Here is a 57,671-nt window from a genome sequence, read left to right on the forward strand (position 1 = left end):
ACGTCAATGATTGACCGTTATAACCCTACCCATATAATCAATTTGGCCGGTTTGGCGGTGCCAGCAGTCGCGTCAGCCAATCCGATGGCCGCATGGCAGGTGCACGTTCACGGCGTCCTTAACCTAGCCGGGGCTATTCTGGATAAAGCACCAGATTGCTGGTTGCTCAATGCAGGTTCGGGGCTCGTCTATGGCGAAAGCGCTAAGTCGGGCTTACCTCTCGACGAGAATGCACTGCTTGTTCCAGTCGATGAATATGCTGTGACGAAGGCAGCAGCCGATCTCGCTCTTGGCGCGTTGACGCGCCGCGGCCTGAAATGCATTCGCTTCCGTCCCTTCAATCACACTGGAGCCGGGCAGTCCGGTGCTTTTGTCATTCCAGCCTTCGCCATGCAAATTGCGCAGATTGAGGCCGGGCTTGCAGCGCCGGTGATCCATGTCGGCAATCTCGATGCGGAGCGTGACTTTCTCGACGTCCGTGATGTGGTTGATGCCTATGTTCTAGCGCTTCAATCTGCTGAGGCACTGCACGAGCCGGCCCCAATCCTCAACATTGCTTCAGGAGTGCCACAACGCATCGGCGATATCTTGGAGCACTTCCTTAGGCATAGTCGCGTCAGTATCTCGGTCGAGCAGGATCCAGCTCGCCTTCGGCCCAGCGATCTCCCGCGCATCATCGGCGATTCGAGTCGATTGCGCCAGAGGCTCGGCTGGGCTCCGAAATACACGCTTGATGAGACGCTTGCGACTGTCTTGGAAGACTGCCGCGCTCGAATCGGTGAACTTGGCTGACAGAATGCCTCAATCACTTAATATTCTTGTGCGTTGACCTAGGCTCCGGCGGCTAGAACTCAATGTACGGGCGAAAGTGCTCCAGTCTCCCAATAACTGTCGACTCTCAATGATTGTCGGGCAGGTCTCAACCGAGAGGCTGGTCCTAGCATATCTTTGGTGATTTCTGACCAGAAATTCTTGTTGCATCGATCGTACTAGTGCCGATAAACAGTGTTTCGTTTTCTTTGAACTGGTTTAGCCCAGCAGTCGACGGCAGATGGAATACCGCCTTGACCATGACCTCTTATGCGCAGAATCTTGAGGATGTTATTCTATGGCGCGCATTGAAGCATGTAAGTCGCGGCACCTACATCGACATTGGGGCGCAAGATCCTATAGCTGGCTCCATAAGCCTTGCATTCTACAAGATGGGATGGCGTGGCGTCCATGTGGAGCCGGTGGCTACTTATGCAGAGCAGCTTCGCAAAGCTCGGCCGGATGAACGGGTCATTGAAGCGACCATTGCTCTGGGGGAGGGACGAGTCCGGTCCTTCGAAATCCCTGAAGCGGGCTTGTATACTACTGACCCCGCAATGGCCGTGCAGTACGAGGCCAACGGCTTCAGTGTCCGATCTGTTGAGGTCCCCTGCTTGCCACTTTCGCAGGTACTGGATGCCTTCAGTGGTCAGCATGTTCATTGGCTCAAGGTTGACGGCAAGGGTGCTGAGGAACAGGTGGTCAGGAGCTGGCTACCGTCATCTGTCCGTCCCTGGATTGTTGTTGTCGAAAGTACGAGGCCCAACACACCCGCGTCCGCACGAATGGCTTGGGAACCGCAACTTTTGGCTCTGGGTTACGAGTTTGTTTATTTTGATGGTCTGAGCCGCTTCTACGTCAGCACTTCGCATCCCGAGCTGAAAGCGAGCTTCGGCATAGGCCCCAATGTATTCGACGGTTTTGAACTCGGCGAGACATCGCCCTTTGCAGCCAGCCTGCGCCTGAGGCTTGACCATGCGAAGGATGAGATCACCCGGCTCAACCAGCAGGTCGCTGGGATGGAGGAGCGTGCACGTTTCGCTCTCAGTCAGGAGAAGACGCTCAATCGCCGGGTGGCTGTGTTGGAGCAGCAGCTTGCCGAGATTTGCAACTCGTACGCGTGGGCGGTCGCTGCGCCTCTGCGTTCTGTAGAACGTGCAGCTGTATCGAGCCTGCATCACGCAAGGGCATGGACATCGCTCAAGCCGGGCTCCCGCCTGCGCCGGTTGGCCCGAACGGTCGTCGTTGGTCTCATCCAACAGGTCCTAAAGCGGCCTTCCCTGTCGGCTCTCGCCAAGAGGAGCGCGGCACGCTTCCCGCACATCAACAACCGCCTGCGTCTAATGGCTTATCATCAGCGGGCCATGAGCTTCATGTCGCAAAAGCGAGTGCCGGAAGATGGTCTGCTCGATCTGTCAACCGAGCCGCTATCTGTCCGTTTGGTCTATCAGCGGCTGATGAGAGCCCGCAGCAATCTGGACCAATCGCATCCTTCCACCAGAACGTCCAACCGCGATAAGCCGCGTCTCGCCTATGTGTCGCCGTTGCCGCCCGAGCAATCGGGCATTGCTGACTACAGTGCGGAGCTGCTGCCCGAACTCGTCCGGCACTACGCCATCGACGTTATCATTGCGCAGAAGGAGCTCTCCGATCCTTGGATCAAGGCCAATTGCACGGTCCGTGATCTCGTTTGGTTCGAGCGGCATGCTCACAGCTATGACCGGATCGTCTATCAGTTCGGAAACTCCTTGTTCCATGACCACATGTTCCGCCTGCTTGATCGGTATCCTGGGGTCGTGGTTCTGCATGACTACTATCTCGGCGGCCTTATCGCCCACTTGGAGCTGTATGGCGGGGTCAGCGGGTTCTGGGCAAGCGCGCTGTACCACTCACATGGATACCAAGTCCTTCGAGACAGATTCGACCCGGCAAAGGAACTTGAGGTCGTCAACAACTGCCCGGTGAACCTGTCATTGCTGCAGAGAGCGCAGGGTGTCATCGTCCACAGCAGCTATTCCCGACAACTGGCAGAGGGCCATTATGGGAAGAGCATTACGAGAGACTGGATGATTGTTCCATTCCCGCGGCGCCTGCCCGAAGCCATTGACCGGGAAGCCGCCCGGAAAGCCTTGGGCTTCGGCTCAACTGACTTCGTGATCTGCTCATTCGGGATCCTCGGCGAGACTAAGCTGAACCTGCATCTCCTCGAAGCGTGGCTCAAGACCCCCATGGCTGGTGAGGGCAATTGCCATCTCATCTTCGTTGGCCAGGACAGCCAGAACGATCTATACTGCGAACAGTTGCGCCGGGCCATTAACGCGTCACCGGCCAAGAGCCGTGTTCGGATCACCGGATTTGTGCCGCTTGAGACCTACCGGCAGTATCTGCAGGCGGCGGACATTGCGGTGCAGCTGCGTGCGCACTCGCGAGGCGAGACATCGGCGGCCGTGTTCGACTGCCTAGCTTATGGGGTTCCGACCATCGTGAATGCCAACGGTTCGATGGTAGAATTGCCCGGAGGCAGCGTGCACATGCTGCCGGACGAGCTCTCCGTCGAAGATCTGGCGCACGCGATCACGACTCTGCGCAACGAGCCCGGTAGCCGGCAGACTCTCAGCGATGAGGCCCGCCGCGTGGCGGGGCAGCATTCGCCGCATCAGGTTGCCCTTCGCTACCGCGACGCGATCGAAACGATTTCCAGACGGGCCCCAGCTACAACGGATGTGCGTGCTCTTGCGGAACATGCCTCTCTCGTTGCGGCGCCTCCGGACGATGAGCGATGGCTTGAGATTGCACGGAAGCTGGCACGGGAGAACCCACTCCAGACGGGCGGTATCCGTCAGCTGTTAGTCGATGTCTCGATTCTCGCGCGCGCGGATTTCAAGACCGGGATCCAGCGCGTCGTCCGCTCCCAGCTCCTTGCCCTCCTGAACAATCCACCGGTAGGATTTCGAGTGGAGCCAGTTTGGTTTGGGGAGACTAACGGGCATTGGCATTACCGCTATGCAAGACGCTACACTCTAAGGCTTCTTGGTCTGCCAGAAGATGTTTTGGAAGATGATCCGGTGGATGTTGCGGACGGCGATGTCTTCTACATGCCCGACTTTTGGACCGATGGAGTCATTCGCGCTGCGGAAGTGGGGCTCTACGCCGATTGGCGCGCACGGGGCGTCCGGGTCACATTTATGGTGTATGATGTCCTGCCGCTCACATGGCCTCAATTCTTTCCGGACCGGTTCAGCGACATTCATGCACAATGGTTGTTGAAGGTCGCAGACAATGCCGACCGTCTCATTTGCATCTCCCACGCCGTTGCCGACGAAACCAGCCGGTGGCTGCAGGCCAAGAGGCCCGAAGTACTGGAAAAACTGGAAATTGTCGCATTGCATCTCGGCGCCGACATTGCCGCATCTGCGCCGACGATGGGTATGCCAGCGGACGCGCACTCCGTCTTGGAGCAGTTGAACCTGCGCCCGAGTTTCCTGATGGTCGGTACCGTTGAGCCGAGAAAAGGGCATCTGCAGACGCTCGCTGCGTTTGACTACCTATGGCAGGCCGGCCTTGACATTAATCTCGTAATCGTAGGAGCCGAGGGCTGGAAGTCAGAGCCACCCGAGCAACGACGGACTATCCCGACAATCGTGCAGCGGTTGCGCCATCATCCCGAATTGGGAAAGCGGCTCTTTTGGCTTGAGGGTATCAGCGACGAGTATCTGGAGAAGGTCTATGCGGACTGTGTGTGCTTGATCGCCGCGTCGGAGGACGAAGGATTTGGTCTGCCACTCATTGAGGCAGCTCGGCACGGCATTCCTATACTGGCGCGCGATATTCCGGTGTTTCGAGAGGTTGCAGGCGCCTATGCCAGCTACTTCGGCAGTCAGGATTCCGAGGCTCTGGCCAAGGTCGTGACGAACTGGCTCGAGTTGTATGCCAAAGGTGAACATCCGAAATCAGACGCCATGCCGTGGCTGACCTGGGCTGAGAATGTCAAGCGCCTCAAGGCAATCCTGCTCGACGGCAGTGAGAGCCGGATTGGCACGCACGGAAAGTTCGTTCCTGCTCAGGCTGCCGGAGACGGGATCAGAAGATCCGCATGACTGCTGGAATCATGTTCAGATCGGCTCTGACATTTGTCCATCTGCATCTGTGGCGTCGGCTGCCCCACAAGGCTCGGCGGGCCGTTCTCTTTCGCCTAGCATTCTGGTGGGCGCCGCGGCCCACTTCCACGGCAAAGGCCAAGGCGCCAATCATCATCATTGGCATGCTCCGCCACGCGTCCGGTCTGGGAGCGGCGGCGCGTGCTTGCCACGACGCGCTGAAAGCGGCTGGGCTGCCGGTTTACGGCGTGGATCTGACAGCAAAGTTGATGCACGAGGTAAACCACACCGACTTCGACTATGCCGATGGTCGCCATCTGCTGGGAGAAGGCACCGTCTTCCTGCACGTCAGCGGGCCCCTCGTGCCCTTAGCAATGGGGCAACTCGGCCGGGCTTTCGTACGCCACAAGCACTTCATTGCACATTGGTTCTGGGAGTTGCCGCGGCTACCGGAGGACTGGTCTCCCGCCATTCCGTTCCTCCACGAGATTTGCGTGAACACCACTTTCGTCCGTGATGCCGTTCGCCCAATCGCGCGTGGGCGACCGCTGCACGTCGTTCCCTATCCTTTGATCTGGACCGGAGATCCTCGATTACGTTTCTCTCAGGAGCGGCCGTTCACGGTATCAGTGATCTTCAACGTCGCATCGAGCTTCGCGCGCAAGAACCCCTGCGCGGCGATTGCGGCATTTCGCCAAGCGTTCGGCGACGACCCCTCTGCACGCCTCATTGTCAAGTACATGAATGCATTCGCCTGGCCCGAAGGAGTTCGCCTGTTGGAGGAGGCGGCGGGCGGTGCCGGGAACATCGAGTTGATTGGGGATGTCCTAGATGAAAGCGGAATGAGTGCGCTGTATAAACGAACGGACGTAGTCATATCCCTGCACCGAGCCGAAGGTCTCGGTCTTCCGATTGCTGAGGGGATGATGCGGGGCCTGCCTGTCGTTGCAACCGCCTGGTCCGGAAGCGTGGATTTTCTGACGCCGGAGACGGGCGTGCCGGTCAGCTTTGAGCTGGTTCCAGTTAAAGATCCTCAAGGAAAATATACTGATAGCGAACTGCTATGGGCAGAGGCTGATGTAGGAGAGGCGGCTGCGGCGCTCCGAATGCTCCGCTCGGACCCTGTCTTGCGGCAGAGGCTAGGAGCCGCTGCGGCTGCGCATGCAGCCAGGTACTTTCTTCCCTCGCGGTACGCTCGGCAGGTGGTCGAAAGCATTCTGTGGCAGCCCAAATCAATCGAAGTCAGTTCGTCTAAGCCTGAGATTATCAGTTGACCGATCATTCGTGATCTCCTGCAGGGGAGGCGCCCGCTTGGAGAGCAGACGTCCAGGCGCCTGGCCCCCAATGCTGAGCATCTGGCATATCGGCGCGAATTTTTCTGCGTAACAGTCGGGTCAGTAGCCGAATGGGATCTTTCTGCTTCCGCTTCGGCCTCGGTGGCACCTTGCTTCGACTCCCGCTGGGCGCTATGAGTTCCGCGCCGTTCGGGTCCCGGGGAGGGCGGTCAGCGCTTGCCTCTGGTAGGACCTTGGCGTGTCCTTCATACATGATGCGGCATATGTTCTTGTCTAAACATGTATCGCACGCCACGAAATGGAGCCTTCGGAGCGTCTGTGTGGTTACTGCCATTTCGCGATCACACAGACGGCTTGGTTCCCGGTGGGGGTAGCGAGAATGTTTCGCATCGGTTAAGGCTCGGCGTTGCTGTTATCAAATTGTTGGAAACTCATTGGCGCACATGGCATCAATTAAGCAAACTGTGTCTGCCCCGATCGTAGCGCAAGCAAAGGATGAAACCGCTAATGGTCCGGGGCTGAGCCGACGTGCTTGGATCGACATCATTCAAGGATTCCAGAGCTGGCGCGTCTGGTGGCTCCTTGGCATTGGCGACATCCGGCAACGCTACCGTCGTTCTCGCCTTGGGCAGTTCTGGATTACACTAAGCGTTGCCATATTCATTGCTGCAATCGGGACAGTGTATTCTGCTCTGTTCAAGCAGCCGATCGAAAAATATATTCCATATCTGGCAACGACTTACATAACCTGGACTTTGATCTCGGGCATTATCATCGACAGCACGAGTGCCTTCATTCAAGCTGAAGGGTTTTTGCGGCAACAGGCACTGCCGAAATCAACCTTCATTCTTCGCATTTTGGTGCGCAACTTTGTGTCATTTGGGCACAACATCGTTGTTCTGCCTGTAATCTTCCTAATCTTCGGTGTTTCTCCGGCATGGACGTGGTTTGCCGCTCTCGGGGGATTGGTGCTGATCGCCGTAGTGGGGTTCCTAGGCGGCTTGGTCTGCGCCATTCTTTGTACGCGCTTCCGCGATCTCCCTCAGATTATCCAAAATTTCGTGCAGGTGGCCTTCTTCGTCTCGCCGGTGGCGTGGCAGGTCGATCTGCTCGATGAAAGCGTACGGCACTGGGTTATCATCAATCCGTTCGCCGCCTTTCTGCAGATGGTCTCGGAGCCGTTGCTGGGCCGGTTGCCGGGGGCAATAACCTATACATCTGCCGCGGCAACCATTGGCGTCTCGGCACTCATCGCTTGGGTGCTGTTCCGCCGCTTCCGGCAGAGAATCGTTTATTGGCTCTGAGGACCGAGTATGACTTCCATAACGTTGCGCAATGTCGGCGTCGACTTTCCAATTTATAATGCGCGTGGCCGGTCTCTGAAGGCAAACGTCCTGCGCCGGGTCGGCGGACATATTGATAGTCACGACGGCGAAATCGTCACTGTCGAGGCTCTGCGGGACATCAATCTCGAACTCCGGTCCGGGGACCGCCTCGGCTTGGTCGGCCATAACGGGGCGGGTAAATCTACCCTGTTGCGGGTTCTGGCCGGGGCCTACGAACCGAGTCGAGGAGTCGCTCAAATCAACGGCACGGTCTCGTCCCTGTTGGATATGACCATGGGCATGGATCCGGAACTCACCGGTCGGGAGAACATCACCCTGCGCGGAATCTTTCTCGGCATGACCTTTCAGGAGATCGCGGAGCTGACACCTGCGGTCGAGGAATTCACCGAGCTCGGCGGCTTCCTGGAACTCCCCATGCGGACTTACTCGACCGGTATGACGTTGCGGCTGGCTTTTGCAGTGTCAACGGCCGTACAGCCAGACATCCTGCTTCTGGATGAGATGATCAGTGTCGGCGACGCGAACTTTGCTGATAAGGCTGAAAGTCGGATGGAACAGGTTATGGAGAATTCCAGCATCCTCGTCTTGGCCTCCCATGATCCGGCGATGCTGAAGCGCTACTGTAACAAAGCTGTTCTCATGAATGGGGGGCAGATAGTCGCCGCCGGGTCATTGGGCGATATCCTCGAGCAGCATAGCGGAACTGAATCTGTCGCTTAAGGGGCCGGATCATTGCTTTCGCAGAAGTCTTCGCAGCGGACCTGTATCGTGAGACAGGCTCGCGCCAGTCGTACCCAAGCTTCAACGAGACTGTTTCAAAACGAAGCGAGTGAGTAGAAAGGTAATTGGCAAGCTGGTTATAATCACGAGTGCCATCGCAACGCGACTATCGATAGCCATGTGGGTAAGCAAGGAAAGAACTACCAGACCGATGAAGTACTGTGCCACGTACACCACAGGATATTGAAGTCCTGAACGAATGGTACGTTGGGTGTGAAACACGAAATATGTGTTGATCATATAAGATAGACATATGCCGAACACATAGACCAGCGTGTATGCAGCGCGGGGTGACAGAATAGGCTCTAGTAGCAAGTATGCCGCAAAAGTAACGGCGGTGTTCACTGCACCGCCGATCACGAACCGGACAAATTGTTTCTGTAATACCTTCACCGCGAATCAGCTGCCGTGTTAACGGCCAGTCGGAACTGATCGTAGGACCGAATGTAGTCATCCGGATCGTAACGGTGGGAGGCGAATACGAGCAGAACGGCGTCTGGCGAGTAACGGTACTGAGTTCCCCAAATCATGGGCGGCATGTAGAGGCCCAGATTGGGCTTATCGAGCGTGACTTCGGTACGTCTTTCGCCGTCGTCGAGGAGAACATTGCACGATCCTCGAACACACACGAGAAACTGTTCGCACTGTTTATGCGCGTGTTCGCCGCGAACCTCACGACCGGGCACATTGTAGACGAGGAAGTACCGTTCAGGCGTGAACGGGATTTGGGCGCCAAACTCGCCCACAGACAGTTCACCGCGCATATCTTTCGCGATCCTCAGCGTGTGGAGGCTTGAGCGCCCCACCTTCAGCGGAGTGGAGGCGAGCGCCTCATCGAAGGACTCAGGGGAGGGGGAAACGTTTGGTCCGTCTGTGTCGGTGACATAGCCCTTAATGCGAGCCGGGTTACCGACGACAATCGCATTAGGAGGCACCGAGCGAGTAACGACAGCACCCGCGCCAACCATAGCACCTACGCCGATCTCAATCCCTGGCAGGATGGTCGCGTTAGCTCCGATTGAGGCGCCTTGCCGGACGATCGTGCGGGCGAATGCGTCGGGGTACACTTTGCTGCGAGGGAATCGGTCGTTCGTAAATGTCGCATTCGGACCGATGAATACATCATCTTCGACTGAAATGCCGTCCCAGAGTTGGACGCCACACTTGATGGTCACTCTGTCCCCGATTACGACATCGTTTTCGATGAAGACCCCGTCGCAGATGTTACACTCGACGCCGAGACGGGCACCCGGGAGGACATGAGCGAAGGCCCAGATACGCGTCCCCGGACCTACCGACATGGCTTCGCAAATTGCATTGGGATGAATGAAGGCTTCGGTCACGACTGGACACTCCGAACTTCTGACAATGATGGAACATTAGTCCCTGCAAACACCCGAGCCGTCCGTACGAGGGCGAGAGGGCGCCGCTTCGTATTCTCGTATGCTCGCCACGCATAGGCCCCGATCAGACCGAGCCCTAGCGTGTTGAGAGCGCCAAAGAACGTGATGACGACGATCGTCGTAGTATAGCCAGCGATCTCGATCTCACCGATCAGGCGCAGGATGATCACACTGACCGCCAACACCGCTGCTGCGACGATCCCGATAACGCCTAAGATCGTGAGGATCCTGATGGGCAGGTCAGTGAACGCGAAAATGCTATCGAGCAGGTAGGTGATCTTCTTGCTCAGTGTCCAGGCACTCTTACCATAGGCCCGGGCCCGCCGGCGATATTGTACTTCGGTGCGCCTAAAACCAAGCCAGTAGACAAGGCCGACGAGAGAGCTGTTCGCCTCCTCAAGGGTGAGAAGCTCGTCGCGGATCCGGCGATTACAGCCAAACACGTCAACTCCTCCAGCTGGAATATCGCGCACGATCAAGCGGCGATAGGCCGACCAGAAGATGTTTGCTGATAAACGCGACAATGGAGGATCATCGCGGCCCTCCCGAACGCCCACCACGATGTCCGCGGCGTCGCTATAAAGCCTATCAAGGAACTCGATGAGGAGTTCGGGGGGCTCCTGCAGATCGGCCGCAATGACGCCGAAAAAGTCGCCATGCGCGGCCCTCAACCCCGTCCGAATGGCGGCGAAAGATCCAAAATTGCGCGCATGGAGAATGAGCTGTGAACGGAATGGCGCGTGCGCCAATCCCTTCTCCAAGAGTTCGAAACTGTCGTCCGGGCTTGCGTCAACAACGAAGACAAACTCGGTCTCAAGTTGAAAACGCTCGCGTATGATCCGGCTGATCCGCGAGAACTCGCTGATGAGATCCGGCACGAACTCCGCATTGCGGTAGACAGGGATGATGACCGAGTACATTCGCTCACCATCGATTGATCGAGTCGATTATGTGAGAAATCTCTTCGTCTTGAAGCTCTGGGTAGCAAGGAAGCGTCAGGATCCGGTGTGCAAGCTTTTCGGTAACCGGGAGAGCGAAATCGGCGAAGCTGCCGACAAGGGGAAGTTGTCGATAATCTGGGATCGGGTAGTGAACATCGGTCCCAATCCCCATGGCGGAGAGGTGAGCTCGCAAGGACTGCCGATCGTCACATGCTATAACGTACAGGTGTGCGACGTACTCCTCTCCGTATACGGGAGGGCAACTGACCCGCGGATGGTGGATCTCGGTCGAGTATCGTGTTGCAATCTCGCGACGTCGTGTGTTCCAGTCATTGAGGGATGGAAGCTTGGAACGAAGGATCGCAGCCTGGATTTCGTCGAGGCGGCTGTTGCGCGCATGCGGGCTCTCGACTTCATACTTTGATTTCCATCCATACTGGCGCAGCTGTCGGACTTTCCTGGCCGTGTCATCGCTTTGGGTCACCACGGCTCCTGCATCGCCAAGAGCTCCGAGGTTCTTCGTAGGATAGAAGCTGAAGCTTGCCGCTGCACCGAAGCTGCCGGCACGGCGGCCCGTGCGGGAAGCGCCGTGAGCTTGCGCACAGTCTTCGAATACTGGCACCCCTGCCGGCTCCGTGATGCGCAAAATAGCGTCCATGTCGTGCAAGAGGCCAAAAAGGTGAGTGATCACGACGGCGTCGATCCCGCCCTGTGCGATGATCTCGCCCAGATGATCGATCGACATCAGACGACTGGTTTCGTCAACGTCGGCGAAGACCGGGACGGCGCCAATTGCACTAAGTGCCGTAAGTGTATAGTAGCCGGCATTCGCGACCGTCACGACCCGGCTGCCGCGCTCAACTGATAAAGCGCGTAGACCAAGTTCGATCGCATCAGTCCCGTTTGCCACGCCTACACAGTGGTTTGCACCGCAGAATGAGGCAAACTCCTCCTCAAGGGCATCGTTTTCGCGACCGAGTATATACCAGCCGCTTCCGAGGACCCGATCCACTGCTTCGCGGACGGCGGCGTTTGTCGACTCGGCGTGGCGGCGCAGATTATTGATTCCGATATGTATTGTCACAGTTTGATGTCCAGAAGCTTGTAGATTATTGCTAGCGACCTTTCGTCCGAGGCTCAACCAGCATGTCGGAGCGCACCCGATTCCTTGTTTATCAGATAATGACATCCAAGGATGAGGGCTCCGACTGATCGAGGGAGCTGAGAATAGCCAAGGGTCGAACAGTGTCTTCCAGCGCGAGGATCTCAGCGGACCCGCCCCACCGTTGAGATATCCGCATTAGTTGGTCAATCGCGGCCAAGGCTGGTCGGGCTTTACTGGTGGAACAGGCCATATCGAGCAGTCTCGCTGCATAGTTCTGCGGACAAAATGTTTGACTGGCCCAGCTTCTGGCAGCCTGGGCCAGTAACTGTCTTCTTTGTTGGTCGCTCAAGAGGAGCTCAAGCGCGGACTGGATGCTGTTGACCTCATCGTGCGGATCAATCTTCACGACACAGGTGTCCGGGATCTCGCTATAGAAGCCTGCATTCGTGACAATGATAGGTTTGCCAAACAGCATCGCCTCGATCGCGGATGCTGACGCGGCTTCAAGTGTCGGCCAACGTAGACAACTCACCACGTCCGCATCCCTGATGGCTTTTGCGAGGATTTCATCGCGGACTTCGCCAGAGATCACGACATTTACTTGGCAACGTTCTGCCAGGGCCAGCAAGTCGGCTTTGGTCTCAGGTTGTATATGCCCAATCAGCCGGTAGGACATCTTCTCACGGAGAGTTCCGCTGTTACCGATCGCCTGAATGACACTCCTGGCTCGCTTATTGCTGTTGACATGTCCAATTGTCAGAAGCTCGAACCGAGGCGCAACCGCAGTTGATCTTGTTTCGATGCTCTCTGAACCAAGGGGCGCAATAATGTTGTATGCGAGTGGAACAACTTCGACCGGCCCCGGACAGGAGTTAACGACACGTTCGATTCCCCAGTTGCTGTGCGTAATCACCCCATAAGCCATTGAGCCAATCCACTCAGTCATCGGAGATGCCTCGCGTGTCCCTTCGATGAAGGCATCGCTCGTTGAATAGCCGAAGAAGCGTGAGGCTACGTCATTCCCGTACCAAGCTCGTAGCGTTGCCTCAGCCTGCATGCGATGAGACTGCGCCCAACCGTAGAACAGGTGACCGAGGAAGAAGTCGTGTAGACAGACTAGACCTGGGTAGTGCGGGAGCCATTCAACGACGCCTCGGTGAAAATCGTAGTTATCACCGACTTGATAGACTAGTGCGTCCGCATGCCGTGCGAGGTCAACGATCGACGGCCCATCAGTCCAAGGAACGAGTTCCGCATTAAAGTTGTGCGTTGCGCTGGTGAGGTATTGCTGAGCTTCTGTACGAACAACAGCAACCTCGTGTCCTGAGGAGACCAGTTCCCGTGTAACGAGGCTCGTCATCCGGCCAATTGCGGAAGCTTTGAGCGCTGGAGTGAATACGAGAAGCTTCATCTTAGGAGCGCCTCTACGGTGCTCGGCCAATTGATGTGGAAACCAAGCCATTTTTCTTTGGCGGCAATTCCATACTGTTTAGTACGCGCACGGTCGTGCCCAACGGCGTTCATAACCGCAGCCAAAGACGCAGCGGTCGGCTCCGCCACCCATCCCGTTGCTTTATGGTCAACTAATCCCAGCACGCCACCGCTATCGGTGGTCGTAATAAGCGCTTTGCCGGCTGTCGCGGCTTCCATGGCAACGTATCCGAGCGAGTCTTCGTCAAATGGTAGATAGGCGACAGCGGCCGAGCCATTGACGTAGTCCGCGTAGACTTGGCGAGGCAAGAACCGCAAATCGAGCTTCACTCGATCTTTGAGCCCGTGCTGTTCTACAACTTGGTGCAGAGTTTTGGCGTCATCAGGCGTATCGGGTGGACCTGCAATGATAAGTTTCACGCTTCTGTCGCACTGGCTGAGGGCTTCGAGCAACAGATGTTGGCGCTTCATTCCATTTACTCTCCCCCCAGCGAAAATGTAGCTTCCAGTGTTTCCGCCATTGAAGATTTCGGGGTCATTGATTGGAGGAAGAAGGACCTCGGCGTTAAAGCCGTTATAGGTATACAGTCGCTGCCGAGTAATCTCTGAATTGGTATATATCCTTCGGCATTCTGCGAACGTCTCGTTGTCGGCATTCTGGATCAGGCGCTGAATATCGGTACCAATCTGCCCTTCAGGCAAATTCGTATGGCCGGCATCAAAGAGATCGTAAGCCTGGCGGTACTGGTGCAAAAGCCACAGGGTCTTATGTGGGTGCCGGATCAAGTAGGCCGGGAACTTCAGCGCGATCACACGATCGACATTCCACAATTCAAAAGAGCGAGCCATCAGCATCTGAGATGGAATTCGCGTTGCAGGTTCCCACTGAAACGGAATTCTCAGCACTTCGGCTTCATGGCCAGCGACGATCAGATTCTTCTGAAGATGAGCGGCAAGTTCCTCGGCACCGCCCCAAATAAATGGTGCCATGTTATTGACTATAAGAACTTTCATGCCAAGAGCCTATCAAGGACGTGCGTCCATGAAATGTTGAGTTCTTTCAGACGCGCATGGGCGTTTCTTCCCATCACTGCCGTGACGGTTCGGTCCGTGTAGAGGCGGTCGAGTGCTTCTGCAATAGCCTCTGGTGTCGGTTCAGCCACGTAACCGTTGTATCCGTCGTGAACGAGTTCGAGCACGCCGCCGGAATCGGAGGTTGTGACAATTGGCTTTCCTGCGTGGCTTGCTTCGATGCTCGGGTAGCCATACGAGTCTTCATCGAGCGGAAGATAGGCGGCAGCAAGACAATCGGCCAAGTATGCGATCTTTTCCTCTTCGCTGATCCAACGATCTTCGAGAGTCACGGTGTCCGCGAGACCAAAGGTTGAGATCTGTTCGCGCAGATCCCTTGGATAAGCTTGGCCAGCACTTGTACCGCACAATCGAAGGCGCACTGGCGTCCGGGTAAAGCGCATCGCATCAACGAGCAAGTGCTGTCGCTTGTGATTCTCGAGCCGGCAAATGTAGACAACCTCATCATTAAACCCTCGGCAATGGAAGCGCTCAGGCTGGATGACGGGAGGATATAGAACCTCGCTACTGATATTGTTGAAGGCTTTGAGGCGGTTCGATACGGCTTGCGAGTTGGTGAAGACGTGCTTTGCCTCGTTCAAGGCAGCGGTGTCCGCTGCGTGAAGGGCGTCGCGAATTCCCCTGTGCTTCGCGTCATCCGGGAACCCACGATATGGACTATCCCATAGATCATAGAACGCTCGGATATGATGGATGAACCACAGAACCTTGTGAGGGTGCGGGATATGATGCGCTTGGGGGCGGAAGCAAATGATGCGGTCGGCCGATGTCAAGTCAATCCAGCGAAATGCAGCCATCTGCTGAAACAAGAGGTCGGGGACATCGACTTCGGGCAGGTAGATTGTCTCTACCTGATGCCCGGCCTCTTGCAGCAGTGGATGCAGCCAATCGACGATGTTCCTTGCCCCGCCGTGGACGAATGGGACGAAGGACGAACACAGGGCAATCTTCATCTGCTATGCCAGCGCGCGCTTGAGACTGTCCGCAATTCTCTGAACGTCCGCCCGGGTTAGATCCTGATGGGTCGGCAGGTTGATGCCTCGCTGTGCCCAGAGATCTGCAACGGGATAAGCTGTCTCTTCGTGATAAGGCGGAAGCACATGCATTGGGTAAAAGACGGGCCTTGTTTCGATTCCCATCTCATCAAGGTGACGCATAACGGCGTCACGTTTAGTCCCATCACCATCTCTAAGGAAGATATTGTACATCCAATAAACTTGCTTTGCCCAAGGGGCCTGCTGGGGAAGGACAATTTCGTTCTGCAACCCTGCCAGAGCTTCGTTGTACCACCCGGCCAGGGTCTCGCGATCCGACAGGGCCTTGTCGATCCCTTCCATCTGAGCCAAACCGATGGCTGCCTGGATGTTCGTCATGCGGTAGTTGTAGCCGATGACCGGAAACCAGTAACGCCGATTGGGATCCATGCCCTGTCCGCGGAACAGCCTGAGCCGCGCTGCCAAATCGTCGTCGTTTGTGGTTACCATACCACCTTCACCGGTGGTGATAATCTTGTTGCCAAAGAAGCTGAATGTAGCGCAGGTGCCGAGGCTACCAACACGGCGGCCGCGCACTTCGGCCCCGTGAGCCTCCGCGGCATCCTCGAGTACCCAAAGTTGATGCGTTTGGGCGATCTCATTGATTGGATCCATGTCCGCAGGATGTCCATAAAGATGGACAGGAATGATACCGCGGGTTTTGGGAGTGATCTTCCTCTCAATCTCACGTGGGTCGATGTTCATGGTTTCCTGACATACATCCACCAGTACAGGAGTCGCGCCGCAATAACGGACAGCGTTCGCTGTAGCAATATATGTCACGGTTGGGATGATGACCTCATCGCCAGGCTTGAGATCTAAGGCAACGAGCGCCAGATGAAGCGCGGTCGTACCATTATTCGCCGCAATTGCATGCTTGACGCCACAGAATTTCGCAAAGCTCTCCTCGAACGCGCCGATATACTTGCCGTTTGATGAGATCCAGTTCGTATCGAGGCATTCAAGTACGTAGTTTTTTTCGTTTCCAGCTAGCTTAGGCTGTGCGACGGAGATGCGGTTCATTTCTTTGGTTTCCGGTTTATTGTTTGATGGTGCGTGCAGGAACGCCAACCACGGTCGCCCCGTCACAGATGTTAGAAATTACAACCCCGCCAGCTCCGACGGTCGCCTGCTCACCAATCTGAATGCCAGGGATCACTTTGCATCCGACCCCAAGGAAGCTAAGTGCGCCGATGGTTACATTGCCGGCGAGGCTTGTCTGAGGTGCGATATGGGCAGCCTTGCCGATCTTGCAGTCATGATCCACCGTCGCGCCAGTGTTGATAATTGCAAGATCATCAATCTCGGCCTCAGCATTGATAATTGCGCCAGCCATAACCGCAATTCCAGCGCCTAAGCGGGCGCTTGGGGAAATGACGGCATGCGGGCTGATTGCATTCATCAGTTGATAGCCTTGGTCAGTGGCAACGGCAGACAGACGCGCTCGGAGTGAGTTGGAGCCAATGGCAACAAACAGACGCGAATAACCTACTTGCCGTAGGCTCTCAAGGTGGGCGTCGCCTTTTAGAACAGGAATGCCAACGCACATATCTGGGCTGTCAACCCCGCCAACGCAGTATGCGACTTTCTCTCCCATCGCTTGAAGGAGTTCGACGCACACCTTAGCGTGCCCTCCCGCACCTACGACAACAATTCCATGCCTCATGAGTTGGCCCCAGCTTTTGCCCAGGTACTTGAAGTTGGAGACGAGAAGAAGAGGTTGACGGAGTCAGTGGCCTCTAATTGCTCCACAGACCATCGTTGGAGTTCTCCGGTTTGTTCGTTAATCGCGCGATAGCTTAGGCCGAGATCCGTAAAGGCACGTAACCAATCTCGGGACCTGTGACCGCGGCGACGGAGGTGAGAATTGCCAAATTCAACGATAAGGCCAATATTGGGGTTGTTTTCGATGATGGGCTTTGAACCTTCAAGGACATCAAGTTCAGCCCCCTCCACGTCAATTTTGAGCATCGTCACTACTTCATTCTTTCCGATAACATCCGTCAGTCTTACGGTTGGTACAGTGACAGTTCGTAAAGTGGATTTGCTTGGACTGACAGGGCCGAACAGGGAGTGATGGCCGCTGGTCTCGCCGAGAAAGAGCTCTCTCGAGCCCTTTTGATCTGAAACAGCAGCGTGATGAACACTCGCAACCGCCGAGAACCCGTTCATGAAAATGGTCTTTTCGAGCAGGATTTTGGTGGGCTCAAACGGCTCAAAGGCAATAATTTTACCTCGACCGTTCATTGCCCGGGCGGCAGCCAGGATGTGTAAGCCCACATTCGCCCCGACATCGACGAACACATCGCCAGGCACAAGGAGGCGCTGGATGAGCTTGCGTGTCCCTGGCTCTAGTTCCCCTGTCTCAATCAGTTGTATTAGCAATGCGTGATCAGAGGCAGAGCAGAGGACGTATCCTAGTTCGGTGCGAACCATAGTTTCATCGTTGCTGCAACTGATGGTGGTTTTTCGCAAAACGGCAGAGGTATTTTGCTCAAGAACCTCAAGGCGATGCATCAGCTCTGCGGATGCGCTCTGAACTTCCTTCTCTAAGGATACATGCGTGGATGCCCGCGTCGCCCTGAGCTCTTGGAGTGTGGCGATGAACGAGCGTTCGATCGTCTGCTCCATCTTCTCAAGAGCTATGGCTTCTCGCTGCATCAGAGTTTGGACTGTTTCTACCTCCTTCATCATCTCAGCCGTGAGGTAGGCCCGCGACCTGAAGGCTACTGGTCGAGCAAGAGGTCTAATCGCATTGAATATGGCTCGAGCAAATGGCCGCAGGAGTTTTTTGATCGGTATGGCTGTCCCGCCTGGAGTGGCCTTGAGCGGTTGCGTGTAGCCAGGAGGAGCGGCGCAATCAACTTGGAGGACGGCCGGCTGAACCTCTTCCAAATGTGGAGGTGCGTCATCGTTCTGGATCGGAACGGGTTCAGGTTCCACCTTATGCATGGGCTCAGGTCCTGCCTTAGGCGTAGAAGAACTGGCCAGCCGCTTGGCCCCTGACGCAAAGGCAGTGCTTATATCAATCCCATGTCGATGTATGTTATGCATTAGGCTGTCCAACCTCGCGGCGTGCCGTTATAACCAAATAAGTCCACCGGTCCAGACGGATTTTTTTATTCCTTGCATGCCTATGTGGCGCTGTCCCACGGTTCTTCGGGCAGACCGTGATGTGTGTCAACACCATGGGATTTGAAACTAAGTTTCGTTAATGGCGGCATGTATACGAGGCGGGTCCGGTCGCCTAGTATAATATTAGTATAATATTGCGTCGTTGGTCGGACTAACGTATTATCATAGAAAATAATCGAGGATTGGATCTATAATCTCTGTTCTTTCTATAATGGCTCACTTGTCATTCTGATCTTTGGCTCGTCGATGCCGGTCTGTTCGCTGTGAGCCAATATTCCCTCTCCAGTAGGTCCAGGTCCTGCCGAGCTGCGGGGACGATGTTGTAGCCCCTCAGCCTCATATTGCTCAACCGGGGGCCGAACGGATCGGACTTAATCATCATAAGTAACAATCTTGGACCAGTCTTGCTTCAGGGAAATTGCCCATAGATCTGCTCGAAGTTTGTGAAGCGGGCGAGGCTATTAAAGTCAAATATGGCACCGCCCAGGAGCTGGAATGTGTTCCGACCCAAGCCTCCGTGGAAGTTGGCGTTGGTCAGTTGGTGCTCATAAGCGTTTACAACGTCGTCGCCGTCAGTTGTCATCGTTAGTTTCGAGCCTTGCCAACCCTTGCGAGAGAGGCATCTGCGCAAAGTTGAGAGTAATTTTATATCATATCGAAAATGGAGGGAAAAATGTTCTTTGGTTCTATGGGCTAGCTTATCATTCTCCCATTGAACGCCGCCGATACACTGCCAAATGCCCTAAAGGTGTCTCAATATCCGCCACAGGCGCATACCACTCTTCGAAATGTGGCTGCATCGGATTGACTGGCTCGAAGAATGGGTCCTTGTAAATCAAGACTAGGTCAGGTCGGTTATCTGGATTTGTGTAGAAGTCGTGCGTCATCGCAAGGCCTTTTTGCGGAACATCCGGCATCAGAGGAAACGAGCTTAGCATGCTGAGTCGTGACGGCATTGCCAGTGCGATCCCGGGTAGGCGGCCGATGACTGCGGCGGTCTTGTCTCGGTCTGACATCGGGACAATGTGAGCCTGCACCAAATTCAGGAGCGTAGCATCGTGTGGCTGAACGGAGAGGCCCGCGAAGAAGCCATGATCCAGATGGATCCGCATTCGTTTTGGCTTTGTAGGCGCCTCACCATAATAGAAATAGAGTGACGTCGAGAGGACGGCGACGGTTGCGACACATACTGGAAGTACGCTGAACCAACTCCGTGATTCTGGGGATGGGCGGCCGACGAGTGCTATTGCGGCCGCGGGAATAGCGCCAATGGAGAAGTTGAAAACCGCGTTTGTCGCCGTGAGGCAAGTTATCAATGCTGCAGCTAGCGAGGTTCCATAAACAACTGCAGACACGCGTTCGGCCAAGCCCGCATTGTCCCGCAAGCCTGTGAGGAAACCCAGACCGGCAAGCGCCAGTAATGTAACGACGTCGTGCGAGCGAGCGTAGAATGCAGGCTTGGCTAGAAACAGTCCAGCAATTATGACTGCTAGGGCAACCTGGGTGACCAGTGGATCTAAACGCTCTCGAACCAAGCCAACAATAATGGCCGCGACACACAGCGCAGAAAAGAGTGCATTGGCTCTCAAGAGGTTGAGGGTAAACATCCATTTACGAGTCAGTCCACCTGGGTCATTGATGGCCGACAAATAAACAATGCTCTCATACAAGCGGGTGAAGGAAAGCGAAAACACCACAATCGCCCAGGCAACGCATACTGCGATTCCTGTGATGGATACGTATAGGTATGGTTGCGGGAAAATTCCGCTGCGATCGATGAGACCGATAACGCAAATGATTCCAAGCGGGACAACAAGAGAAGGATAAGCCACGGTAGCCAGAGCCCAAGCGCAGGCAGATGCCAGGATCCACCATAACCTTGCACTCGAGTCGCGATCGGTGAGAGCAGCGCAGGCAAAAGTGGCCAAAGCCAGCGTTAGTGCCTGTTGGCCTATCGTGTTGTATGACGGTGCTGGCAGTCCGAATGGGATGAAAGCTAGTACAAACAGCCCACCAATCCAGGCGAGGAACCGGTGACCAAGCTGCCGCAAAAACAGGATCCAGGCTGCCGCTGATGCCACTGCTCCGGCGAGAAACAGGACGCGCAGAAAAAGAAAGAGGCCGTCGCTTGAGCCCTTGAGCGCCGAATAAAGCAACGTTGCTGGATAAACAATCAGAGCAGCTGTCTGGTGTAGCGTGAGAAGGGTACTGGTCCGAATGCTCCCTTTGAGCCAGTCATCTAAAAAAATTGCATAGTACGCTTCGTCACTGAGATCGATGCCTCGGGTGATCCTCACGCCGATCAAGAAGATCAGTAATGCAAACAGGACTATTCCCACTAAGTCCAGCTTTCGGCCTTCGATACTCACGTTCGTTACCCTTGTGAAGGTGCTTGGCAGGGGCGGCACCACAACCGTTAATTTGCTTATGTTCTGGTGAACTCATATGCTACTTTGAAAGGGCGATGAAGCCCTGCCAAGGACATTTGGGCAGGTCCAACCATGGTCCCCTCCCACGAAGTTGGACCAGTGAACGTGAGAGTTTCCGGTTAGATTGGACCTGCCCCGAATGCTGGACCACGGCCGGACACGACCTCCGGCCTCATGACTCCATCGGCTGGCTGGGGTCTTATGCCCGATCGAGATGTGCGGTCTTTCACCATTGTACTCGTGTCTGAACGTCTCGCATTTTAGCCTGGCATCGGCCAGGGACAAGAACCAGTTCTGATCGATGCATTCGGCCCGGACCTTGCCGTTGAATGCTTCCACGAAGCTGTTGTCGATGGGCGTGCCGGGCCGCGAGAAGTCCAGAACAACTCCATGCTGATAGGCCCAGAGATCGAGAGAGCGCGAGACAAATTCGGGGCCATTGTCGACCCGAATGGTTTGCGGAACACCATAGATGCCGGTCACCCGGTTGAGCGTCGCAACCACATCGGCGCCGGTGTACCGGAAGCGCACATCGATGGCCGGCGAGAGCTTCGAGAACGCATCCACGACGGTCAGGATCCGGATCTGGCGGCCGTCGAAGAGCTGATCCGACAGGAAGTCCATCGCCCAGACCGAGCTATGGCGGAATGTGGGTGATGACGGTAGCTCGTCTGCATCTCGTGAAGGCTGATCTACGAGGAGGCGTCAATCAGTTTCAGGAGAAAGGCCGCATGCGCATCGAGCCTAGAGCCCTTGGGTTGACCCTGTTGGGCGGGCGGCCACCTCGCCGGACCGGGCGCGGCGCCCCCATAATACCAAGCAGCATGAAGGCTGACTCATTTGGGGTTTTCAGCCAGGCGCATGTCTGATTCCATGCTGGCGAGCAGGAGGTTCGCCATGCGCCCAAGGATCGAGCTTCGCACAGACTATGACGCAGCGCGGCTGCGGGCTCTAGCCAAAGCAACCCGCAACGCTGGGCAAAGCCGCCGGCTGCTGGCTCTGGCCGAGATCTACGACGGCGGCACGCGGACCAAGGCGGCGCGGGTTGGCGGGGTCGGGCTGCAGACGGTGCGGGACTGGGTGGTGCGCTTCAACGCCGGTGGGCCCGAAGGCCTGGTCGACGGCAAGGCACCGGGGAATGTCTGCAAACTGAGCGCCCACCATCGCGAGGCCCTGCTGGCCTTGGTCGAGAGTGGTCCGATTCGGCCGTGCATGGAGTGGTGCGCTGGCGGCTGAAGGATCTGGTGCAGTGGCTCTGGGACGAGTTCCGGATTGAAGTGAGCGAAACGACCCTGGGCCGCGAGCTGCGGGCGCTGAGCTACCGCAAGCTCTCGGCCCGCCCGCGCCATCATGCCAAGAGCGAGGCCGCGGTCGCGGATTTTAAAAAACCTTTCCCACGCGTGTGGCGGAAATCGCGGCCAACGAGGCCAATGGCAGGCCGCTAGAGATCTGGTTTGCCGACGAGGCGCGGATTGGCCAGAAGAACAAGATTACCCGTCGCTGGGCCCGGCGCGGCACGCGCCCCTCCGCGCCGCGGGACTTGAGAACGGCCTCGACCTACATCTTCGGGGCGATCTGCCCGGCGCATGGCAAAGCCGCCGGTCTGGTGCTGCCGCGCTGCACGACTGAGGCCATGTCCCTGCATCTGGCCAGGATCTCGCAGGCGGTGGCGCCCGGCGCACACGCGGTGCTGCTGTCAATGCGGTTTGAATCGTCCCCAGAAGCGCCGAAGTAAATTTCCCCACTTGTGCCGGTTACGTCCCCAGGGGCATCGGGCCATTTTTCGGCGGTCGGCCTCGACGGTGCAGCACCGGCGCCGGATCGGGCGGCGTGATCAGGGCCTTGGAGCGCACATGCTCGGGCATCAGCTCGGCGTGCTGACGCAGACGGTAACTTGAGCCCTCGATCTGGATCACGACCGCATGATGCAGAAGCCGATCCAGCAGGGCCGTGGCCACAACCGGGTCGCCGAACACCTCGCCCCATTCGGCAAACCCGCGGTTCGAGGTCAGGATCATCGCCCCGCGCTCATAGCGGGCGTTGACCAGCTGGAAGAACAGGTTGCCGCCGCCGGACACCACCGGCAGATAGCCAATCTCATCCACAATCAGCAGGGCGGGCCGGCAGAAGAACCGGATCCGCTCCGCCAGACGCCCTTCGCGCTCGGCACGGGCGAGCATGCCGATCAGATCCGCCAGCGTGCAGAAGTACACGCTCCGGCCGGCCTTGACCGCCTCCACCCCCAGCGCCGTGGCCAGATGGCTCTTGCCCGTGCCGGGCGGGCCGAGGAAGTGCACCACCTCGCAGCGGCCAATGAAGCCCAACTGTGCCAGGGTGAGGATGCGGTCGCGGTCGAGCGAAGGCTGGAAGGCAAAGTCAAAGCCCGACAGGGTCTTGATCGTTGCCAGCCGCGCCATGCGCAAACCGGTCTTGATGCGGCTGTTCTCGCGCAGGGTCAGCTCCTCCGACAGCAGCGTGTCGATGGCCTCCAATGCACTGATCTCGCCCTGCTCGAGCCGGCGCACGATGGCGTCGAGCGCCTCCAGGGCGCGCGGCATCTTCAGGCCGACCAGATCCTGGCGGATCCGCTCTAAGGTGGTGGGGGTGAGCTCGAGAGCGGCACTCATGCGCGGGTCTCCCGAGCCAGGTGGCGAGCCACGGCATCGTAGAAGTCGAGCGAACGTTGCGCGACCACGTCGCCGGTGCGGCTGACCGGGGAGGCCTCCGATCCACGCCTGTGCCCTGTGGTGGGCAGGCTCTTACGGTGTCCGGGAGCAACTCGGCGTTGGTGGCGGCCCTCGAGCACCGGATGGGCGGCAATCAGCGCCCCATCCTCAAAGATGCGGATCTCGTTGGCCAGGGTGTGCACTTCGACCACGCGCCGGCGGGTCGCATCGGGCACGCTGTAGAAGTTGCCGCCGACACTGACCATGCCCTCGCGCGAGATCCGCCGCTCTAGGTGCAGCACCGAGCGGAACGGGGCCAGGGGTAGAGGCCGCAAAGATGGCCTCTCCTCGGCAAAAGCCTCCATGACGACGCGGCGCGTGGTGGCATGCACGCGCGGATTGGCCACCGTGGCCAGCCAGTGCTGCAGCTGCCGGTTCAGGTCGTCGAGATTGCTGAAGGAGCGGGCCGGGAAGAAGTCCTCGCGGATGTAGCGGAAGGGCCGCTCGACCTTGCCCTTGGTTTGGGCCCGGTACGGCCGGCAGGCTTTGGGATGGAAGCCGAAGTGGCGGGCCAGATCGATGAGGGCGCGGTTGTAGACGATGCCGCCGGAATGGGCCTCGCCGGTGACCACCGTCTTCATGCGGTCGTAGAGGATCTCGTGCGGCACGCCGCCCAGCGCCTCGAAGGCGGCCACGTGGCAGCGCAGCAGAGTGGCCAGGTCCTGATGCAGCACGAAGCGGGCCCAGATCAGGCGGCTGTAGCCGAGAACAAAGGAGAACAGCCACACGATGCGCGGTGCCGAGGGCTCGTCGGTGAAGACCACCTGGAACTGAGCGAAGTCGACCTGGGCCTGCTCGCCGGGGGCAGTCTCGAAGCGGACCTCAAAGCAGGATGGGGTTGGGGGGCGGATCTCGCGCAGGAAGTCGGTGACGGCGGTGTAGCCACCAGCATAACCGCGCTCCCTGATCTCGCGGAACAGCCGGCTACCAGTCAGGCCCGGAAAGGCCGCCACGCGCTCGCGCAAGTAAACTGTGAAGGGATCGATGACGGTCTGACGCGGCTTGCGCGGGCCATAAGCCGGCGCCTCCAGGCCGCGGTGGATGTACTTGCGTACGGTCTTGCGGTCGAGGCCGCTCTGGCGGGCAATGGCTGAGACCGACATGCCCTGCCGGTGCCACTCCAGGATCATGACTATCTCCCCAAGCTGGATCACCGCCTGTCCTCCTGACCATCAGGAGCAGCATCGGCGAAGAGAGCCTGGCGGTCTTCCCAGCCGCGGCCAGAACGAGCGGCAACCGCGCTTACCTGGGGAAAATTCAATCGGCAGGTCTGGGGAGTTTCACTCCGGTATCAACAGCTGCTGCTCGATCAGGCGGGCTGGCACGTCTCGCGCAAGCTGAAGGTGCCGCCCAATATCACCCTGGTGCCGCTGCCCGCCAAGGCCCCCGAGTTGAACCCCGTGGAGAATATCTGGCAGTTCATGAGAGAGAACTGGATCTCCAACCGGATCTTCACGTCCTACACGGACATCCTCGATCACTGCTGCGCGGCCTGGAACAACCTCGTCGCGCAGCCTTGGACCATCATGTCCGTCGGCCTGCGAGATTGGGCCAATGCATGAGCATCAGCGCCGATTGGTATAAAACGGCAGTTGAGATGCCAACCCCATAGCGGGCGGCGGCCTGCCGCACTGAGATGCCACCCAAGGCTGTCTTGATTACACGATCCCGCAAATCCTGACTGTAAGCGCGTGCTATGCCGGGCCTGCATGTCTGGAGGCCAGCAGGCTGCATCAGGGCTCAGAACAGAATCCCCTCTGCCTCGGAAGAGCCGGAAAAGACTTTAGTTTGATTTCACTTCAGTAATTCGAAATCCAATTAGCCCCATTGCGAGTCGGCGGGTTGCGCCTGAGGGTGACGTAGCATTTGGAAAGTTAAATCGGATCTCGATTTTTTCAGACGTTGCGGCCGACGGTGGGACTACGATTTGGCGGCTGCCCGAGCGCTCAGATTCTGTGAAGGTCCATTCTCCGACCTTCAACTCTCCCGCCAGAATTTCTACTGTCTGTTGCGGCACCTCTTTTGATATATATCCAATAACATTGGCTTCTAGCCGTAAGGCGCTCGTAGAAGGTTTCTCCAGTTTAAGGGTGAGAGTGGCGCTCGATCCGTCGTTCCAGATCCCCCAGTGCTCTTGATTGCTCCACCCTTGTCGCAAGAAGGGGCGATCTTCCCTGAGATTGGCGACTGAAATCCATTCACCCATCCGGTAGATGGTGTTGTCCTCGAGGCAAGTGTCTTTCACGATAGCGGTGCTGGCCTCGAGGGATTGAGCCACTACGCATTCTTGTGGTGGCTGAGGACTGGTCTTCAGACCTAGAGCTGCATACTTTATCGGCTGCCCAGCCAGGATACGGTTGGCTGTCTCGCTACCTCCAACAACTGCTGGGCCAAGTGCTCTAACTGCGCTTGCCACTTTGTCATAGTGAAGATCGCCGAGACTAATGGCGAAATTCTCCATCGGAAGTAGGTCTTTGTTCATCGATGCGCTCTGGCGAGCCGCGTCCGCAGGCAAATTAGTGCTTAGGAACTCTTGGCTTCGTAAAATGGGGTCAAGCGGCCGTCCTGCATCAGACATCGATGCGGCGAACGCAAAGAAGGCAGCCAATGAAAGTGTCGCTCCACGCGCGCCTACATACCTGCCAGATGTACGACGCAGGCGCGCCGCAAGCGGTGCAACCATCAACATGGCTAAGATCGCTAGCGTAATAGTGACAACCGGAAATACGTGTTTTGCTACACCGTAAAGAGACCCTACACCTACCCCAAACGCAAAAAGTTGCACAAAGGCTGCGCCAAATATCCCTAGCGCTGTTGCTGTGAGTGCTACTGGGTTAGCGACATTGAGCTTCCCAATGATGTGAGCGAACGACAGTCCCGTGATCACAAGCCCACAAACCAGCAAAATTTTTGGCACGAAAGTCGCCGGAAGATTTAAATTAATGCCGCCTTCATGCGCCGCATTCGCGCTCATATCAGCGAAGGTTGGATGGAGGACGACAGCCAGGGGAATGGCTACAGATATGCCAAACAATAGCAAAAATGAACGTGAAATATCCTTCCGGCTTGTCCGATGGTCGACAAGTGTCTGGAGCGCGACAACCCCAAAGTATGCTATTGTTCCACATGCGAACTGCATCGTCGCCATAGGGTATACCCACCCTAAAGCAAAGGTAGTCCCTACTGCTAGTACAGCGAGTTTAATGGGAGAAATTCGGCCAGAGAACATGACTTGCATGATGGGTATGACAATTGCCAAAGAAACCATCTGTGCAAAGTAGAAATTGTTGCCGCTTATTTCTCCTCCGACTACGACGTGATACTTATCAATAAAATAGATGAGTGCAATGAATATAGTGCAAACAAGGAACGTCGATATGAGGTCCTCAAAGCGGACCGCATACAATATAAATAAGTATGAAATAAGGACAGAGATGAGCGCGGTTGTTGCCGTGCCGTATATGAATGATCCCGTCACCTTGCTTGCAACAGCGGCGAGTGTATGCGTTACCGCTGGATATGTGCTCATAACCTCAAGTCGTTGGACACTCCCATCGGGCCAGGCACCGTGGCTGCCGATATACTCGACTAGCGCATAATGAAGCGCGAAATCAGTGGAGGTCGAATAGTAGTACCCACCCCAGAGAGCAATGGCGGTGACTAGTGCGACGATGGCTGTTATGAGGAATGAAATACGCATTTCCATTCGCTGATGGGCGAGTTCAAGATGACGGAGGAGGTTGCGGGGTGCATATCTCCGACCTAGCCGCAAGTCAAACTTTGGCTTCGCGTCAATCATGTAAGAGCGCTTTGCCAACTGATTCGAAGATGTCGTAGCTTTCGGCATAGGTTCTATTTGCACTAAGTGTGATCTCGCCTCAGCGAAGCTAAGCAATTGTACAACGTGTAGCCCTTTGTTGCATAAAGGTCGCGGTATGCCGAATTTAATTGACTGATGCTCATTTTGTCTTAATCGCTTCGAGTCTTGGGCTGTACCGTAGTCTTGGGTTATGATACGGCGGCCTCAAACTGGGGTGTTCTATGAGCGGTAAAGAGCATATTAAAAGCTTAGACGGCCTGCGGGGTTGGGCGGCAGCCGCCGTTATTTTCTACCATGGCTTACTCCACTACGACATATCCAGTGTAGATCGAGTCCTTTATCAGTCTTCTCTTTACCTGAATGGGTTCTGGGATCACCTTCTTAAGGCGCTCCTAATTCCTATGAATGGCGAAAGTGCCGTTCTAGTTTTCTTTGTTCTGAGTGGGTTCGTCCTGAGGCTGTCGCTCGAACGAATAGATACTTCAGAGGCGTGGCGTACAGTCGCCGTGTTCTGCACGAACCGCGTATTCCGATTGTTCCCCATACTCATCGTGAGTGTCGTATGCTTTAAGCTGCTCGGGAGCGTGTGTGTTAGAATCGGGATCACGAGTTTTCCGCTTGTGACTTGGGATGCCGTCATCCGGAACTCGCTACTGACAGACATCTTAGTTATTGGACCTTCTTGGAGCATCCAAACTGAACTCGCCGCCACAGCGGTGATCTTGGCCTCGTATTTCCTTAAGCGTCATTTTGGCTTTGTCGGGCTCATCATTGCCGCGCTGTACACATGCTTTGCAATTGATTTCCCGCTTCTCGTCGGGCGTGCTGCAAATCTCTGGCCTTACAGCTTGGCCTTCGTTCTTGGGATGATCGTTGCCGAGAAGGATATAATCGCTGGGCTACGAGCAAAGACCGGCCCCAGTGCTCAAATTCTGTTCCTCATTGGCTTCTTGGTGGGGCGGCATATTGTGGTTCGAGCCGGTGTATCTGGGCTCATTGCCCAATCGGTATTCGGTGCTCTTCTGGTTGGATCCCTTGTCGCACACAAGGACGGCGTTTTAGGGCGTTTCCTGGAAGGATCGGTTTCGCAGTTCCTCGGGCGTATTTCCTACAGCCTTTATCTTGTGAACGTGCTCTGGCTTTACTTCCTGTGGGCTGTGCTCCCCATTCCTGCCACAACCAACACCCCAGCAGTTATTTTCGTGGGGCTGATCTCGGCGACAGGGGCGTTCCTGATTTCTGTCCCGTTATCCTGGTTGACGTATCAGTGGATTGAGGTGCCTGGAATCTGGCTCGGTAAGAGGGTTGCAGCACTTTTCAAACAACGTGCCCCAAGCCCAGTCGCCGAGCCCGTTTAATGTCGGTGCCTTGCCCATCCGTACTCTCGATGGACTTGGCGAGAGCGACACCTCGCTGAGGCCTGAGCGATTACCGAGCTATGAGGCCGTTGCCAACCACAATGGTCCCGATATCAGCTGCAAAGTTACCACTAGCGGTGTTGCCACTCCTCAATGCGCGCCTCGAACTCGGCCGGCGTCTCCGGCTCAAGCTGGAATTCGAAGCCGATAAATGTGCGCAGGCACCAGACCTTTTGGCGCCAGACAAGCTTGCGAATGGTCTTCAGCTGAACGGCACTGGTGGTGGCCGTCGACGTCGAAGACTGATCCGCTCCCAAATGCTCTACCTCGCTCTTGCTCCCGCTAATTTCGATCATTGATCGGTGCTTTATATGTTGGCGCAACATCGTTTCGAAAGTAGAAAGCGTTAGCATGTGAGATCGTGTCGAACTCATACCCAAGAGATCTCATCCGACTATTAAGCCTCTCCAATCCGATGTGCCCGAACTCAATACAAAATACTTCGGGAAGGACAGATGAGCCTTCCATCCCATTGAGGGCAGCCATTTCATGCCCTTCGATATCCAGAACCATCAGTTCGATTTCGGATAAGCCGATATTCTGTACCAAATCCCGGTAGGTAATGGCTCGAACCTGGTGTGTCGAATAGGAACACCCTTCGGCATCCAAACTCGCGCGGTGCTCGGGCTGGTGCTGAACTGAACCATTCCCGAAGTTCACTCCGTGAGTTGGATGATGCACATGGAGGAAGGACACATGCCCATTGCGATCTGATAGCGCTAAGTGAAGATTGGTCGCATTCGGGCGGTTCACCGTCAGCTTCTTAAAGACCATGGGAGAGGCTTCGATATTGATTGCCTTCCATCCCAAAGACTCCGCTAGGACGAAGCAGGAACTCTCCGTTATTCCATCGAAAGCCCCGCACTCAATATATGTTCCGGGCCTGCCCCTTTCGCGAAAATAGCGCTCGAAAATGAACTGATCGACGGGTGGGGAGAACTGTCCATAAAATCGCATAGGAATGGCTAGCCCGCGTGTCTGAGGTTGGAAGGGTAATCTCCTGAAAGGCATCAAACTCCGACGCCTGGCATGCGGGTACTCGGACGACTACTAGTCCGAATTATGGCAAAGCTCCGTGTCCTCGGCTGATCACGGGTTGAGAAGCCCCGTCCAGGTAACGGAGCCGAACAATTCCAGTGCCTTTAGGCCGACTGAAAATCGCAGTGTCGGTGGTTCGATTTCGCCCCTGCGCACGACTTCCTCTCCGAAAGCCTTATGTCTTAAGGATTCAATCGCAGAACGTTTCCCACTTTTGTAGGATAACGGAATTGAGTGGGATCCTTCTGGCCTCCTTCGTTCTCGCTATATCCGATCTGAGCGTCCGAAGTCGTCCTTATACTCTTCATCGCATACGATAAAGCCGCCCCATAGGGCGGCTTCGGAAATCCCACAGTCCTGTCAGCATCATGCGGCAGCAAGCAACTGTCTGGCCAGCCTGAGGATATTGTTATTGATCTTGTCTTTTGGTCTGCTACTGGTGCGCGAGCGCTACCGAACGGCTAGCTGGAATCAAATGTGGCCTTACGATCGCGGCCACTCGCACCTGGAACAGCTAGCTAAAGTGCGGCTTGTATCGACCCTAGCAGTCCAGTCGGAACAAACACGGAGATTGTGATCATAACCAGGGCTGCTTCAGCGAGGATACGCCCGCGCGACAGAAGGGAAAGCAGAAAGATCGCGAGCCCAAATGCCAAGAAGCTAAAATCAAAATGTGGTTGGAGCCATGCAAGCAGATAGCCGGCGAGCCCATATGCGAACGCGCGCCCTACTCTTAATAAATAAGGCCAAGCCTTCGTGATCACGTAATCAAATTCATCATCTGCCGATATATTGCCCATAATGCGCCCTGTCTGCATGAATGCCGGCAGCTTCATTCTACTTCTTGCTCTCAACTGAGGGTAGCCTTTCCTAATCTGGCAGAGTCCTTTCTGCAAGAGCGCACCGACAGCACGCTGGCACCTGCGACTTTTCTGCATCACTCCCATATTGTGAGGAAACGTGGACCGCACGCACGTGGGCCAACGTCGCATCAGCTTTGGAGCACGTCGCAGGGCATCGCGCCACTACGTCGACGCGGTACTTCCGTCAAGGCACTGGCTTCGGAGCAGGTTGGGGACACCTTCAAACTGCTGCGAGCAATCGGTTCCGTACACTCTCTGGAGTCCTTAGGAACGACAAGGCAGTGTCTACTGACATTAGATGCCGCAGCCACGAGGGGGCCGACGTTTGAGCGCATCTGCTTAGGCCCATGAACTGCTTCGTAGGCCGAATAGATGATCCATGGCGGCGTTATCAAGCCGGCTGGTGTTCACTGCTAAGGATGGGACGCCGCTCTAATTAATCTAACCCATTCCTTGCTGCTTTGTCGCTCTGCGAGCAGGCTCGCTGCTCCTTGAGAGGCTTCGATGATACGATCCGGCTGTTCGAGAATTTGATTCAAAGCCTGCTCAAAGCCTTTTGCATCTAACGCTTCCGCAACGAACCCTGCTTTTCCGAAGCCGATTTGTTCCGGGAGAGCGCCAGTTGGCATCACTAGACTCGGCATTGACCAAGACATGGCTTGTGCAACAACACCCGACTGGCTGGCTTCAATGTAGGGACATAGCAGGAGGTCATGGCTTGAGAAAAGTTCAGCGGTTCGTTGATCCGTAACCCAGCCAAGCTCAAGATCGACCTGCGACCATCCAGCGAACATGCGTCGCACATCCACCTCGAGCGGACCGGAGCCGGCAATGGTCATTCGCCAATTGGAACGGGACTGAAGGGGCTCTAGAGCTTTAGCCAGAACATCCAACCCCTTATAAGGAAGCAATCGTCCATAAAAGAGAAGTCGAACCGGTGAATGGTGCGGTAGACTCGTCGTTTTGTACGGGCGCTCAGTTTGATAGATCGCTTCTAAAGGAATTACGGTCGTCCTGTTGCCGATAGTAGGTACTCTCTCAATAATCCGTTGAGCGACACTGTTCGATAGCGCGATAACGTGATCTGCACCTTTGACTAACAGGTGTTGTGTTACTTTCTGCCAGAGCCGCGCATAGTCACCGGGATGAGGCTCGGCATCATGGGCCACATAGAATACTTTTAAGCCACGCTTTTGGAGCAACCTAATAAAAGGCCATGCGAACGGTGAATTCATTGTCATAATGACAGCGTCTGGCGCCAGCGACGCCAGTTGGTCTGCATGTTTCTTCAGAGCCCGTGGCAACAACCACGCTCTTCGCCACAGGTTGGATGGCCTTGGCCGGTCAATGGTCACGATCGGCAATTCACTTGCCTCGAATGCCTGTATGTCCTCGTTCTGCTTAGTGAGAGACAGAATGACATGAATGCCTCGGCACGTCTCTCGCAGATGGCGAGCTAAAGAAAGCGTCACTTGTGAGCCGCCGCCACGGCGGCCCCAGTAGTGAAGGATCACTGTGTGGCATTCTCGTCGAGTGGAACCGCTCACTGGTCTAATGCCTATCGCTGCATGGTTAGAGGTGGAACTAGGACGCGGTAGTTCTGGCTTCCGTTGAAAATAGCCAGAAAGGGATTCCGGCGGGAGCCCGCATTGCGCCGAAACAAAATTTTTAGAACTGTGTGACGGATACTCTATCCGTTGGGCTAGATCCTTTGGTTAACGCCTTTGCTGATATCGTCGGTCGCGGTTTAACTGTATAAGACTAAAACCTCACCAAGCAGAGTGGCACTCATTGCGACACCCGCAATACCGTAACTTCTCAGTTGACGCCAGCCTAACAGCTGGTTAGGACGCCCGGCACGCAAGAGAAGGACGAGCGATGAGCGAGGGCGGAAGTCAAATTCTACCGGTGATCATGTGCGGCGGTTCTGGAACGCGGCTATGGCCGGCGTCCAGAGACAGCATGCCGAAACAGTTCATTGACCTTTTGGGAGGAAGCTCGACGTTCCAGACGGCCGTCCAGCGGGTCACAGCGCCGCAGGTCTTCCTGCGCCCGGCTGTGATCTCGAGCAATGACGTCCGCTTCATCGTCGCCGAGCAGCTGGCGCAGATCGGTGCAGAAGCCGATATCATCCTGGAGCCGATCCAGCGGGACTCGGCGGCCGCGATCGCGGTGGCGGCCTGCCACGCCGCCCATCACTCTCCGGAAACGATCGTCCTGGTCATCGCTGCCGATCACGTCATCGACGATCCGGCGGCCTTCGCGACCGCCTGTCAGGCCGCCGTCGAGCCGGCACGCCAGGGCCACATCATGACTCTTGGTGTCGTGCCCCAGTACCCGGCCACCAGCTACGGCTATATTATGCCGGGCCGGGCGATTAAGGGCACCGGGGCCTTCCGAGTCGAGCGCTTCGTCGAGAAGCCCAATGCGGAAACGGCCCAAGACTACATCAGCCAAGGATTCCTCTGGAACAGCGGCAATTTCCTGTTCCGTGCCGATGTCATGATCGAAGAACTTGAGAAATTCCAGCCAGCGATCCTGGCGGCCGCCCGGGATGCTCTCGAGCGCGCCGCTACCGACCTCGACTTCATCCGTTTGAACGAGGAGGCCTTCAAGGATGCGCCCAAGACTTCGATCGACTTTGCTGTCATGGAGAAGACCGAGAGGGCAGGGGTTCTGCCTGTGTCGTTCTCCTGGTCGGATATCGGCTCCTGGGGAGCCTTATGGGATGCCTCACCACGGGACGAGGCCGGCAATTCCCTGCGCGGCAATGTGGAAGTCATCGAGGCCCGCAACAGCCTCGTCCACAGCGACGATATTCTGACAACGGTGGTCGGCCTCGAGGACGTGGTCGTGGTTGCCAAGCCGGATGCGGTGCTTGTCACCTCGCGGAGCCGGTCCGAGTTGGTGAAGGATCTCGTGGTGTCAATGCGCGCGAGACAGCGCCCCGAGGCCACAGAGCACCTGCGGATGTATCGCCCCTGGGGCTGGTATCAGCGGATTGACCAGGGCTCACGCTTTCAAGTCAAGCGGATCATGGTGAAGCCCGGCGGACGCCTGTCCCTGCAGAAACACTACCACCGGGCGGAGCACTGGGTTGTCGTCCGTGGTACGGCCGAGGTGACGGTGAACCAGGATGTCGTCGTGCTGCACGAGAATGAGTCTGTCTATATTCCAATTGGGTCGATCCATCGTCTGACCAATCCGGGACGGATCCCGCTTGAACTGATCGAGGTTCAGGTGGGCAGCTATACGGGCGAGGATGATATCGTTCGGGTTGAGGACATCTACGGACGGTGACGCGACGTTCGCCTGGCCCAATCAAGCGGGCGAGAGTTTTAAGCCGCTTCCTGTGCACAGGAAGCGGCTTTCTCCTTTGCTGGGGTGTTCCCACTCCGTGCAGACATACTTCCAGACGGTGAATTCAAAGAGCTGGCGGCCAGGAGCGCTCGCTGGGTAGAGATCTACCGGGAACTGAGCGGCACTACGGGGTAAGCTTGATGTCCATCGAAAACCGCCGTCGGTCGCCGGGGCCGATCAGCACGATTCCTGGCTTGTGGACCAACTCGCCATCGAACCCAGTCGGACTGGCATAGCCCTGCCAGGGCTCAATGCAGACGAATCCAGCGCCTGGCTTCGTCCAGATTCCAAGGTGGGGCATATTGGGGAAGGATACCGTGATCGAGCGCCGGCCCGGCACGCCATAGTCCACTGTCCGACTCTCGAGTTGATCAAAGATGAGAGCTCCATCAGCGAACAGATCGTCGTGTAAGGATAACAGGCGATCCTTAACAGGCGTCCGACGGGCCACCGGGCCGAGAAGACCGTCGATGAGGCGGGGCAGAGGCTGCGTTTCGGCGCGCTCGAACCGGATCTCGTGCGCCTCCCGGGTGCCGCCATAGGGCAGGGGCCAACGAAAGGCGGGATGAAACCCGAATGAGACCGGCATGGCACGCTTCCCAACGTTGAGAGCCGCTGCTTCGATCACCAGCTTCAGTCCATCCGCTCGGTATGTGACATTCAGCTCGAAGTCAAAAGGGTACTGTTCCAGTGTGAGAGGGCTCGAACGAAGCATGAGCTGGCAGCTGTCCGGACCCACTTCAACGATATCGAACGGCGAAGTTCGCGCGAAGCCGTGCTGTTTGAGGTTATATTCCAAGCCGTTGATAACGGTACGGTCGTTCTTCAGGCGGCCGACAATCGGGAAGAGGAGCGGCGACCGTCCCGTCCAGAAGGCTGGGTCTCCGTTCCAGAGAAGATCGCGCCCTGCCTCGTCTCTGAGACGCACGAGCTCCGCACCAAGAGGTGAGATTAGGGCTTCGATGCCTGCGCTGGACAGTGTAAGGAGCATGAAATGTTATTCCAGTTTGAGCTGGCGGCATGCCAGCATGCTTGGCTGCTAAACCAATATATTTCAAGCGCTTGAAACAGCCGGCCCTCAGGAAAGGTTAGGTGCCGCTTGAGCTGTTCGACGCTGAACCAGCATAGATTGCAGAGCCCATGGCTCGGCGGGTGAGAGGAGGGGTAGATCGGACCGAACCGGTCTCTTAAGACGACGCATTGAAGAAACGGTTGTAGCGTGTGATAAGCGCTCGGTTCTCGAGGGGCACACCCTCCCCATACGTTTTGGCGATCGACAAGCAATCAAGGGGCATCATGAAGCGATTTCTCGTGACCGGAGGTGCTGGATTCATCGGCTCGGCCGTTGTGCGCACCCTCATCCGCGACACATCTCATCAGGTGCTTGTGGTTGATAAACTCACCTATGCGGGGAACCTGGATTCCCTCAAGCCGGTGGCTAACAGCCCGCGCTATCGATTCGAGCGGGCGGACATCGCCGACGCCGAGCGGATGCGCTCGCTCGTACGCGCGTATGCCCCTGACGTTATTATGCATTTAGCGGCGGAAAGCCATGTGGACCGCTCCATTGATGGGCCGGGCGAGTTCCTGCAAACGAATGTCGTCGGCACCTACACCCTGCTCCAGGCGGCCCTGACCTATTGGCGGGATCTATCACCAGAGCAGCGAGCCGCTTTTCGCTTCCACCACATCTCGACCGACGAGGTATTCGGCTCCCTCGGCGAGGACGGCCTCTTCCACGAGGACTACCCCTACCAGCCCAGCTCGCCGTATTCGGCCTCTAAGGCAGCGTCGGACCATTTCGTGCGCGCTTGGCATCACACCTACGGATTGCCGACTCTCGTCACCAACTGCTCCAACAACTACGGTCCATACCACTTCCCCGAGAAACTCATCCCTCTGACGATCCTCAATGCCCTCGAGGGCAAGCCGCTCCCTGTCTACGGCAAGGGCGAGAATGTTCGCGATTGGCTCTACGTGGACGATCATGCCAGAGCCCTCATCCTCGCTGCGGAGAAGGGACGTCCGGGTGAGACCTATGCCATCGGCGGACACAACGAGCGCCGCAACATCGACGTGGTCCGCGCCATCTGTGCGCTTGTCAATGAGTTGGCGCCGAATGTAACCATTGGCCCACGCGAACGGCTGATTTCCTATGTAATGGACCGGCCGGGGCATGACCTTCGCTACGCCATTGACGCCTCAAAGATCGAGCGTGATCTGGGATGGCGGCCGGCAGAGACCTTTGAATCAGGCCTTCGCAAAACCGTCAAGTGGTACTTGGCCAACCGCGAATGGTGGGAGAGGGTCCGCACCGGCGTTTACCAGGGTGAGCGACTTGGACAAGGGTTGGGAATTCTTGCCTAATCTGCTCATTTGAAATTTTGATCTTTCTATCAAGGAGAGAGCCTGACGTGATCGAGGTCAAGGGAACCGCTCTGCCCGACGTGAAGATCATTCGCATGAAGAAGTTTGCAGATCTGCGCGGGCACTTCGTGGAAACCTATAACAGGCAGGCTTTTGCTGCGGCGGGAATTGAGGAGGAGTTCGTCCAAGACAATCTCTCGCTGTCTATCAAGGCCGGGACAGTTCGAGGCCTGCACTTTCAGATCGCGCCCTACGCGCAGGCTAAGCTCATCCGCGTCGTGCGTGGCTGTATCCTTGATGTCGCTCTGGATCTGCGGCGGTCATCGTCCACGTATGGGCAGCATGTACTGATCGAGTTGTCCGGTGACGACAGCCATCAGATACTGATTCCTATAGGTTTTGCGCATGGCTTCTGTACCCTGGAACCTAACACAGAGGTGCATTACAAGGTCACCGCCCCCTATTCGGCCGATCATGATCGGGGCCTTGCTTGGGATGATCCGGCACTTGGCATCGCTTGGCCGGTGAATGCTCAACAGGCAGTGCTGTCAGACAAGGATACGAAGAACCCACTCTTTTCCGAGCTTCCGCCGTATTTCTCATAAGGGTTGAACTCGGTGCGCCTCATCGTCATCGGCAGGGAAGGTCAGGTTGCCCGCGCTCTAGCGGAGCGCGCGCCCGCCCACAGTGTGACAGCCGTTCTTCTCGGACGCCCTCAGCTGGATCTCGCTGATCCGTCAGGGATCGAGGATCTCCTAGCCGAGGCCGGGGGCGATCTCATCGTCAATGCGGCCGCCTACACGGCGGTCGATCAGGCGGAGGCTGAACCGGACTTGGCGAACGCGATCAACGGCGTTGGCGCGGGTGTCCTTGCAGGAGTAGCCGCCTCGATGGGAATGCCGCTCATCCACCTCTCGACCGATTATGTGTTCGATGGAGTTGGGGAGCGTCCCTACTGCGAGGACGATGCACCTCATCCCGTTAGCGCCTACGGCTCCTCCAAGCTCCTGGGCGAGCAGGCGGTTGCATCCGAGACACCCAATTACGTCATTCTCCGGACAGCTTGGGTCTACAGCCCGTTTAACCGGAACTTCGTCAAGACGATGCTGCGGACGGCCTATGAGCGGGAGGAGATCGCAGTCGTGGCCGATCAGTACGGCTCCCCCACCAGCGCTCTCGATATTGCGGATGGGCTCATCGCGGTCGGCCGCAATCTTCTTGCGCGCCCGGACGAGACGGATCTCCGCGGTGTCTTCCATATGACGGGATCTGGCTTCACGACCTGGGCGGACTTTGCCGCGGAAATTCTCCGGCAATCTGCCCACCTCGGCGGCCCAACCGCACGGGTTCGGCCAATCGCAACCGCCGATTATCCAACCCCGGCCAAACGGCCCACCAACTCGCGCCTTGACTGCTCAAAGCTCACCCGGATCCACGGCGTCACGCTTCCGGCCTGGCAGACTTCGCTCAAACCATGCGTCCAGCGCCTCATCGAGGAGGCGCAGGCTCAGGAGACACATCCATGAAAGGCATCATTCTGGCCGGGGGCTCCGGCACCCGGCTGCATCCGATGACGTACGTCACGTCGAAGCAGCTGCTGCCGATCTACGACAAGCCAATGATCTTCTATCCGCTCACCACGCTGATGCTAGCGGGGGTGCGAGACATCCTTATCATTTCGACACCTGACGACCTACCGAAATTTAAGCAACTGCTGGGCAGCGGTGAGCGCTGGGGCATCCGACTGTCTTATGCCGAGCAGCCCAGGCCCGAGGGGTTGGCGCAGGCGTACATCATCGGGGCCGAGTTCGTGGCCGGCGGGCCGTCAGTCCTGATCCTCGGCGATAACGTCTATTACGGCCACGGACTCACTGAGCTCTTGCAGGCCGCGCGCCGGCAAACCGTTGGTGCATCCGTTTTCGCCTATCATGTCACCGATCCAGAGCGCTATGGTGTCGTCGAGTTCGACACCGCTGGCCGTGCAATCTCGATTGAAGAAAAGCCTGCGACACCGAGGTCAAATTGGGCAGTGACAGGCCTCTACTTCTACGACGAGCAGGTGGTGGACATCGCAGCCAAGCTCAAGCCCTCAGCCCGCGGAGAGCTGGAGATCACAGATGTCAACCGCGCCTATCTTGAGCGGAGCCAGCTTCATGTCCAACGCATGGGGCGCGGCTATGCCTGGCTTGATACTGGCACGCCTGACAGCCTAGTAGAGGCGGCCGAGTTCGTGCGCGCACTCGAGAAACGGCAGGGTTTTCGCATCGCGTGCCCTGAGGAAATCGCCTACAACCTGGGCTGGATTGATCGCGAACAGCTGATCAACCTCGGGCGCGCACTTTCCAAAAGTGGCTATGGACAATATCTGTTGCGCATCGCGGAGCAGGTATAGGATACTCTCGTGCATTGCGGGTAAGTGGTCTGACCCGAAAGATCCTTCCACGCACTGTATCGGCCTCAGAGGAGGCACCGCTTCGGAGCGCCAGCCCTCATACAGCTTGTATTCTGTGTTGCTTGCGTTGAAGGAGCGCTGGCGCGCTCCTTCCCGAGGGAGTTCGGACGTCTGGAATGATTAAAAGGATCAGGGAAGTCCCGATCAACCTAGATCCGATCATCCAATTCCACCTGCGCGTCAGGTGACCGGCTGCCAGAGGGCCGGGCCGGCATTGTTGCCCAGAAGCAGGCGCGTGAGGTTGGTGAGAGACGGAACCCCAACATGATCCGTCGCCACCAGCACGTCCTTGCGCCCGCGCACACGCTTGAGCACGCCGGCCTTGCGGAGCTCGTTGCGCTTGTTGCGAAGGCCCGCCTGGATCGAGGAGATCTCGCCGGCACGGGCCCGGGATCCCTTCTCCAGGATGCACCACCCATCGACCAACACTGCCGAGGCCTCCACCCCGCCACGCTCAAGCCGGAAGCGCTGCACATCCGGACGGTGGAGAAGCGCTTTCGGGACATCCCTGGTCCAGCCGATGATGGGCGGCGCCATCCCCTCCGCGGCGGGCAGCACGTCGCCGGGCCGGCCGTCATCCAATCCCACACCGTTGCTCTCGGGCTCGAGAATGAGGCACTGCGCGACCGGGAGCATCCAGCGCAGAATCTCGAGCCATCGGTTCACCCGCGTCACAACGCCCGGGCTCAGGCCACGATCTCTCGGGGCCCTGCTGACCAGCGCGTGCGAGCCCGCACTGGCCACCTCCTCGTGCAGCGCCTGCTCGAGCGCCGCAGCCTCCTCCAGGCCCAGCCCACGGCCGTTGTCGATGCTGATGAGCGTGATCGCCCTCAGGCTCGCAAGCGGAGGCGCATTGCGGTGCTGGCGGACCCGCGCAGGAGGCCGGCCTGTGCGGCCCACATGGGTCCCCGGCACCGGCGGTGCTCCCGGCCGCAGGCTCGCCTTGCCCACGAGGGCATAGCAGGACGGATGCTGGAACGCGCTCCGGCGCAAGAGCTGACGAGTTGAGCGCCACGGAGCCGTTCCGACGACGAGACGCGTCTCGCGGTGGTGGATGAGCCACACGCTCGGCTCGTGCGGGCTGCGCTCGACGACGAGCTCATCGGTCTCCGGGGCGAGGGGCAGGACAGGAGGGCTGACGGGCATGACGGCTCCTTTGGGGACGAGAAGACGGGTGAGAGGCCGGCGCCGCGGCGCCAGATCTCAGGTCAGGTGGGATCCGGCCGCTGCCGTTGATCACCCGCCCTGGCGTGGGCATGGGCTTCGCTGCGCGCGATGATCTCGGTCAGGTCCATTCCCACGAGAGTGCGCCGGGCGACAAGCGCGCCCGCGACGGTCCGGATGGAATGCTCGTGCTCCCGCACCAGCGCAACGGCCCGGGTCATCAGGCGCCGCAGATCCGCCTCGACCACCGCGGTGAGCTTCGGATCGAGCCGCAGCAGCAGTTCGGCCTCCTCGTGCGGCGCCCGATGGGCGAGCGTGTCGCCCAGACCGAAGCTCGCATGGATCGCAGCGACCAGGCGCGTCGCCTCGCGCAGGTCGGCGACCGCACCGGCGTTCGGACCGCCCCGGCCGAGGATGGCGTCGGCCGCGCGTCCGGCCAGCATGGCCACGACCTGCGCCTCCAGGGCGGCCCGGTCCGGCAACACGTTCGGCAGGGCGATACGGGTGTGCCCGGCCTCCACTTGGCCTGGCTGGACGGTCACATGCTCGACCCTCAACCCCAGCTTCAGGGCGAGGACTGCATGGCCGGCCTCGTGCAGGGCGACCTCCCGCACCTCATCCGGGGAGCGCGGATCGGCCGGCACGATCTCGGCCAGGAGGTCCTGCAGCTCGAGGTCGCGTCCCCCCGCCCGGGCGCGCCGGCGCGCCGCCCGCACACAGCCCGCCAGAGCGGCTCCCGTCGCCTGCGGGCACAGGCGCGCGACCCGCAGCAGGTCGGCCTCGTGCAGATCCGGTCCGAGATGGGTCCGCAGGATCCCGGCGCGGCCTTCCTCGTCCGGTGGTCCGATCTCGATGTGGCGGTCAAAGCGGCCGGGCCGCAGCAGGGCCGGGTCGAGGCGCGCGAGATGGTTTGTGGCTCCGACGAGCAGGACGTTGGGATGGAGCCGGCGCAGGCGGTCGATCTCAAGCAGAAGCCCGGTGACGAGTGTGGTCCACCAGGAAGATGACCGGTCCGACATGGACGATCTGTCAGGAATGGCATCGCACTCGTCGATGAAGCCCAGCGCGAACCCTGCGGAGGACACTGACGCGATAGCGGAGAGCCTGCCGAAGAAGTCGACGTACTGCTTGATGACGCTGTCGAGATATCCGGGAGAACCCGAAAACCATTCGGCGACGCTTGTCGCGACCATGGGAATGCCTGCGGTCCTGGACAGGGCATGAGCGATCAGCGTCTTGCCGGTGCCGGGCGGGCCGTAGAACATGCAGGATTCAAGCTCCGGCCTGGCAGCCGTGATCCGGGCCCGCTCGATCTCGGCCGTGATCTCCAGCGCCCAGTCCCGTGCCGCGTCGCAGCCGCTCAAGGCGGTAAGCAGGGGCACGTCGGGGCGCGCATGTCCGGGCGAACGCAGCCGGGCGGCGCGGCGCAGCCTCGCGACGCAATCCTGCGGCGTGGAGCCAGGACGCAGCGCGGCGTCGTAGTCGGGCAAGTCGAGCCCCGTCAGATCGTCCAGGGCGAGGTCGGCTCCGGCCCGGCGCCGGCACCAGCGACGGATCGCCTCGTCGATGACAGATGGATCCGGCAGATCGACCCGGACCTGGAGATCGGCGGCGGCGACAAGGGTCGGGCCGAGCCAGTCCGGCATGGGGGCGATGCCGACGACCAGCACTCCCTTGGCGATCGTCCGGCCGGCCGCCTCGTCCGACAGGCTGCCCGACCTCCTGGAGGTGGCCGTCACGATTGTGGAGCCGGGGGGCGCCAGAGCACGGACCGCGCGCTCGATGGCGTCGACCCAGGCGGAGCCGGGCACCCGAAGGACGACGACGGACGGTCCGCCGCGGCGCAGAAGCCGGCGCCCGGTCCGGCCGAGGGCGCGCTCGAGGCACAGATCAGCCACAAGAGCGGCGGCCGATGCGGGCCGGCGAGGCCGCTTCGGCGGTGGCGGGGCTTGGTCGGCCTCCTTCGGGCCTGCCTCCATGAAGGAGTCGAACGACAGCTCGAGGTCGGTGATGTCCGGACTGCTCTGAGGAGCGGACGCGGCGGCCTTGGCGGCGAGAAGACGGAGGGTAGCGGGCATCGGAATACTCGCAAGAGGTCGATGGCACCGGGACCGGTGCGCACGAGACGGAGAAGGGGGAGACGAACCGCGCGGCTTGGGCTCAGGCGGCGCGACGGGTTTGTGAAGATCGCGGCGCTAGCCAGCGGCAGCCGGCGGCACAGAGCAGGGGCAGGCCATCCGCGAGGAGAAGGTCGAGCATCTCCCGGCGGGCCGGTGGTGGCGCGATATCGCCGTCCGCACGGCCGCGCACCACGCGCACCCGGCCCGCCGACCAAGCCAGTCCGCACAGGCGCTCGCGCCAGTGGAGAACGTCCGCCCTGGTGAGAACACAGCCGGTGGCGGTGAGCACGAAGACCTCGTCTTCGGGGCGCAGGTAGGCATCCCAGCGGCCGTCCCGCAGGCGCCGGCGAAGCTCGCTCACCTCGCCGACGCGCAGGCAGCGCTGCTGCGTGGCCAGATCGCGCCCGGCGAGCAGGTAACCGCCGGCATGGCTGAGCAGATCGAGGCGCAGCAGGTCCTTGAGGTCGCGCCAGCGGCTTGCGGCGGCGACCACCCGGGTGAGCTCGCATTCGGCGACCCGGACAGAGGTGCCGGCATGGGGGCTGTGCAGGGTGACGCAGGGCAGGCGGAGTTGGGTGTGCTTCACGGCGGTGTCCTTTCGAGAACAGCGGGGTGCTTTCGGGCGCGCGGATGCGTCGCCCGTTCGTGAGAGGAGATGGAGGTGGGGCGGCCCTCGTGACGGAGGGCCGGGGATCAGGTCAGGGGCGCCAGAGCCGGAGATCGGGGCCGAACGGCGCCTCGAGGTCCATGCCGAGCAGACCTTCGTCGACGAGCGCCAGCACCGCCGCGAGCGGCTGCGGGTGGTCCGGGATGGCGCCGACGAGATCGCCGAGGCTGACCATGTCCGCATGGCCTGCGGCGGCGAGCAGGATTGCCCGCGGGTCGGAGGCGGGAGCGCCGTTCACGCGAGGACCGTCCGACAGGGCGGAGAGGCCGTGCGTGCTGCTGCGGGGGCTGGTGGGAAGGGCCGCGACGGGACCGGTGTCGTAAGCAACGTTGCGCGAAGCCGCGGCTTCGCGATAGAAGGCATCAGCCATGTCGTACTCCTGTGCTAGCAGGGGACGGGATGGTCAGGCCGTCGGTGCGGTTGCCGCCGCGCCGATGGCCGCTTTCGCCATCCGTCGCCAGGCTTTGCTGGCCTGGTGATTCCCACATGGAGCGGGCCTGTGCGGCCGACAAGGCGGGTGGCCGGGTTTCGTCGTACATGGTTAACGGCCGGTAAAACCCGCTTCGCCGGCGGAGAGGCCCACTCCAGCTGGTGACCGCGTTTGAGGCGATGTGCTGGTCCTTCATTGCGACGGTCAGGAGCATCCCGGATCGGGGCCACTTCTGCGCCAAGCGGCGACGATGCGCACTGACGTGGAATGTCTCGGCCTTCCGCCGGCCACGTTGTCTCTCTGATTGGCCGGTTGCTCGACGCACATGTCGGGACGGACAACCATGCATGTGGATCCAGGGGGCGCCTTCTCGGGGGTGTCTACCGGAGGCCCCTGCTGGCGATCGAGCGCGTTCCGTCGGCCGGTTCGGCATGACGTCCCTCCGGCAATAGGGCCCGAAAGGTCCATTCAATGGTGGCTCGCCTTGTTCCGGCACCGGCCCGATTATCCCTATCGCCCGTCCGGGAGGAAAGAGAAGGCCCAACCGCGGAGATCTTCACGCCCTCACGGGACCTTCAGTATCCCGCCAGCCACGCGGGCAAAAGCATCGTTGGCCAGGCGCGAGCCTCCGGTTGCGTGGCTCGTGCGGACGTGTGTGCCTGGCGTCGGGCCGACGTCGGGCCTTGGAAATCCGTTACCTTTCCCCAGAAATCCGTTCTAGTTCGGAGGAAAAAGCGGACGAAGCTCAAGAAAAACCGGACAGTATTTGGTGCCCGCAGCATTCCGAATGGCATCCGCGCACCCCGCCTGCCGCAGCAGAAGTGAAACGCCGCCCCTTGCCGCACGATTCCCTTTCGCGCAGCCCGGGCACACGGGTGTGAGGGCTATATCGCGACCGGGAACGCGTCATGAAGGAGGGCCAATACTGGAGGATGATTGTGATTGCTGCAGATGGGGGCGATGATGTGCTTGCCAAATTCTTTGTGAGCGGGCGGGACATGCTGTCTCTGATTGTGTGCTGCCGCGGGATGCTTGGGATTTCTGCCTTCCCGCCCCCCTGCGAAGTCTCGTGCGTCTCGCCAGATCTCTGGTTCCGAAATATCTCGCGTCAGGCGTCGGCTTTCGATCCGATCGCATCGGTCCTCGACAATGCTCGCACGAGGACCTCCCCCAGCCCTCTGGGCGTCCCCCCGTTACTCCTATTGATTGTCACGAATTTCCAAGGGAAGGAAACGTTTTTCCAAGTTCTGTTTCGCCCGCCGGATGCGCTGTGCTCCGCGTCATGTCCACCTGATATGCGGCGGGATTGGAGGAGCTCGGGCCGGTCAAAGAACGGAGTGGGACCCACCGCAGCGACCGCGTGAGGCCTCGACGCCGCTTTGCCGCATCGGCCGAAGGGAGAGCCCCGCCCTGGCACGAGAGCCCCGTTGCGACACGGAAGGACTTCCGCCTCCTTTCGCGGTGCATCCAGCCTGGCAGACACGCGAAGCGGCCTCGCCGGCTCCTTCCATCTGTCCCCGGGATCGCATGGTTAACAGCCGCCCTGTTTCATAAGGCCCTTGAGTGTTTGGATAAATCTGCTTCGCGCCGAAACGGCCGTTAACCTCGGGGGCCCTCTGACTATCGACTCTTTGCACCGCCGCCGGGCCTATGGATCGCGCAGGCCCAACAGAACCCCACCAAGGCTCTGAGACCCTGCTCAACAGCCGGCATCCGGCCCATTCCCGGGTTCGCACGCCGGCAATCATTCATCCCTGACCAGGCCGGTTCCGTGAGCAGCTCCGAAATTCTCCATCTCCCGATCCCATACCTCGCAGAGTTCGTCCAGCATGGCCGGCGTAAGCCGGAAACCAAGGCATTCCGGACGAATGCCACCATGAGCATCAGACGGGTGGATGGCCAGGACGCGCCGGTTTGCATCGATGTGCACTGGCCTCGGAATCATGTCCCGGCGGAGATGAGCTGGCATCAGTTCGAGGGAGCGTTCTGGCGACCTGTCCTGGGCCCGGATGAGGTCATCCTCCGGACGCTCAAGGAGTTCTCGGCTGTGGCAGGCCGCAGCGAGACACGATGGTGGAGAGATTATCCGTTTGTCACCGATGATCAGGCTCCCATCGCGGGCTACGGGCCGTTCTCGCTTCCAAACGGGTTGCCGGATCAGTGCCGCGTTCTCAGGGACGGGCGCAAGGACGCCGCGGATGACGCTCAACGGCTCGCCCACAATGACCTCATCATCATCGGCGATGCCCTGTGCCGGCGCTCCGCGCCCCCGGTCTTCGGGGTGGGGGATCCCTTGGACGTCACGGGTAGCGTTTCCGTGCGTCTGACCGCCCCCGAATTCTGTCCCGATGTGTCCATGGCCTATTTTGGCCTTGACCGGAAGGATTGCGCGATCGAACTGGCCCGCTGCCTGGCTTACGGAGCCGAGGCGTATCTGCCCGGCCGGGCGCGGCGTCGGATCTCCTTAAGGAGCTTGAACAACACACGATGGACACTGCATCGACCTGCGACATTTCCCGACCAGCGGGCCGGGAGCTTTCAGCGCACCTTCAATCATCTCGGGTCCGCCTTACGGAACGCGTCCCATGGTGAGTTGCCGACCCGGTTCCACGAGGCTTACGGCAGGTTGAGCGAGGCGTCCCGACAACTCCTGGAGGGCCAGAGCCTGCAGATCCGCCGCGACCTCATCAATGAGGCTCTCAAGTCGATCGAGGTCATCATTGAGACAACGCCACCCGGTGGTCCCTTCCACCGATGGACGCGGAGGCTGAAGATGAACGCGCTGGCCCAAAAATGGCGTTTCGAGATTGAGGGCGCCGATGTTGAGGAAGATGAGGCGGACGGTTCTGTCGACACGGAAGTGCTGGGCGCCCTCCAGCCGGACGCAACCTAGCCGGAGCGGCGCATGGCACCTGGGCCTCATGCCAGAAGGAGGCGCTTAAAGCCTCTCTGCGCCTCCCGGCGGCGCATCCATTTTCGGTAGTTGGGCATCTGTCCGCGACTGGAGAGGAGGACACATAGGGAGGCACTGGGGGAGGCGGGCGAAGAACCGGGAAGGCCATCTCTGCGCCCTAGGTGGCGATGATCGACAGGGCCGCGTACCCTCACTATTGCGTCCTGGGCATCATCGGGAATGGCAGAACGGCCCCACGCAACTGTGCCAGAGAGGCCGCGCCCACTCCGTTGTCCAACGTCGACAGGATTGGTGCGAAGGCCCGGCTCGGCCGATGAGATGCCGCACGACCCTGCCACCCGTCATCGATTTCGAGCCAGCCGACAGGCCGCGTTTGCTTGACCCGTCTCTGAACTGATGAGAAGCGGTTTGGAAGAGCTGTCGTCCGGACCGAAGTGCAGGCGTAGTTCTCTTTTCCGATCACGGAGTTGGTTGGCGGGCCTCGGATGACACCGGTGAGAATTTTGCGGTAGCCCGAACTCATCTTCCGATCCCAATAAGCCTCTCATGACTGTGCGTGCCGCTTGGAGTACACCTTTGCGAACTTAGCGGGATGATTGCGATGGCCCTTTTTCTCGTCACTGGCGGTGCAGGCTTCATTGGATCCCATTTGGTCGATCATATTCTGTCGCTGGGCCACCAGGTCCGGGTGATCGACAACCTGTCCTCGGGCCGGCTCGAAAACCTGTCGAGGCATGCCGCGTTCGTCCAAGCCGATATCCGTGACCTACGGGCACTCGAGCAAGCCTTTCAGGGAATCTCCGGCTGCTTCCATCTGGCGGCCATCGCATCGGTCCAAAGGTCCGTCGAGGCCCCGCGCGAAACGGCTGATGTGAACCTGATGGGGACAGTCGGAGTCTTCGAGGCGGCCTGCCGGGCCAACGTGCCTGTCGTCTATGCATCTTCGGCAGCCGTTTACGGGGCGAACGATGATCTGCCGCTCAAGGAGCAGGCCTTCCCTCAGCCGCTGTCGCCTTACGCCGCCGACAAGCTGAGCAATGAACTCTATGCCAGGTCGCTTGGGGCGACCCGTGGTTGGCCAAGCTTCGGCCTGCGCTTCTTCAACGTGTATGGCCCGCGTCAGAATCCGCATTCGCCCTATTCGGGCGTGGTGTCGATCTTCCTGCAGAAGGCCATCGACGGGCAGAATCTCACCATCTACGGCGATGGCAGCCAGAGCCGCGACTTCATCCATGTCCGGGACGTCACGCGATTCCTGGTCGCCGCCATGGACAAGGCGAGCTCCTCCGCTCCCGTGGTGAATGTCTGCACCGGCCGGAGCACGTCTGTTTCCCAGCTCGCGGAGATGCTGGTGGAGCGCTATGGCGGCCGGATCGTGCACGAACCGGGACGGTCCGGCGACGTCCGGCGGTCGCTCGGCTCGCCCGATCACGCGGCGCGGCAGCTCGGCATCCGGGCGGAAATTCCTTTCCGTGAGGGGCTCGCGACCCTGCCTTGATCTGAGGCGGCGCCAATACCATCCATCGATCACTAGGTCCGTCCTCTTGTTTTCTCCCGAACGTCACCAAATTAACGGGGGTTCCTGCCCTGTCCGGCGGACCCATCCCTAAAGGTGTGACGTGCCATCCCATGACCAGACGGGCCCCTCCGGCCCGCCGATCGACTTTAAGGCGCTGTTCGATTCGTCGCCGAACCCTTACGTGCTCCTGCTGCCGGATTTCACCATCGTCGGGATGAACGAGGCCTATCTCCGGGTCACGATGCGGACACGCGAGGACATCACCGGCCGCAACATGTTCGAGGCCTTTCCCGGGGAGGGGGCGAGCGTCGAGCAGCTCAGGGCCTCGCTCGAGCGGGCCCTCAGGAGTGGCACGCCGGACCATCTCGCCCTGATCCACTACGACATCCCCCGCTCGGACGGAAACGGCTTCGAGGAGCGCTTCTGGAGCGCCACCCATACGCCCCTGCTCAATGCGGCCGGGGAGGTCGCCTATATCCTTCAGCACACTGTTGATGTTACGGAATTGCACCGCCTCAGAATGGCCGCCCGCGCCACCTATGCACCTTCGGGCCTGGAGGCGCAGGTGGAAGGCGATGTCTTCCGCCGTGCGCAGGCCGTTCAGGAGGCCAACCGTTCCCTCGATGCCGAGCGCCGCCACCTGCGCCGCCTGTTCGAGCAGGCGCCGGGTTTCATGGCCGTTCTGGGAGGTCCCGAGCACCGGTTCGAGCTGGCGAACGCGACCTACAGCCAGCTGATCGGCAACCGCGATGTGCTCGGCAAGCCGGTCCGCGAGGCGCTTCCCGATGTGGCGGGACAGGGCTTCTTCGAGCTTCTCGACAATGTCTATGCCTCCGGGCAGCCCTTCGTCGGCCGTGCCCTGCGGGTGTCGCTGCGCCAGGGGCCGGACGCCGCTCCCGAAGAGCACTACGTCGACCTCGTCTACCAGCCCATCATCGGTGCGGACGGAAGCGTGACGGGCATCTTTGTCCAGGGGCACGACATCACGGAGCGCATCCTGGCCGAGCAGGCCCTGCAGGAGAGCGAGCGCAAGTTCCGCATCCTGGCGGACGCGATGCCCCAGATGGTGTGGGCCGCCCGCCCGGACGGCTATCACGATTACTACAATGCCCGCTGGTACGAGTTCACCGGCATGCGGGCGGGATCGACCGACGGGGCGGAATGGAACGGGATGTTCCACCCGGACGACCAGGAGCGCGCCTGGAAGCTCTGGCGCCACTGCCTGGCGACGGGCGAGCCCTACCAGATCGAATACCGGCTCCGGCATCGCAGCGGGCAGTACCGCTGGACCCTGGGCCGAGCCCTGCCGATTCGGAACGAAGCGGGCGAGATCGAGCGCTGGTTCGGCACCTGCACGGACATTTCGGAGATCAAGGAGGTCGAGGCCGATCTCCAGGCTGCGAACGACGAGATCCAACGCTTCGCCTATATCGTGAGCCACGATCTCCGGGCGCCGCTCGTCAACATCATGGGCTTCACGAGCGAGCTCGAGGCGACCCGGGCCACGATCGAGCGCTATCATAAGGCCATTGTGGAGCGTGTTCCGGAACTCGCGACGCCGGAAGCGAGAGTGGCCGTCGAGGAGGATCTGCCTGAGGCGCTTTCCTTCATCCGCACGTCGACGGCAAAGATGGACCGATTGATCGGGGCTATCCTCAAACTGTCCCGCGAGGGCCGCCGTGTCCTGACGCCGGAGCCCGTCGACATGGCCGATCTCCTCGCCGGCTGCCACCGCAGCCTCAGCCAGCAGCTCGACGGGACGGGCACGGAGTTCATCGTCGAGGAAGCTCCCGACGTGGTGAGCGACCGCGTCGCCCTGGAGCAGATCTTCGGCAACCTCATCGACAATGCCGCAAAGTACCTCGATCCCGCGCGGCCCGGGCGCATCGTGGTCCGCGGACAGGATGCCGGCGTCTATGTCCGCTACGAAATCGAGGATAACGGGCGGGGCATCGATCCGAAGGATTACGACCGGATCTTCGATCTGTTCCGTAGGGCGGGTGCTCAGGACCGGCCCGGTGAAGGAATTGGACTTGCGCACGTGCGCTCACTCGTGCGACGGCTCGGCGGAGCCATCAGCGTGTCGTCTCGGCCGGGCGTTGGCTCGACCTTCACGGTCCTGCTGCCCAGGACGCTCCATACCGCATCAGAGGCTGCGTAATGGCTCAGCATCAATCCGTCACGATCGTGATGGTCGAGGACGACGACGGACATGCCCGTCTTATCGAGAAGAACATTCGGCGCGCGGGCGTGTGCAACGAGATCCGCCACTTCACGAGCGGCACCGAAGCCCTCGACCATCTGTTCGACCCGAAGGTCCGGGACAATGGTCCGCTCCTCGTGCTGCTCGACCTCAACCTGCCGGACATGAGCGGCGTCGATATCCTGACGAAGCTGAAGGCCGACGAGAGGCTGCGCCTTGCCCCCGTCGTCGTCCTGACGACCACGGACGATCAGCGCGAGATCCAGCGCTGCTATGATCTGGGCGCGAACGTCTACATTACCAAGCCGGTCGAGTACGAGACCTTCTCTCAGGCCATCAGGCAGCTCGGCCTTTTTCTGTCCGTGATCAAGATTCCCGAGGCTTCGTGAGCGGATCCGAACAGGCAGGCGCACGGCGCATTCTCTATATCGACGATGACGCTGGGCTGGGACGTCTCGTCGAGCGCACGCTTTCGCGACATGGCTTCGAGGTCTCGCATGCCCCGGACGGCGAGGAGGGCCTTCGGCGCCTCGGATCGCTCTCGTTCGATGTGGTCGCGCTCGACCACTTCATGCCCGGCAAGGAGGGGCTCGAGGTTCTGGCCGAGATCCAAGAGCTGCCGGACCCGCCGCCCGTCATCTATGTGACGGGGGCGGACGAGGGTCGTATCGCGGTGGCGGCCTTGAAGGCGGGCGCCGCAGACTACGTCATCAAGGACGTGAGCGGCGCCTTCATGGATCTCCTGCGCACCTCCGCCGAGCAGGCCATCGAAGCCAAGCGCCTCCGGCGCGAGAAGGAGGACGCGGAGCGGCGGATGAAGGAAGCCCGCGAGCGGGCCGAGATGCTGCTGCGGGAGGTCAACCACCGCGTGGCCAACAGCCTTCAGCTCGTCGCGTCCTTCGTGGCCATGCAGCAGCGGGCGATCAGGTCCGACCGTGCGGCCTGGGATGCGCTGACGGAGACCCAAGGCCGAATCACGGCCATCGCCCAGATCCACCGCCGCCTCTACACATCCGCCGACGTGCGTTTCGTGGAAATGGACACGTACCTGAAGGGGTTGGTGGAGGAACTCGAGGAGGTCATGCGTGCCGCCGGGCGCGAACATGCGATCGACCTGGCCGCGGAGCCGATCCGTGTTCCCACCGACAAGGCCGTTTCCGTCGGGGTGATCGTAACGGAACTGGTCACGAATGCCTTCAAATATGCCTATCCCGAAGGAAGTACCGGGGAAATCCGCATCAGGCTCGACGAGCAAGGTGGATGGGCATCGCTTGTGGTGGAAGATAACGGCGTGGGCTGGAAAGGCACCGGAACGGTTCAGGGAACCGGCCTCGGAAGCAAGATCATTCAGGCCATGGCGTCGAATCTGCAATCGTCCGTGGCCTTCGATCCCCAGCACAAGGGGACCCGAGCGTCGATCCTGTTTCCGATATAAGAGCGAAGTCATTGCCGGAGATGACGCTGGAATAGGTCCTGCCTCAGCACTCGTCCCCTGCGGCCCTGCGACAGCCAGAGTTCCTGCCCGTAAAATCGTTCAGCCTAATTCTTGCTTCAGCGGCAAGTATGTCGCCGATCTACTTAAGAAGTATACTGAGGCTGGCATAGCTTTGGGCGCCCGAAACCATGCGGATCAGAACTTACGCGCCCAAAATTATCAATTGTGTTCACCCTCGCAGATGCCCGCGAGGGCGTTGAACCATGGATCGGGCCACTATGGCCGCAACTGCGTCCGCCGGCCGTCACAATTAGGCAAAGGAAAGACGAAATTCAGGAAACCATTTTCGCGCCAAGCCGTTCTTCAGGGGCGTGCGCTTCCGAGCGCCTGGTCTCAGTAAATGGAGGATAATATGCTTACACGCGTCGCGATTGGCCTGCTGGCCGGCACCCTTCTGTCGGCTCCCGTGCTTGCCCAGACCAGCACGTCTCCGTCGACCTCGGCTCCGGCTGGCAGCAGCACCGCTCCGGCGACGACGACCCAGGGTTCCCAGATGAACCAGGGTTCGAGCGCGATGCAGGGTGGCAACATCCAGTACATCACCCAGGGCAAGCCCGACATGTGGCGCGCCTCGAAGCTTGATGGCGTGAATGTCTACAACCAGAACAACGAGCGCATCGGCGAGATCGACGACGTCCTCGTCGACAAGAGCGGCAAGGTTGAGGCCGTGGTGATCGGCGTCGGCGGCTTCCTTGGTATCGGTGAGCGCAACGTCGCCGTGCCGTTCGACTCGCTGCAGTGGCAGATGGAGGAGCCGCGTACGGCCGCCAACACCACGACCGGAACGACGACCTCGTCGGGCACCACGACGACGACCGCACCTGCCACGACCGGCACGGTTGCCAATGCTCCTGCCAACAACACGGCGGGCAGCACGTCGGCCAACAACATGCCTGAGGCCCCGGCCCGCGCCGTCCTGGCCAACGCCACGAAGGACCAGCTCAAGCAGGCGCCGGAGTTCAAGTACTCCCGCTAAAGGCTTCGAGCCGATCCAATCGAAGGAGCCCCTCGAGGGGCTCCTTCTTTTTTGCCTGGAGTGATGCTCAGGACATCGGTTCCGGCGACGGCCTCGGCTCCTCCGGGAGCGGAATGAATTCACTGTCATCGCCCAGGGGAAGGCGGATGCGCCCTGCCTTCCAATCGGCCTTGGCCTGCTCGATGCGGTCCTTGCGCGACGACACGAAATTCCACCAGATGTGCCGTGGTCCCAGAGGCTCGCCGCCCAGAAGCATGACGGTCGAGGGCTCCAGAGCTTTCAGGATCGGGTCCGAACCGCCCGCGAAGACGAGCATCTGGCCCGCGCCATATTCATGGCCGCCGAGCTCCAGCCGCCCCTTCACCACGTAAGCCGCGCGCTCGGCGTAACCTCCCGGAACCGAAAGTCTGGCCCCGGGCTGCAGTTCGGCATGAAGATAGAAGAGGGGAGAGTGGGTCTTCACCGTGTTGGTCAGGCCATAGGCGTCGCCCGCGATGAGCCGGGCGGTCATCCCCGCTTCGCCGAAGACCGGCAGCTCTTCGGCCCCATGATGGATGAAGCTCGGGTCCGTCTCCTCGGCATTTTCCGGCAGGGCTACCCACGCCTGGATCCCGTGCATACGCCCTCCGGTCTCCCGGATCGGCCCGTCGAACCGCTCCGAATGGCTGATTCCGCTGCCAGCTGTCATCCAGTTGACGGCACCAGGACGGATCGCCTGCCGGGCGCCGGTGCTGTCGCGGTGCATGATCTCGCCATCGAACAGATAAGTGACGGTTGAGAGGCCGATATGCGGGTGAGGGCGCACATCGGTGGTGCGGGGGACATGGGGCGGCAGGTCTACAGGCCCCATGTGATCGAAGAACACGAAGGGGCCGACCATCCGGCGCATCATGAAGGGCAGCACCCGCCCGACCTCGAAGCCGCCGAGATCGCGCCTACGGGCGGAAATCACCAAATCGAGCATCGGAAACTCCCTTCCAGGCCTATGACCGGCACCGGACGACAGAATGTCATTCTCGGAGCGGAGCGCAAGCGTGACCGCGACGGGCTGCAAGCGGAACCTCGGCTTCCTTCAGGGAGTTAGCCGGAATGCCAAGCAGCGACCGCTTGGCGCAGGAGCATCGTTGTAAGAACATGGCTGACAGTTCCGCTCAGGGTCGTCCCACCTACCCATCTGCCGCAACCACCATGTGGGCCATGGTCGCCGGCTGGGCTCTCCTCAAGCTCGTGGCCGGGGGAACGCGCCAGGCACCTCACGGACGGACTGTGGGGCACACGGGTCCGCCGCAGGCCGGCCAAGGCAAGGCCTTCCCGCGCAAGGACGCCTCCTCTTCGATCGGACATGCCCCTCCCGAAGCCGCTAAGGAAAGCGAACGTGGCCGTCACGCCGACAGCCCGACGGAGATCCCGACGCCCGGCTGGAAGGACATTCTCTGGCGGACCTACGAGGAGTTCGGCAACGACCGCGTCATGGCGGTGGCGGCGGGCGTGACCTTCTATGCATTGCTGGCGCTGTTCCCGGCCATCGCGGCTCTGGTATCCATCTACGGCCTGTTCGCCGATCCCTCGACGATCGAGAGCCATCTCAGCGCCTTGTCGGGGGTCATGCCCGGCGGTGCCATGGAGATCATCAGCGAGCAGGTGAAGCGCATCGCGAGCCAGGGCGGCGGAACGCTCGGCTTCAGCTTCATCATCGGCCTTGTGGTGTCCCTGTGGAGTGCCAATGCGGGCATGAAGGCCATCATCGATGCCCTCAACATCGTGTACGAGGAAGAGGAGAAGAGGAGTTTCATCGCCCTCAACGCCCAGTCGCTGGCCTTCACCTTCGGGGCGATCGTCTTCGTGCTCCTGGCCGTGGGCGGCATCGTGGTGATGCCGATCGTGCTCGACTTCGTGGGGCTCGGCGGCACGGCGGAAACGCTCCTGTCCCTGGCACGTTGGCCGGTTCTCCTGCTCGTGGTCCTTACCGGGCTCGCAGTGATTTACCGCTATGGTCCGAGCCGCGACAAGGCGGAATGGAAGTGGGTGACGCCCGGCGGCCTCCTGGCGGCCGTTCTCTGGCTCGCCGGTTCGCTTCTCTTTTCCTGGTACGTGGCGAATTTCGGCAGCTACAACGAAACCTACGGCTCGCTCGGCGCCGTGATCGGCTTCATGACGTGGATCTGGATCTCGACGATCGTCGTGCTCTTGGGAGCTGAGCTCAATGCGGAGATCGAGCATCAGACCGCAAAGGACACGACGGAAGGCGCGCACCAGCCGATGGGCGCCCGCGGCGCCACGATGGCGGACACGCTGGGCGAAGCCAAGGCCTGACGACCTCGAGAGCCAAATCGACGGAGACAATGAAGGCCGGCTTCGCGCCGGCTTTCATCTTTCGATCAGCGAGATGATCGCGCGGGCTTGATAATCCTTCGGTTTTTCCAGGCTATCGCCGCGATGATGAGCCCGAAGGCTGCGATGCGCAGGAGATAGATCCAGCTCCGCTCCTCCCGTGGCGCATCGATCAACGCCACGAGCGCCTGATTGGCGGCAAGCAGAACGAAGGCTGCCGCGAACGCCGCGAAAAGCATATCGCGGGTGCGGGTCCAGAAGCGGAGGAAAAGCAGGCCCGCAACCAGGAAGCCCATCGTGATCATGCCCGAGATGAACTGGGATGCCGCGCTGCTCATCACTCAGTCTCCCAGATGAAGCCGAACAGCAGCACGCTGACGGCGGCAAGCGATGCGAGATGTCGGTAGGGCACGAAATCGATGCTCGGCAGGATCAGGAGATCGAGCACCACGAAGAGATTGTTGAGGGCCAGAAGCGCAAAGCAGAGAGCGCTCCACAGCAGCAGCCGCGCACGTGTGTCGCGATAGCTTCTGATGAGCAGCGAGGCGCATCCGATGCTGGTGAGGAGGCAGAGGATGTAGATGATCGCCTGAAAGCTGAGCACGGGTTCAATCCTTCTTCAGACGGAAGGCATCCGCGAAGGTCGAGAGCTTGTCGGTCGGGGACGAGAAGAGGGCTTTCGTGACCGTCGAAGGACGTTCGCGATAGACCCGCTCGAGCTGCTGGACGAGGCGGTCGAGGTCGGGCGTGACTGGGGAATACCGGTAGGAACCGTCTGTACCGGCGATGATCAGTCCCGCCTGCTGCAGTCCCTCCACGCCCTGGCTCACCACGAGATCGCTCGCCCGAAGCTCGCGCACCAAGTCGCCAGCGGTCCAAGCGCGCCCTTGATGGCGTGAGAGCAAAAGCAGGAGTTCGATGTTCCAGACGGACCGAAGGGAATGCCTGAGGAAATCGCGCAGTTCATCATCCATCAATCCGGGATCCGCTTCCTTCTCGTGGAGGTGGTGTCGTCGCGGCTAAAGGCTTTTCGCCAAAAAGCCAGCCGCGTCAAGGCGCGTGAGAATGGGGTGGCTGCGCCCGCACCCCAAACCTGCCGTCTCGAAGACGAGACTGCAAGGTTGAGGTGAGATCACAGCCGCTTCCCGCAGGACCATCGGATGGGGCCGACGGGGTCTCCTCGGGAGGGCTCGAGTTCCATGGCGGCACACATAGTGCAAGGTCCCGGAACGACCAGAGGCGGGACGGGCTTTCTGCCGATCCATCCTCGGGGGTGCTTTGCAGAATGGACGATTTCGTACTTTAAGGTTCGGGCGATTTACGGAGGTCTTCGTGGCGGTACGCCCTCTCGTCTATTACCCCCACCCAGTCCTGCGCCGGGCAGCAGAGCCGGTGCTGGGTTTCGGCCGCGATCTTCAGGCTCTTGCGGAAGATCTCCTCGACACGATGAAGGCCGCTCCGGGCGTCGGCATCACGGCGCCCCATATCGGAGTGCTCCTCCGGGTGACCGTGATCCAGCTCGATGCGGCGCAGGAACCCAGGACCTACGTCAATCCGCGCATTCTCTGGTCCAGCGACGAAACGATACGCCACACGGAGGGGAGCGTCTCGATGCCGGGGGTGACCGAGGATATTGAACGTCCGGCCCATGTCCGCGTCGGCTACCAGGATACCGACGGGGTCGAACGCCAGGAGGAAGCAAGCGGCTTCATGGCGGTGTGCCTGCAGCACGAAATCGACCAGCTCGACGGCATCTTCTGGATCGACCATCTGTCCCGGCTCAGGCGCGAGCGCGTCATCAAGCGCTATGAGAAGCTGCGTCGGGTGAAGGGATAAGGCGCCCAGATCCGTAAAGGCGTTCGACCTTTTTTCGGTCTCGTTGGTTGTGCCTAGAGCAATTCCAAGCGGGAGGGTTCGGACGCACATGCCATCGGATGGCGATATTCTCGACTGCCTGATTGTCGGAGGAGGGCCTGCCGGCCTGACGGCGGCGCTTTATCTCGCGCGCTTCAAACGCAGCATTCTCGTTGTGGATAGCGGGTCGCCCCGGGCGGCGTGGATTCCGACGAGCCACAACATTCCGATGTTCGCGAGCGGCATCTCCGGCACGGAGATCATCGAAAGGGCGCGGGACAATCTCGAACAATACGGCCGCTGCATCGAGAGCGGCACTGTGACGGGCCTGCGCAAGCAACCGGATCGCTTCATCGCCCTTCTCGAGGGCAATGGCGGGGGCACGCGTCAGATCTCGGCTCGGCGGATCCTTCTGGCGACCGGCGCCGTCGACATCGAGCCGGATCTTCCGAACCTGCCCAATGCGGTGCAGCGCGGCCTCGTGCGCTATTGCCCGATCTGCGACGGATATGAATCCCGCGACAAGAAGGTTGCCGTCATCGGCTATGGCGACCATGGCCTCGGGGAGGCGGTCTTCATCGCCCGCACGTATTCACGGGACGTAACGCTGCTGACGTTAGGGCAGCATATGCATCTCGATCCGGAGCAGCAGGCCAAGATCGACGAACACGGAATCAAGGTCATGGATGCGCCTGTCGAATCGCTCGACATGGAGGGCGACCGGATCTCCGCCATCCATCTCAATGGCCAGGAGCATCGTTTCGACGTGCTCTATTCGGCGCTCGGCCTCAAGTATCGGTCGGATCTCGCCCTGTCCCTGGGAGCGGAGCACGATTCCAAAGGCAGTCTCCTCGTGGACCATCACTGCCAGACGAGCGTGAAGGGGCTCTACGCAGCCGGCGACATCGTCCGAGGAATCGACCAGATCGTAGTCGGCATGGGGCACGCCGCGCTTGCCGCCATCCATATTCACAACCGCTGCGAACTGCCGACCGAGGACGAGCCCGGCGGGGCCTGAACCTGTTAGGCGAGCGCCTTCGCGAGCAGCGGGAGGCT

49 protein-coding genes and 3 pseudogenes (2 of these 52 running past the window's edge) are annotated in these 57,671 nt (G+C 59.5%); 23 read left to right on the top strand and 29 right to left on the bottom strand.

Annotated features, from left to right (window positions below; genetic code table 11):
- The 5 genes from DES45_RS13565 to DES45_RS13585 form a co-directional block, all read left to right on the top strand.
- Nucleotides 1–792, top strand: partial view of a GDP-mannose 4,6-dehydratase gene (locus tag DES45_RS13565; protein WP_114770562.1) — the 3' portion only. Its footprint begins 168 nt before the window's first position; 792 of the gene's 960 nt are visible here — the last part of the coding sequence; its start codon lies off the left edge, out of view; its stop codon occupies nucleotides 790–792.
- 278 nt (nucleotides 793–1,070) lie between these two features.
- Nucleotides 1,071–4,907 carry a glycosyltransferase gene (locus tag DES45_RS13570; RefSeq protein WP_114770563.1) on the top strand — a complete coding sequence of 1,279 codons (3,837 nt, stop codon included), beginning with the start codon at nucleotides 1,071–1,073 and terminating at the stop codon, nucleotides 4,905–4,907.
- On the top strand, nucleotides 4,904–6,181 hold the full coding sequence (locus DES45_RS13575) for a glycosyltransferase family 4 protein (RefSeq protein WP_114770564.1): 1,278 nt from the start codon (nucleotides 4,904–4,906) through the stop codon (nucleotides 6,179–6,181). Before DES45_RS13570 ends, DES45_RS13575 begins: the two co-directional genes overlap by 4 nt.
- A gap of 464 nt (nucleotides 6,182–6,645) precedes the next feature.
- On the top strand, nucleotides 6,646–7,506 hold the full coding sequence (locus tag DES45_RS13580) for an ABC transporter permease (RefSeq protein WP_114770565.1): 861 nt from the start codon (nucleotides 6,646–6,648) through the stop codon (nucleotides 7,504–7,506).
- Nucleotides 7,507–7,515: 9 nt separating this feature from the next.
- Nucleotides 7,516–8,268: an ABC transporter ATP-binding protein gene (locus DES45_RS13585; protein ID WP_114770566.1), complete on the top strand. Its 753-nt coding sequence runs from the start codon at nucleotides 7,516–7,518 to the stop codon at nucleotides 8,266–8,268.
- Nucleotides 8,269–8,349: 81 nt separating this feature from the next.
- Here DES45_RS13585 and DES45_RS26340 read toward each other — a convergent pair whose 3' ends face one another.
- The 12 genes and pseudogenes from DES45_RS26340 to DES45_RS13645 form a co-directional block, all read right to left on the bottom strand.
- Nucleotides 8,350–8,721: a GtrA family protein gene (locus DES45_RS26340; RefSeq protein WP_114770567.1), complete on the bottom strand. Its 372-nt coding sequence runs from the start codon at nucleotides 8,719–8,721 to the stop codon at nucleotides 8,350–8,352.
- A complete protein-coding gene (locus DES45_RS26065) occupies nucleotides 8,718–9,671 on the bottom strand; it encodes a WxcM-like domain-containing protein (protein ID WP_210210215.1) in 954 nt (317 codons plus the stop codon). Before DES45_RS26065 ends, DES45_RS26340 begins: the two co-directional genes overlap by 4 nt.
- Nucleotides 9,668–10,651, bottom strand: a complete 984-nt coding sequence (locus tag DES45_RS13600; RefSeq protein ID WP_114770569.1) for a glycosyltransferase family 2 protein — start codon at nucleotides 10,649–10,651, stop codon at nucleotides 9,668–9,670. Before DES45_RS13600 ends, DES45_RS26065 begins: the two co-directional genes overlap by 4 nt.
- Before the next feature lie 4 nt (nucleotides 10,652–10,655).
- Nucleotides 10,656–11,756 (bottom strand): DegT/DnrJ/EryC1/StrS family aminotransferase, encoded by a 1,101-nt coding sequence (locus DES45_RS13605; RefSeq protein ID WP_210210216.1) that lies wholly within the window; start codon nucleotides 11,754–11,756, stop codon nucleotides 10,656–10,658.
- Nucleotides 11,757–11,847: 91 nt separating this feature from the next.
- Entirely contained in the window at nucleotides 11,848–13,188 is a 1,341-nt protein-coding gene (locus DES45_RS13610; RefSeq protein ID WP_170151492.1) for a glycosyltransferase, read from the bottom strand.
- Nucleotides 13,185–14,222 (bottom strand): glycosyltransferase family 4 protein, encoded by a 1,038-nt coding sequence (locus DES45_RS13615; protein WP_114770572.1) that lies wholly within the window; start codon nucleotides 14,220–14,222, stop codon nucleotides 13,185–13,187. The genes DES45_RS13610 and DES45_RS13615 overlap by 4 nt, the downstream gene beginning before the upstream one ends.
- Nucleotides 14,219–15,253 (bottom strand): glycosyltransferase family 4 protein, encoded by a 1,035-nt coding sequence (locus tag DES45_RS13620; protein ID WP_114770573.1) that lies wholly within the window; start codon nucleotides 15,251–15,253, stop codon nucleotides 14,219–14,221. The genes DES45_RS13615 and DES45_RS13620 overlap by 4 nt, the downstream gene beginning before the upstream one ends.
- A gap of 3 nt (nucleotides 15,254–15,256) precedes the next feature.
- Nucleotides 15,257–16,357 (bottom strand): DegT/DnrJ/EryC1/StrS family aminotransferase, encoded by a 1,101-nt coding sequence (locus DES45_RS13625; protein WP_114770574.1) that lies wholly within the window; start codon nucleotides 16,355–16,357, stop codon nucleotides 15,257–15,259.
- 16 nt (nucleotides 16,358–16,373) lie between these two features.
- Nucleotides 16,374–17,000 (bottom strand): acetyltransferase, encoded by a 627-nt coding sequence (locus tag DES45_RS13630; protein ID WP_114770575.1) that lies wholly within the window; start codon nucleotides 16,998–17,000, stop codon nucleotides 16,374–16,376.
- The gene (locus DES45_RS13635; protein WP_170151493.1) at nucleotides 16,997–18,286 is read right to left on the bottom strand and encodes an FkbM family methyltransferase; all 1,290 of its coding nucleotides are present in this window, start codon (nucleotides 18,284–18,286) and stop codon (nucleotides 16,997–16,999) included. Before DES45_RS13635 ends, DES45_RS13630 begins: the two co-directional genes overlap by 4 nt.
- Nucleotides 18,287–19,170: 884 nt before the next feature.
- The gene (locus DES45_RS24770) at nucleotides 19,171–20,838 is read right to left on the bottom strand and encodes a hypothetical protein (RefSeq protein WP_147282405.1); all 1,668 of its coding nucleotides are present in this window, start codon (nucleotides 20,836–20,838) and stop codon (nucleotides 19,171–19,173) included.
- A gap of 246 nt (nucleotides 20,839–21,084) precedes the next feature.
- Nucleotides 21,085–21,537, bottom strand: a pseudogene (locus DES45_RS13645) (integrase core domain-containing protein); the annotation flags it as partial.
- A gap of 222 nt (nucleotides 21,538–21,759) precedes the next feature.
- Between DES45_RS13645 and DES45_RS25725 the strand changes: the two are divergent.
- Nucleotides 21,760–22,594 (top strand): annotated as a pseudogene (locus DES45_RS25725) (IS630 family transposase); the annotation flags it as partial.
- A gap of 58 nt (nucleotides 22,595–22,652) precedes the next feature.
- Here DES45_RS25725 and istB read toward each other — a convergent pair.
- Nucleotides 22,653–23,525, bottom strand: coding sequence for an IS21-like element helper ATPase IstB (istB, locus tag DES45_RS13665; protein ID WP_114770582.1), 873 nt, complete (start codon nucleotides 23,523–23,525; stop codon nucleotides 22,653–22,655).
- Entirely contained in the window at nucleotides 23,522–24,778 is a 1,257-nt protein-coding gene (gene istA, locus DES45_RS13670) for an IS21 family transposase (RefSeq protein ID WP_114770583.1), read from the bottom strand. Before istA ends, istB begins: the two co-directional genes overlap by 4 nt.
- Nucleotides 24,779–24,925: 147 nt before the next feature.
- Here istA and DES45_RS13675 point away from each other — a divergent pair.
- Nucleotides 24,926–25,186: pseudogene (locus tag DES45_RS13675) on the top strand (transposase); the annotation flags it as partial.
- 221 nt (nucleotides 25,187–25,407) lie between these two features.
- On the opposite strand, the gene DES45_RS24775 reads toward DES45_RS13675, so the two are convergent.
- On the bottom strand, nucleotides 25,408–27,423 hold the full coding sequence (locus DES45_RS24775) for a hypothetical protein (protein WP_147282406.1): 2,016 nt from the start codon (nucleotides 27,421–27,423) through the stop codon (nucleotides 25,408–25,410).
- 242 nt (nucleotides 27,424–27,665) lie between these two features.
- Here DES45_RS24775 and DES45_RS13680 point away from each other — a divergent pair, with 242 nt between their 5' ends.
- Entirely contained in the window at nucleotides 27,666–28,802 is a 1,137-nt protein-coding gene (locus DES45_RS13680; RefSeq protein ID WP_114770585.1) for an acyltransferase family protein, read from the top strand.
- A gap of 131 nt (nucleotides 28,803–28,933) precedes the next feature.
- Here DES45_RS13680 and DES45_RS13685 read toward each other — a convergent pair whose 3' ends face one another.
- The 4 genes from DES45_RS13685 to DES45_RS13700 form a co-directional block, all read right to left on the bottom strand.
- The gene (locus DES45_RS13685; protein WP_114770586.1) at nucleotides 28,934–29,158 is read right to left on the bottom strand and encodes a hypothetical protein; all 225 of its coding nucleotides are present in this window, start codon (nucleotides 29,156–29,158) and stop codon (nucleotides 28,934–28,936) included.
- Nucleotides 29,145–29,873, bottom strand: coding sequence for an FkbM family methyltransferase (locus DES45_RS13690; protein ID WP_114770587.1), 729 nt, complete (start codon nucleotides 29,871–29,873; stop codon nucleotides 29,145–29,147). The genes DES45_RS13685 and DES45_RS13690 overlap by 14 nt, the downstream gene beginning before the upstream one ends.
- Nucleotides 29,874–30,418: 545 nt before the next feature.
- Nucleotides 30,419–30,736 (bottom strand): hypothetical protein, encoded by a 318-nt coding sequence (locus DES45_RS13695; RefSeq protein ID WP_114770588.1) that lies wholly within the window; start codon nucleotides 30,734–30,736, stop codon nucleotides 30,419–30,421.
- Nucleotides 30,737–31,176: 440 nt separating this feature from the next.
- On the bottom strand, nucleotides 31,177–32,277 hold the full coding sequence (locus DES45_RS13700; protein WP_147282407.1) for a glycosyltransferase family 4 protein: 1,101 nt from the start codon (nucleotides 32,275–32,277) through the stop codon (nucleotides 31,177–31,179).
- A 364-nt stretch (nucleotides 32,278–32,641) separates the two neighbouring features.
- On the opposite strand from DES45_RS13700, the gene DES45_RS13705 reads away from it, so the two are divergent.
- Nucleotides 32,642–34,063 (top strand): mannose-1-phosphate guanylyltransferase/mannose-6-phosphate isomerase, encoded by a 1,422-nt coding sequence (locus DES45_RS13705; RefSeq protein ID WP_114770590.1) that lies wholly within the window; start codon nucleotides 32,642–32,644, stop codon nucleotides 34,061–34,063.
- Nucleotides 34,064–34,247: 184 nt separating this feature from the next.
- On the opposite strand, the gene DES45_RS13710 is transcribed toward DES45_RS13705, so the two are convergent.
- A complete protein-coding gene (locus DES45_RS13710) occupies nucleotides 34,248–35,114 on the bottom strand; it encodes an aldose 1-epimerase family protein (protein WP_114770591.1) in 867 nt (288 codons plus the stop codon).
- Nucleotides 35,115–35,419: 305 nt separating this feature from the next.
- On the opposite strand from DES45_RS13710, the gene rfbB reads away from it, so the two are divergent.
- From rfbB to rfbA, 4 genes are read left to right on the top strand one after another with little or no spacing between them, the layout of a single operon-like run.
- On the top strand, nucleotides 35,420–36,490 hold the full coding sequence (gene rfbB / locus DES45_RS13715; RefSeq protein ID WP_114770899.1) for a dTDP-glucose 4,6-dehydratase: 1,071 nt from the start codon (nucleotides 35,420–35,422) through the stop codon (nucleotides 36,488–36,490).
- Nucleotides 36,491–36,537: 47 nt separating this feature from the next.
- Nucleotides 36,538–37,095, top strand: coding sequence for a dTDP-4-dehydrorhamnose 3,5-epimerase (gene rfbC, locus DES45_RS13720; protein WP_114770592.1), 558 nt, complete (start codon nucleotides 36,538–36,540; stop codon nucleotides 37,093–37,095).
- A 12-nt stretch (nucleotides 37,096–37,107) separates the two neighbouring features.
- Nucleotides 37,108–38,016, top strand: coding sequence for a dTDP-4-dehydrorhamnose reductase (rfbD, locus tag DES45_RS13725; protein WP_114770900.1), 909 nt, complete (start codon nucleotides 37,108–37,110; stop codon nucleotides 38,014–38,016).
- The gene (gene rfbA / locus DES45_RS13730) at nucleotides 38,013–38,882 is read left to right on the top strand and encodes a glucose-1-phosphate thymidylyltransferase RfbA (protein ID WP_114770593.1); all 870 of its coding nucleotides are present in this window, start codon (nucleotides 38,013–38,015) and stop codon (nucleotides 38,880–38,882) included. The genes rfbD and rfbA overlap by 4 nt, the downstream gene beginning before the upstream one ends.
- 240 nt (nucleotides 38,883–39,122) lie before the next feature.
- Here rfbA and DES45_RS13735 read toward each other — a convergent pair whose 3' ends face one another.
- The 4 genes from DES45_RS13735 to DES45_RS13750 form a co-directional block, all read right to left on the bottom strand.
- Nucleotides 39,123–40,088 carry a hypothetical protein gene (locus DES45_RS13735; protein WP_114770594.1) on the bottom strand — a complete coding sequence of 322 codons (966 nt, stop codon included), beginning with the start codon at nucleotides 40,086–40,088 and terminating at the stop codon, nucleotides 39,123–39,125.
- A 62-nt stretch (nucleotides 40,089–40,150) separates the two neighbouring features.
- Nucleotides 40,151–42,184, bottom strand: coding sequence for an AAA family ATPase (locus tag DES45_RS13740; RefSeq protein ID WP_114770595.1), 2,034 nt, complete (start codon nucleotides 42,182–42,184; stop codon nucleotides 40,151–40,153).
- A gap of 82 nt (nucleotides 42,185–42,266) precedes the next feature.
- Nucleotides 42,267–42,812: a hypothetical protein gene (locus DES45_RS13745; protein WP_114770596.1), complete on the bottom strand. Its 546-nt coding sequence runs from the start codon at nucleotides 42,810–42,812 to the stop codon at nucleotides 42,267–42,269.
- 112 nt (nucleotides 42,813–42,924) lie between these two features.
- Nucleotides 42,925–43,263: a hypothetical protein gene (locus DES45_RS13750; RefSeq protein WP_114770597.1), complete on the bottom strand. Its 339-nt coding sequence runs from the start codon at nucleotides 43,261–43,263 to the stop codon at nucleotides 42,925–42,927.
- Nucleotides 43,264–45,640: 2,377 nt separating this feature from the next.
- Here DES45_RS13750 and DES45_RS25385 point away from each other — a divergent pair.
- The 6 genes from DES45_RS25385 (at nucleotide 45,641) to DES45_RS13785 (ending at nucleotide 52,430) form a co-directional block, all read left to right on the top strand.
- Entirely contained in the window at nucleotides 45,641–46,216 is a 576-nt protein-coding gene (locus DES45_RS25385; protein ID WP_210210218.1) for a hypothetical protein, read from the top strand.
- Between the two features lie 622 nt (nucleotides 46,217–46,838).
- Complete coding sequence (locus DES45_RS13765) at nucleotides 46,839–47,735, top strand: NAD-dependent epimerase/dehydratase family protein (protein WP_114770600.1); 897 nt, start codon at nucleotides 46,839–46,841, stop codon at nucleotides 47,733–47,735.
- A gap of 121 nt (nucleotides 47,736–47,856) precedes the next feature.
- On the top strand, nucleotides 47,857–49,917 hold the full coding sequence (locus DES45_RS13770) for a PAS domain-containing sensor histidine kinase (protein ID WP_114770601.1): 2,061 nt from the start codon (nucleotides 47,857–47,859) through the stop codon (nucleotides 49,915–49,917).
- Complete coding sequence (locus DES45_RS13775; protein ID WP_114770602.1) at nucleotides 49,917–50,348, top strand: response regulator; 432 nt, start codon at nucleotides 49,917–49,919, stop codon at nucleotides 50,346–50,348. Before DES45_RS13770 ends, DES45_RS13775 begins: the two co-directional genes overlap by 1 nt.
- A complete protein-coding gene (locus tag DES45_RS13780) occupies nucleotides 50,345–51,394 on the top strand; it encodes a sensor histidine kinase (protein WP_114770603.1) in 1,050 nt (349 codons plus the stop codon). Before DES45_RS13775 ends, DES45_RS13780 begins: the two co-directional genes overlap by 4 nt.
- Nucleotides 51,395–51,806: 412 nt before the next feature.
- Complete coding sequence (locus tag DES45_RS13785; RefSeq protein ID WP_114770604.1) at nucleotides 51,807–52,430, top strand: PRC-barrel domain-containing protein; 624 nt, start codon at nucleotides 51,807–51,809, stop codon at nucleotides 52,428–52,430.
- Between the two features lie 67 nt (nucleotides 52,431–52,497).
- Here DES45_RS13785 and DES45_RS13790 read toward each other — a convergent pair whose 3' ends face one another.
- Entirely contained in the window at nucleotides 52,498–53,394 is an 897-nt protein-coding gene (locus DES45_RS13790) for a pirin family protein (RefSeq protein ID WP_114770605.1), read from the bottom strand.
- Nucleotides 53,395–53,564: 170 nt separating this feature from the next.
- On the opposite strand from DES45_RS13790, the gene DES45_RS13795 reads away from it, so the two are divergent.
- Nucleotides 53,565–54,743, top strand: a complete 1,179-nt coding sequence (locus tag DES45_RS13795; RefSeq protein ID WP_114770606.1) for a YihY/virulence factor BrkB family protein — start codon at nucleotides 53,565–53,567, stop codon at nucleotides 54,741–54,743.
- 65 nt (nucleotides 54,744–54,808) lie between these two features.
- Here the strand turns inward: DES45_RS13795 and DES45_RS13800 are convergent, their stop codons facing one another.
- From DES45_RS13800 to DES45_RS13810, 3 genes are read right to left on the bottom strand one after another with little or no spacing between them, the layout of a single operon-like run.
- Entirely contained in the window at nucleotides 54,809–55,099 is a 291-nt protein-coding gene (locus DES45_RS13800) for a DUF5985 family protein (RefSeq protein WP_114770607.1), read from the bottom strand.
- The gene (locus DES45_RS13805; RefSeq protein WP_114770608.1) at nucleotides 55,099–55,365 is read right to left on the bottom strand and encodes a DUF5985 family protein; all 267 of its coding nucleotides are present in this window, start codon (nucleotides 55,363–55,365) and stop codon (nucleotides 55,099–55,101) included. The genes DES45_RS13800 and DES45_RS13805 overlap by 1 nt, the downstream gene beginning before the upstream one ends.
- A 4-nt stretch (nucleotides 55,366–55,369) precedes the next feature.
- Entirely contained in the window at nucleotides 55,370–55,624 is a 255-nt protein-coding gene (locus DES45_RS13810) for a hypothetical protein (RefSeq protein WP_147282409.1), read from the bottom strand.
- Nucleotides 55,625–55,702: 78 nt separating this feature from the next.
- On the opposite strand from DES45_RS13810, the gene DES45_RS24780 reads away from it, so the two are divergent.
- The 3 genes from DES45_RS24780 to DES45_RS13820 all read left to right on the top strand — a co-directional run bounded on the left by DES45_RS24780 (nucleotide 55,703) and on the right by DES45_RS13820 (nucleotide 57,633).
- A complete protein-coding gene (locus DES45_RS24780) occupies nucleotides 55,703–55,891 on the top strand; it encodes a hypothetical protein (protein WP_147282410.1) in 189 nt (62 codons plus the stop codon).
- A gap of 202 nt (nucleotides 55,892–56,093) precedes the next feature.
- Nucleotides 56,094–56,597: a peptide deformylase gene (locus DES45_RS13815; RefSeq protein WP_114770610.1), complete on the top strand. Its 504-nt coding sequence runs from the start codon at nucleotides 56,094–56,096 to the stop codon at nucleotides 56,595–56,597.
- Nucleotides 56,598–56,685: 88 nt separating this feature from the next.
- Nucleotides 56,686–57,633: an NAD(P)/FAD-dependent oxidoreductase gene (locus tag DES45_RS13820; RefSeq protein WP_114770611.1), complete on the top strand. Its 948-nt coding sequence runs from the start codon at nucleotides 56,686–56,688 to the stop codon at nucleotides 57,631–57,633.
- Nucleotides 57,634–57,638: 5 nt separating this feature from the next.
- Here DES45_RS13820 and DES45_RS13825 read toward each other — a convergent pair whose 3' ends face one another.
- On the bottom strand, nucleotides 57,639–57,671 hold the 3' portion of the coding sequence (locus tag DES45_RS13825) for an alpha/beta hydrolase (protein WP_114770612.1). The gene runs 987 nt beyond the window's last position; 33 of the gene's 1,020 nt are visible here — the last part of the coding sequence; its start codon lies beyond the right edge, outside the window; the stop codon is at nucleotides 57,639–57,641.

Source organism: Microvirga subterranea (assembly GCF_003350535.1).
In the GTDB taxonomy this organism is placed as follows: domain Bacteria; phylum Pseudomonadota; class Alphaproteobacteria; order Rhizobiales; family Beijerinckiaceae; genus Microvirga; species Microvirga subterranea.

What these genes read in the sequence shown, in the direction of transcription:
- DES45_RS13705 (WP_114770590.1), top strand. Translation starts at nt 32,642, where the DNA reads ATGAGCGAGGGCGGAAGTCAAATTCTACCGGTGATCATGTGCGGCGGT.
- DES45_RS13765 (WP_114770600.1), top strand. Translation starts at nt 46,839, where the DNA reads ATGGCCCTTTTTCTCGTCACTGGCGGTGCAGGCTTCATTGGATCCCAT.
- DES45_RS13795 (WP_114770606.1), top strand. Translation starts at nt 53,565, where the DNA reads ATGGCTGACAGTTCCGCTCAGGGTCGTCCCACCTACCCATCTGCCGCA.
- DES45_RS13615 (WP_114770572.1), bottom strand. Translation starts at nt 14,222, where the DNA reads ATGAAAGTTCTTATAGTCAATAACATGGCACCATTTATTTGGGGCGGT.
- DES45_RS13775 (WP_114770602.1), top strand. Translation starts at nt 49,917, where the DNA reads ATGGCTCAGCATCAATCCGTCACGATCGTGATGGTCGAGGACGACGAC.
- DES45_RS13750 (WP_114770597.1), bottom strand. Translation starts at nt 43,263, where the DNA reads ATGGCTGATGCCTTCTATCGCGAAGCCGCGGCTTCGCGCAACGTTGCT.
- istB (WP_114770582.1), bottom strand. Translation starts at nt 23,525, where the DNA reads ATGAGTGCCGCTCTCGAGCTCACCCCCACCACCTTAGAGCGGATCCGC.
- DES45_RS13735 (WP_114770594.1), bottom strand. Translation starts at nt 40,088, where the DNA reads ATGCCCGTCAGCCCTCCTGTCCTGCCCCTCGCCCCGGAGACCGATGAG.
- DES45_RS13695 (WP_114770588.1), bottom strand. Translation starts at nt 30,736, where the DNA reads ATGAAGCTGCCGGCATTCATGCAGACAGGGCGCATTATGGGCAATATA.
- DES45_RS13785 (WP_114770604.1), top strand. Translation starts at nt 51,807, where the DNA reads ATGCTTACACGCGTCGCGATTGGCCTGCTGGCCGGCACCCTTCTGTCG.
- DES45_RS13620 (WP_114770573.1), bottom strand. Translation starts at nt 15,253, where the DNA reads ATGAAGATTGCCCTGTGTTCGTCCTTCGTCCCATTCGTCCACGGCGGG.
- DES45_RS13790 (WP_114770605.1), bottom strand. Translation starts at nt 53,394, where the DNA reads ATGCTCGATTTGGTGATTTCCGCCCGTAGGCGCGATCTCGGCGGCTTC.
- DES45_RS13800 (WP_114770607.1), bottom strand. Translation starts at nt 55,099, where the DNA reads ATGAGCAGCGCGGCATCCCAGTTCATCTCGGGCATGATCACGATGGGC.
- DES45_RS24775 (WP_147282406.1), bottom strand. Translation starts at nt 27,423, where the DNA reads ATGATTGACGCGAAGCCAAAGTTTGACTTGCGGCTAGGTCGGAGATAT.
- DES45_RS13685 (WP_114770586.1), bottom strand. Translation starts at nt 29,158, where the DNA reads ATGATCGAAATTAGCGGGAGCAAGAGCGAGGTAGAGCATTTGGGAGCG.
- DES45_RS13575 (WP_114770564.1), top strand. Translation starts at nt 4,904, where the DNA reads ATGACTGCTGGAATCATGTTCAGATCGGCTCTGACATTTGTCCATCTG.
- DES45_RS13680 (WP_114770585.1), top strand. Translation starts at nt 27,666, where the DNA reads ATGAGCGGTAAAGAGCATATTAAAAGCTTAGACGGCCTGCGGGGTTGG.
- DES45_RS13610 (WP_170151492.1), bottom strand. Translation starts at nt 13,188, where the DNA reads ATGAAGCTTCTCGTATTCACTCCAGCGCTCAAAGCTTCCGCAATTGGC.
- rfbB (WP_114770899.1), top strand. Translation starts at nt 35,420, where the DNA reads ATGAAGCGATTTCTCGTGACCGGAGGTGCTGGATTCATCGGCTCGGCC.
- DES45_RS24780 (WP_147282410.1), top strand. Translation starts at nt 55,703, where the DNA reads ATGCCTGAGGAAATCGCGCAGTTCATCATCCATCAATCCGGGATCCGC.
- DES45_RS13600 (WP_114770569.1), bottom strand. Translation starts at nt 10,651, where the DNA reads ATGTACTCGGTCATCATCCCTGTCTACCGCAATGCGGAGTTCGTGCCG.
- DES45_RS13625 (WP_114770574.1), bottom strand. Translation starts at nt 16,357, where the DNA reads ATGAACCGCATCTCCGTCGCACAGCCTAAGCTAGCTGGAAACGAAAAA.
- DES45_RS13585 (WP_114770566.1), top strand. Translation starts at nt 7,516, where the DNA reads ATGACTTCCATAACGTTGCGCAATGTCGGCGTCGACTTTCCAATTTAT.
- DES45_RS13710 (WP_114770591.1), bottom strand. Translation starts at nt 35,114, where the DNA reads ATGCTCCTTACACTGTCCAGCGCAGGCATCGAAGCCCTAATCTCACCT.
- DES45_RS13635 (WP_170151493.1), bottom strand. Translation starts at nt 18,286, where the DNA reads ATGCATAAGGTGGAACCTGAACCCGTTCCGATCCAGAACGATGACGCA.
- DES45_RS13570 (WP_114770563.1), top strand. Translation starts at nt 1,071, where the DNA reads ATGACCTCTTATGCGCAGAATCTTGAGGATGTTATTCTATGGCGCGCA.
- DES45_RS13820 (WP_114770611.1), top strand. Translation starts at nt 56,686, where the DNA reads ATGCCATCGGATGGCGATATTCTCGACTGCCTGATTGTCGGAGGAGGG.
- DES45_RS13740 (WP_114770595.1), bottom strand. Translation starts at nt 42,184, where the DNA reads ATGCCCGCTACCCTCCGTCTTCTCGCCGCCAAGGCCGCCGCGTCCGCT.
- DES45_RS13580 (WP_114770565.1), top strand. Translation starts at nt 6,646, where the DNA reads ATGGCATCAATTAAGCAAACTGTGTCTGCCCCGATCGTAGCGCAAGCA.
- rfbA (WP_114770593.1), top strand. Translation starts at nt 38,013, where the DNA reads ATGAAAGGCATCATTCTGGCCGGGGGCTCCGGCACCCGGCTGCATCCG.
- DES45_RS13690 (WP_114770587.1), bottom strand. Translation starts at nt 29,873, where the DNA reads ATGCCTTTCAGGAGATTACCCTTCCAACCTCAGACACGCGGGCTAGCC.
- DES45_RS13630 (WP_114770575.1), bottom strand. Translation starts at nt 17,000, where the DNA reads ATGAGGCATGGAATTGTTGTCGTAGGTGCGGGAGGGCACGCTAAGGTG.